The 57,008-nt window shown below is 50.3% G+C and carries 53 protein-coding genes and 4 pseudogenes; 28 read left to right on the plus strand and 29 right to left on the minus strand.

All coding sequences use genetic code 11. The features are described from left to right. Positions 1-148 precede the first annotated feature (148 nt). The 8 genes from DW47_RS0105665 to DW47_RS0105700 form a co-directional block, all read right to left on the minus strand. Positions 149-436, minus strand: a complete 288-nt coding sequence (locus tag DW47_RS0105665; protein ID WP_029685421.1) for a DUF1330 domain-containing protein — start codon at positions 434-436, stop codon at positions 149-151. 4 nt (positions 437-440) lie between these two features. Next, complete coding sequence (locus DW47_RS0105670; protein WP_029685422.1) at positions 441-1,121, minus strand: type 1 glutamine amidotransferase domain-containing protein; 681 nt, start codon at positions 1,119-1,121, stop codon at positions 441-443. A gap of 20 nt (positions 1,122-1,141) precedes the next feature. Beyond that, the gene (locus tag DW47_RS0105675; RefSeq protein ID WP_029685423.1) at positions 1,142-2,176 is read right to left on the minus strand and encodes an NADP-dependent oxidoreductase; all 1,035 of its coding nucleotides are present in this window, start codon (positions 2,174-2,176) and stop codon (positions 1,142-1,144) included. A gap of 151 nt (positions 2,177-2,327) precedes the next feature. Next, entirely contained in the window at positions 2,328-2,927 is a 600-nt protein-coding gene (locus tag DW47_RS0105680; RefSeq protein ID WP_029685424.1) for a TetR/AcrR family transcriptional regulator, read from the minus strand. Between the two features lie 116 nt (positions 2,928-3,043). After that, positions 3,044-3,481 carry a DMT family transporter gene (locus DW47_RS0105685; RefSeq protein WP_029685425.1) on the minus strand — a complete coding sequence of 146 codons (438 nt, stop codon included), beginning with the start codon at positions 3,479-3,481 and terminating at the stop codon, positions 3,044-3,046. Next, the gene (locus tag DW47_RS0105690; protein WP_029685426.1) at positions 3,474-4,397 is read right to left on the minus strand and encodes an alpha/beta fold hydrolase; all 924 of its coding nucleotides are present in this window, start codon (positions 4,395-4,397) and stop codon (positions 3,474-3,476) included. The genes DW47_RS0105685 and DW47_RS0105690 overlap by 8 nt, the downstream gene beginning before the upstream one ends. A gap of 59 nt (positions 4,398-4,456) precedes the next feature. Then, positions 4,457-5,071, minus strand: coding sequence for a TetR/AcrR family transcriptional regulator (locus DW47_RS0105695; RefSeq protein WP_029685427.1), 615 nt, complete (start codon positions 5,069-5,071; stop codon positions 4,457-4,459). 42 nt (positions 5,072-5,113) lie between these two features. Further along, on the minus strand, positions 5,114-6,022 hold the full coding sequence (locus DW47_RS0105700) for a LysR family transcriptional regulator (protein WP_029685429.1): 909 nt from the start codon (positions 6,020-6,022) through the stop codon (positions 5,114-5,116). A gap of 176 nt (positions 6,023-6,198) precedes the next feature. Here DW47_RS0105700 and DW47_RS0105705 point away from each other — a divergent pair, with 176 nt between their 5' ends. The 5 genes from DW47_RS0105705 to DW47_RS0105725 all read left to right on the plus strand — a co-directional run bounded on the left by DW47_RS0105705 (position 6,199) and on the right by DW47_RS0105725 (position 10,301). Beyond that, the gene (locus DW47_RS0105705) at positions 6,199-7,203 is read left to right on the plus strand and encodes a zinc-binding alcohol dehydrogenase family protein (RefSeq protein ID WP_029685430.1); all 1,005 of its coding nucleotides are present in this window, start codon (positions 6,199-6,201) and stop codon (positions 7,201-7,203) included. Between the two features lie 103 nt (positions 7,204-7,306). After that, a complete protein-coding gene (locus DW47_RS0105710; protein WP_029685431.1) occupies positions 7,307-8,218 on the plus strand; it encodes a LysR family transcriptional regulator in 912 nt (303 codons plus the stop codon). A gap of 101 nt (positions 8,219-8,319) precedes the next feature. Next, positions 8,320-8,724, plus strand: coding sequence for a DoxX family protein (locus DW47_RS0105715; protein WP_029685432.1), 405 nt, complete (start codon positions 8,320-8,322; stop codon positions 8,722-8,724). Positions 8,725-8,746: 22 nt separating this feature from the next. Beyond that, the gene (locus DW47_RS0105720; RefSeq protein ID WP_029685433.1) at positions 8,747-9,688 is read left to right on the plus strand and encodes a glutathione S-transferase family protein; all 942 of its coding nucleotides are present in this window, start codon (positions 8,747-8,749) and stop codon (positions 9,686-9,688) included. A 10-nt stretch (positions 9,689-9,698) separates the two neighbouring features. Beyond that, positions 9,699-10,301: an alpha/beta hydrolase gene (locus DW47_RS0105725; protein ID WP_029685434.1), complete on the plus strand. Its 603-nt coding sequence runs from the start codon at positions 9,699-9,701 to the stop codon at positions 10,299-10,301. Positions 10,302-10,798: 497 nt separating this feature from the next. Here the strand turns inward: DW47_RS0105725 and DW47_RS0105730 are convergent, their stop codons facing one another. Further along, complete coding sequence (locus DW47_RS0105730; RefSeq protein WP_029685435.1) at positions 10,799-12,517, minus strand: hypothetical protein; 1,719 nt, start codon at positions 12,515-12,517, stop codon at positions 10,799-10,801. A gap of 373 nt (positions 12,518-12,890) precedes the next feature. Here DW47_RS0105730 and DW47_RS0105735 point away from each other — a divergent pair, with 373 nt between their 5' ends. Beyond that, on the plus strand, positions 12,891-13,358 hold the full coding sequence (locus DW47_RS0105735; RefSeq protein ID WP_029685436.1) for a nuclear transport factor 2 family protein: 468 nt from the start codon (positions 12,891-12,893) through the stop codon (positions 13,356-13,358). A 43-nt stretch (positions 13,359-13,401) separates the two neighbouring features. Here DW47_RS0105735 and DW47_RS0105740 read toward each other — a convergent pair whose 3' ends face one another. From DW47_RS0105740 to rutA, 6 genes are all read right to left on the minus strand, one after another. Beyond that, positions 13,402-14,046, minus strand: a complete 645-nt coding sequence (locus DW47_RS0105740; protein WP_029685437.1) for a LysE family translocator — start codon at positions 14,044-14,046, stop codon at positions 13,402-13,404. 154 nt (positions 14,047-14,200) lie between these two features. Further along, the gene (locus DW47_RS0105745) at positions 14,201-15,547 is read right to left on the minus strand and encodes a solute carrier family 23 protein (protein ID WP_051150837.1); all 1,347 of its coding nucleotides are present in this window, start codon (positions 15,545-15,547) and stop codon (positions 14,201-14,203) included. A 299-nt stretch (positions 15,548-15,846) separates the two neighbouring features. Next, on the minus strand, positions 15,847-16,632 hold the full coding sequence (gene rutD, locus DW47_RS0105755; RefSeq protein WP_029685439.1) for a pyrimidine utilization protein D: 786 nt from the start codon (positions 16,630-16,632) through the stop codon (positions 15,847-15,849). Positions 16,633-16,641: 9 nt separating this feature from the next. After that, a complete protein-coding gene (gene rutC / locus DW47_RS0105760; protein WP_029685440.1) occupies positions 16,642-17,028 on the minus strand; it encodes a pyrimidine utilization protein C in 387 nt (128 codons plus the stop codon). A 45-nt stretch (positions 17,029-17,073) separates the two neighbouring features. Beyond that, entirely contained in the window at positions 17,074-17,811 is a 738-nt protein-coding gene (gene rutB, locus DW47_RS0105765) for a pyrimidine utilization protein B (RefSeq protein WP_029685441.1), read from the minus strand. Beyond that, complete coding sequence (rutA, locus tag DW47_RS0105770; protein WP_051150842.1) at positions 17,811-18,902, minus strand: pyrimidine utilization protein A; 1,092 nt, start codon at positions 18,900-18,902, stop codon at positions 17,811-17,813. The genes rutB and rutA overlap by 1 nt, the downstream gene beginning before the upstream one ends. Before the next feature lie 300 nt (positions 18,903-19,202). Between rutA and rutR the strand changes: the two genes are divergently transcribed. Together rutR and DW47_RS0105780 are read left to right on the plus strand one after the other, a co-directional pair. Then, complete coding sequence (gene rutR, locus DW47_RS0105775) at positions 19,203-19,838, plus strand: HTH-type transcriptional regulator RutR (RefSeq protein ID WP_029685444.1); 636 nt, start codon at positions 19,203-19,205, stop codon at positions 19,836-19,838. Positions 19,839-19,960: 122 nt separating this feature from the next. Then, the gene (locus DW47_RS0105780) at positions 19,961-20,140 is read left to right on the plus strand and encodes a hypothetical protein (RefSeq protein ID WP_152473136.1); all 180 of its coding nucleotides are present in this window, start codon (positions 19,961-19,963) and stop codon (positions 20,138-20,140) included. 93 nt (positions 20,141-20,233) lie between these two features. On the opposite strand, the pseudogene DW47_RS16255 reads toward DW47_RS0105780, so the two are convergent. Next, positions 20,234-20,823: pseudogene (locus DW47_RS16255) on the minus strand (malonic semialdehyde reductase). 154 nt (positions 20,824-20,977) lie between these two features. Beyond that, positions 20,978-21,886 (minus strand): LysR family transcriptional regulator, encoded by a 909-nt coding sequence (locus tag DW47_RS0105790; RefSeq protein ID WP_206537842.1) that lies wholly within the window; start codon positions 21,884-21,886, stop codon positions 20,978-20,980. A gap of 48 nt (positions 21,887-21,934) precedes the next feature. Here DW47_RS0105790 and DW47_RS0105795 point away from each other — a divergent pair, with 48 nt between their 5' ends. Continuing rightward, a complete protein-coding gene (locus DW47_RS0105795; protein WP_029685447.1) occupies positions 21,935-22,534 on the plus strand; it encodes a LysE family translocator in 600 nt (199 codons plus the stop codon). Between the two features lie 89 nt (positions 22,535-22,623). On the opposite strand, the gene DW47_RS0105800 is transcribed toward DW47_RS0105795, so the two are convergent. Further along, positions 22,624-23,259 carry a carbonic anhydrase gene (locus DW47_RS0105800; protein ID WP_029685448.1) on the minus strand — a complete coding sequence of 212 codons (636 nt, stop codon included), beginning with the start codon at positions 23,257-23,259 and terminating at the stop codon, positions 22,624-22,626. Positions 23,260-23,478: 219 nt separating this feature from the next. On the opposite strand from DW47_RS0105800, the gene DW47_RS0105805 reads away from it, so the two are divergent. Further along, positions 23,479-24,204, plus strand: a complete 726-nt coding sequence (locus DW47_RS0105805; protein ID WP_029685449.1) for a glutamine amidotransferase — start codon at positions 23,479-23,481, stop codon at positions 24,202-24,204. Positions 24,205-24,242: 38 nt separating this feature from the next. Here the strand turns inward: DW47_RS0105805 and DW47_RS0105810 are convergent, their stop codons facing one another. The 3 genes from DW47_RS0105810 to DW47_RS0105820 form a co-directional block, all read right to left on the minus strand. After that, positions 24,243-25,652, minus strand: a complete 1,410-nt coding sequence (locus tag DW47_RS0105810) for an MFS transporter (protein ID WP_029685450.1) — start codon at positions 25,650-25,652, stop codon at positions 24,243-24,245. A 478-nt stretch (positions 25,653-26,130) separates the two neighbouring features. Further along, on the minus strand, positions 26,131-26,475 hold the full coding sequence (locus tag DW47_RS0105815) for a hypothetical protein (protein WP_029685451.1): 345 nt from the start codon (positions 26,473-26,475) through the stop codon (positions 26,131-26,133). Between the two features lie 95 nt (positions 26,476-26,570). Further along, entirely contained in the window at positions 26,571-27,473 is a 903-nt protein-coding gene (locus DW47_RS0105820) for a LysR substrate-binding domain-containing protein (RefSeq protein WP_029685452.1), read from the minus strand. A gap of 96 nt (positions 27,474-27,569) precedes the next feature. On the opposite strand from DW47_RS0105820, the gene DW47_RS0105825 reads away from it, so the two are divergent. Beyond that, positions 27,570-27,890, plus strand: a complete 321-nt coding sequence (locus DW47_RS0105825) for a YciI family protein (RefSeq protein ID WP_029685453.1) — start codon at positions 27,570-27,572, stop codon at positions 27,888-27,890. A gap of 488 nt (positions 27,891-28,378) precedes the next feature. After that, positions 28,379-29,209, plus strand: coding sequence for a fumarylacetoacetate hydrolase family protein (locus DW47_RS0105830; RefSeq protein ID WP_029685454.1), 831 nt, complete (start codon positions 28,379-28,381; stop codon positions 29,207-29,209). 68 nt (positions 29,210-29,277) lie between these two features. Here DW47_RS0105830 and DW47_RS0105835 read toward each other — a convergent pair whose 3' ends face one another. Further along, entirely contained in the window at positions 29,278-30,213 is a 936-nt protein-coding gene (locus DW47_RS0105835; RefSeq protein ID WP_029685455.1) for a LysR family transcriptional regulator, read from the minus strand. Between the two features lie 120 nt (positions 30,214-30,333). Between DW47_RS0105835 and DW47_RS0105840 the strand changes: the two genes are divergently transcribed. From DW47_RS0105840 to DW47_RS0105860, 4 genes are all read left to right on the plus strand, one after another. Next, entirely contained in the window at positions 30,334-31,212 is an 879-nt protein-coding gene (locus DW47_RS0105840; RefSeq protein ID WP_029685456.1) for a pirin family protein, read from the plus strand. A 696-nt stretch (positions 31,213-31,908) separates the two neighbouring features. Then, complete coding sequence (locus tag DW47_RS0105850) at positions 31,909-32,490, plus strand: sugar dehydrogenase complex small subunit (protein ID WP_029685457.1); 582 nt, start codon at positions 31,909-31,911, stop codon at positions 32,488-32,490. Between the two features lie 140 nt (positions 32,491-32,630). Continuing rightward, positions 32,631-34,091 (plus strand): c-type cytochrome, encoded by a 1,461-nt coding sequence (locus tag DW47_RS0105855; RefSeq protein WP_071846614.1) that lies wholly within the window; start codon positions 32,631-32,633, stop codon positions 34,089-34,091. A 36-nt stretch (positions 34,092-34,127) separates the two neighbouring features. Then, positions 34,128-35,759 carry a GMC family oxidoreductase gene (locus tag DW47_RS0105860; RefSeq protein WP_029685460.1) on the plus strand — a complete coding sequence of 544 codons (1,632 nt, stop codon included), beginning with the start codon at positions 34,128-34,130 and terminating at the stop codon, positions 35,757-35,759. Between the two features lie 45 nt (positions 35,760-35,804). Here DW47_RS0105860 and DW47_RS0105865 read toward each other — a convergent pair whose 3' ends face one another. Next, positions 35,805-36,683, minus strand: coding sequence for an EamA family transporter (locus DW47_RS0105865; protein WP_051150844.1), 879 nt, complete (start codon positions 36,681-36,683; stop codon positions 35,805-35,807). 154 nt (positions 36,684-36,837) lie between these two features. Here DW47_RS0105865 and DW47_RS0105870 point away from each other — a divergent pair, with 154 nt between their 5' ends. The 5 genes from DW47_RS0105870 (at position 36,838) to DW47_RS0105890 (ending at position 43,027) form a co-directional block, all read left to right on the plus strand. After that, entirely contained in the window at positions 36,838-37,536 is a 699-nt protein-coding gene (locus DW47_RS0105870; RefSeq protein ID WP_029685462.1) for a nitroreductase, read from the plus strand. Continuing rightward, on the plus strand, positions 37,533-38,678 hold the full coding sequence (locus tag DW47_RS0105875) for an AMP-binding protein (protein ID WP_029685463.1): 1,146 nt from the start codon (positions 37,533-37,535) through the stop codon (positions 38,676-38,678). The genes DW47_RS0105870 and DW47_RS0105875 overlap by 4 nt, the downstream gene beginning before the upstream one ends. Then, positions 38,675-39,784, plus strand: coding sequence for a thiolase family protein (locus tag DW47_RS0105880; RefSeq protein WP_029685464.1), 1,110 nt, complete (start codon positions 38,675-38,677; stop codon positions 39,782-39,784). The genes DW47_RS0105875 and DW47_RS0105880 overlap by 4 nt, the downstream gene beginning before the upstream one ends. Before the next feature lie 382 nt (positions 39,785-40,166). After that, entirely contained in the window at positions 40,167-41,555 is a 1,389-nt protein-coding gene (locus tag DW47_RS0105885) for a diaminobutyrate--2-oxoglutarate transaminase (RefSeq protein ID WP_029685465.1), read from the plus strand. 11 nt (positions 41,556-41,566) lie between these two features. Beyond that, positions 41,567-43,027 (plus strand): pyridoxal phosphate-dependent decarboxylase family protein, encoded by a 1,461-nt coding sequence (locus DW47_RS0105890; protein ID WP_029685466.1) that lies wholly within the window; start codon positions 41,567-41,569, stop codon positions 43,025-43,027. A gap of 375 nt (positions 43,028-43,402) precedes the next feature. On the opposite strand, the pseudogene DW47_RS16260 reads toward DW47_RS0105890, so the two are convergent. After that, a pseudogene (locus tag DW47_RS16260) lies at positions 43,403-44,488 on the minus strand (IS3 family transposase). A 758-nt stretch (positions 44,489-45,246) separates the two neighbouring features. Here DW47_RS16260 and DW47_RS0105905 point away from each other — a divergent pair. Further along, entirely contained in the window at positions 45,247-46,236 is a 990-nt protein-coding gene (locus DW47_RS0105905; protein ID WP_029685468.1) for an alpha/beta hydrolase fold domain-containing protein, read from the plus strand. A 68-nt stretch (positions 46,237-46,304) separates the two neighbouring features. Next, the gene (locus DW47_RS0105910; RefSeq protein ID WP_029685469.1) at positions 46,305-47,195 is read left to right on the plus strand and encodes an oxidoreductase; all 891 of its coding nucleotides are present in this window, start codon (positions 46,305-46,307) and stop codon (positions 47,193-47,195) included. 6 nt (positions 47,196-47,201) lie between these two features. On the opposite strand, the gene DW47_RS0105915 is transcribed toward DW47_RS0105910, so the two are convergent. Next, entirely contained in the window at positions 47,202-47,468 is a 267-nt protein-coding gene (locus DW47_RS0105915; RefSeq protein WP_029685470.1) for a DksA/TraR family C4-type zinc finger protein, read from the minus strand. Between the two features lie 1,020 nt (positions 47,469-48,488). Between DW47_RS0105915 and DW47_RS17830 the strand changes: the two are divergent. Next, positions 48,489-49,602, plus strand: a pseudogene (locus DW47_RS17830) (hypothetical protein); the annotation flags it as partial. Between the two features lie 150 nt (positions 49,603-49,752). Continuing rightward, on the plus strand, positions 49,753-50,955 hold the full coding sequence (locus DW47_RS0105925) for a multidrug effflux MFS transporter (protein WP_029685471.1): 1,203 nt from the start codon (positions 49,753-49,755) through the stop codon (positions 50,953-50,955). A 7-nt stretch (positions 50,956-50,962) separates the two neighbouring features. Here the strand turns inward: DW47_RS0105925 and DW47_RS17785 are convergent, their stop codons facing one another. The 3 genes and pseudogenes from DW47_RS17785 to DW47_RS0105930 form a co-directional block, all read right to left on the minus strand. Continuing rightward, positions 50,963-51,289, minus strand: coding sequence for a nitroreductase family protein (locus DW47_RS17785; RefSeq protein ID WP_338151553.1), 327 nt, complete (start codon positions 51,287-51,289; stop codon positions 50,963-50,965). An 11-nt stretch (positions 51,290-51,300) separates the two neighbouring features. Then, positions 51,301-51,657, minus strand: a complete 357-nt coding sequence (locus tag DW47_RS17790; RefSeq protein WP_277618933.1) for a nitroreductase family protein — start codon at positions 51,655-51,657, stop codon at positions 51,301-51,303. Beyond that, positions 51,602-52,776, minus strand: a pseudogene (locus tag DW47_RS0105930) (IS3 family transposase). Before DW47_RS0105930 ends, DW47_RS17790 begins: the two are co-directional and overlap by 56 nt. Positions 52,777-53,238: 462 nt before the next feature. Here DW47_RS0105930 and DW47_RS0105940 point away from each other — a divergent pair. Together DW47_RS0105940 and DW47_RS0105945 are read left to right on the plus strand one after the other, a co-directional pair. Further along, positions 53,239-54,090: an aldo/keto reductase gene (locus DW47_RS0105940; protein WP_029685474.1), complete on the plus strand. Its 852-nt coding sequence runs from the start codon at positions 53,239-53,241 to the stop codon at positions 54,088-54,090. A 26-nt stretch (positions 54,091-54,116) separates the two neighbouring features. After that, positions 54,117-55,106 (plus strand): aldo/keto reductase, encoded by a 990-nt coding sequence (locus DW47_RS0105945; protein WP_029685476.1) that lies wholly within the window; start codon positions 54,117-54,119, stop codon positions 55,104-55,106. Positions 55,107-55,140: 34 nt separating this feature from the next. On the opposite strand, the gene DW47_RS0105950 is transcribed toward DW47_RS0105945, so the two are convergent. Further along, positions 55,141-56,034, minus strand: a complete 894-nt coding sequence (locus DW47_RS0105950) for a LysR family transcriptional regulator (protein ID WP_029685477.1) — start codon at positions 56,032-56,034, stop codon at positions 55,141-55,143. Positions 56,035-56,182: 148 nt separating this feature from the next. On the opposite strand from DW47_RS0105950, the gene DW47_RS0105955 reads away from it, so the two are divergent. Further along, a complete protein-coding gene (locus DW47_RS0105955) occupies positions 56,183-56,974 on the plus strand; it encodes an SDR family oxidoreductase (protein WP_029685478.1) in 792 nt (263 codons plus the stop codon). The last annotated feature ends 34 nt before the right edge of the window (positions 56,975-57,008 follow it).

Raw genomic sequence — 57,008 nt, forward strand, 5'->3', positions numbered from 1 at the left:
GATAGAGGATAATCTCGTTGGGTGCGTTTGAACTCTGTCATCATCACGTTCTCCAGAATTAGAACAGGAACGTGTCAACGCTATTCAGGACGGGTCAGATGCAAATAAAAAGCCGGGATCGCTCTCGGCTTTTTCGTTGAGTGCTGTCTTACACGCCTTCGGTAAGGATCACCCGGTAGTTCGCCCCTTTCAGACGATGCTGCCGGGCATCCTGGTACTCAGGACTCTGATACCAGGCTTTCGCGGCTGCCATATCGGGGAACTCTAGGATCACCACACCTTCCGCCGCGTCACCTTCCAGTGTTTCCACCGCACCGTAAAACGCCCGTGGCGTCAAAGGATGACCGTCGACGGCTCCCGCGGCTTTGTCAGCGTAACGGGCCATCTCATGCTCATCGACGGTGTTATCGCGGATAAAAATGACATAAGCACTCATGGTGTTAACCTTTCAATGCTTTCAGCAATGCCTGAGCGGTAGCCGCTGAGGAACCCGGGTTCTGGCCGGTGATCAGCAGACCATCAGTCACCACATACTCGCCCCAGTCGGCACCTTTGCTGTAGTCAGACCCGTTCTGTTTTAGCATATCTTCCACCAGGAACGGCACGACATCGGTCAGTTGAACGGCCTCTTCTTCACTATTACTAAAGCCAGTGGTACGTAGGCCTTTCACCAAGGGTTCACCGTTGGCTTTTTTGACATCACGGAATACGCCTGGTGCGTGGCAGACCGCAGCCACGGGACGGCCCAATTTAAGGGTCTGTTCAATAGCGGCAATCGAGTGTGTATCGGATGCCAGATCCCACAGCGGACCATGGCCACCTGGATAGAAGATCGCATCGAAGTCTTCTACCTTGACGTCGGACAGCTTCAGGGTAGCCGCCAGCTGTGCGTTAGCCTGTGCGTCATTCTCGAAGCGGCGGGTGTCGTCAGTCTGGAAATCCGGGAGATTACTTTTAGGATCGAGCGGAGGTTGTCCACCCAGCGGCGAGGCCAGAGTTAACTCTGCGCCTGCATCCTTAAACACATAGTAGGGGGCCGCTAATTCTTCCAGCCAGAAACCGGTTTTTTCGCCGGTATTCCCCAAGGTGTCATGTGAGGTCAGAATCACCAGTACTTTCATGTTATTTCTTCCTTTTCTATTTAGCTGTCTGCCAGACGGACAACCAGCTTGCCAAAGTTGTGACCCTGTAACATACCGATAAAGGCTTGCGGGGCATTTTCAAAGCCATCAACCAGGTCTTCGCGATAATAAATTTTGCCCTGACGGATCCACTCTTCCATACGGGTGCGGAAGGCCGGGAAGTGTGGGGCATAATCATCAAAAATGATAAAACCCTGCAGGCGGATACGTTTTTTCAGTAGGGTACCGATAAAACTGGGTAAACGGTCCGGTCCTTCAAACTCACCACTGTGGTTGTACTGTGCCACCACGCCACATAATGGAATACGCGCTTTACTGTTCAACAATGGCACTACCGCATCAAACACGGCCCCACCAACGTTTTCGAAATAAATGTCGATCCCATCCGGACACGCGGCTTTCAGTTGTTCTGCAAAATCAGCATCTTTATGGTTCAAGCACACATCAAAGCCGGCGTTTTCCACGGCATCACGGCATTTTTCGTCACTGCCCGCCACGCCGACTACACGGCAACCTTTGATTTTACCGATCTGCCCGACGGTACTGCCGACCGGGCCACTGGCCGCGGCCACGACCAGCGTTTCTCCTTCGGCGGGCTGGCCAATATCGGTCAGTCCCATGTAGGCGGTAAAGCCTGGCATCCCCAGTACACCCAGTGAGTGAGAGGGGTTTACAGGATGCTGCCCCAGGTTGACCTGAGCATTGCCATCGGACAATGAATAATCTTGCCAGCCCCCGAACGCCAATACCCAATCATCTTTTTTGAAGTCTGGATGACGCGAACTGACCACTCGGCTGACTGTCCCGCCAACCATGACCTCACCAACGGCTACCGGTGCAGCATAAGAGGGCGCATCGCTCATTCGACCACGCATATACGGATCCAGGGAAAGATAGACTGCGCGCAGAAGGATCTGTCCTTCTTGCGGCTGTGGGATCTCAGCGGTTTCGAGACGGAAGTTTTCTGCCGTCGGCTGTCCCTCTGGGCGGGAAGCCAGTACCCAGCGGCGATTTGTCTCAGTGGTCTGTTGCATAGCGATCTCCATGTAAAGTGTCCTGTTTCCGCAGGCATCAGTCAGGACTGTCATGCTGAGCGGAACTCCATTAGACCAGTCGTCTATATAGTAAAAAAAATCGTAGCGGCTGATAAGTGCCCGTGTCGTGCAAGGCACATAATGACAATTTTCAGTATAGTGGTAACAGGCGTTTTGTCAGGGCCAGGGCTGTATTAAGCGGTTGTAACTGCCCATTGATTTTTCCGAGCAGGCTGGCTCCAAGCCATAACTGATATAGGCTGCTGGCAAATTCAGTGATCCCTTCTGGGGGTGGGGTAAAACCCGTCTGCTGCACCATGATCTCCAAGTGCTGTGCCAATCGGCGGATCACCTCCGCTGTGCCTTGATCTAATACCGCGCGCATTGCCTGTGACAAATCACTGACTTCTGCACCAAGCTTTACCGCCAGACACTGATACCCTTTCGGTTGTCCACCCTCATCAATGACGAGCCAGTTCTGCCAATAACCCAGTAGTGCACGGGCTGCATCCTGGTCTGAGGCCAGCAGTGCGTCCATTTCCTGCAAGTAGCTCGCGAAATAATCCTGCAACATGGCAACGCCAAACTCTTCTTTGGACGCAAAATAGTAATAGAACGAGCCTTTGGGGATCCCGGCGGCATTGAGGATCTCATTCAGTCCGACGGCCGAAAATCCTTTATGGCTGATAATTTCCCGAGCAACTTGTAACACTCTTTGCCGGTTATCATTGTTGGTACGGGCTGGTTTCATTGCATTAGCTCCTGCGATGCCGTCACGATATCCCGGCTCGTTGCCAATAACGACCGGTGACAGTAGGCAGTATAAAGAGCGCGGCGCTTACGAGCTAGCCTCAGTGTGCGGCTCGTTTACATCAACCACGCGGCCAGGATCAGCAAAAGGGCAGCTATCCCCCGTCGCAGATCGAGACTGTGCTGCACTAAACCGAACAGGGAAAACTGATCCAGCGCCAAGGAAGCCAGTACCTGCCCGGCGATGACCAGTGCGATCATTGCGGCACTGCCAAGGCGCGGGGTCACAGCGGTGGTGGCGCACAGCACTACCGCTCCACAGATACCGCCACACCACGCCCACCATGGCAGACTGCTGAGCGTTTCGCTGCGGATTAGGGTACGTCCAGAGACCAACGCCATCAATGTTAATACCAATGTCACCACGCATCCGGAGACGGCGGCCGCCCGTATTGGTGAGCCGAGAGCTTTCGCCAGTGTTGCGTTCATGGCGGCCTGTAGGGGCAGCATGACCCCAGCGGCGATGGCGGCCAGGCTGAACCACAGGTTATTCATCTGCCATCTCCTCTGTCTGTCGGTAAAAGCGCAGCAGTTCAGCCACCAGCGCTTCAGGGGCTTCTTCAGGGAGGTAGTGACCACAGTTGGGTATAACTTGGCCCTGCAGCTGGGAACATTGTGACGCTAGGCTGCTAAACAGTTTATCCGCGACTCCCTGTTCTGCTCCAACCGTCATCACCGGTAGGTTGAGAGGCTGATGCTGCCGTCGTTGGCTTTCTGCCAGCTGCGGCTCACTGAAAGCCTGACGGTAGTAGCCCAGGGCTGCGGTGAGGGCACCGGGGCGAGTATTGACCCGCAGGTATTCACGGCGGTCAGCGGCATTGATGGACTGCGAATTGAGTGTCTTATGGTCAAATAACCAATTTAGATACGGCTCTTCACGGCCGGACAGCAGTATTTCGGGTAATTCTGTCAGCAGATTAAAACTGAAGTGCCAGCTTTTCTCTGCCTGCTGCGCGGCGCTCAGCGGAGAAGGGCCTGCGGCGGCAGGAACCGGTAGGCCAGGGATTAAGGCATCCAGCAGTACCAGTCGTTTTACCCGCTGCGGGTGATCCGTTGCCAGTGCATAGGCGACCCAACTGCCGACATCATGACCGACCACATCCAATGGTTGATCACTACAGGCAGCGGCCAGTGCGGCAATATCTGCCGCCAGGGTGGTGGTATCATAGCCCTCAGCCGTAATAGTTGAGTCGCCCATACCGCGTAGGTCTGGCACGATCACCCGATAGCCGGCATCTGCTAGCAAAGGCATCACATGACGCCAGCAGTACCAACTTTGTGGCCAGCCGGGCAGCAGGAGTAGCGGTGGACCTTCCCCGCCGGCCACATAGTGTAGACGCAGGTCTGCTGTGTCGAAAAAATGGTGGGAAAAGCGCTCAAAGAAGCGGTTCGGATTAAAGGTAGCAGTCATAACATGTCCTCGATAATTTGGAAACAATCATTTCCTAAATGGCTAAATAAAAAGCCCAGTTAGGGCTTTAACAGTTCGATAGCACTTTGTTCTATTTGCGCGGCTACCTGGGGTGATAGCCCAGATTTGCCCAGAACTCTGATACCTTGGGTCATCGCCAGCAACAGTGAAGCACTCCGCTCAGCATCCAGAGAGGCATTAATCGAGCCATCTCGAATACCTTGCTGCAGACAACGTAGAAAGCGCTGGCGGTAACGCTCCATAAGCTCGGCGACCACTGTGGCGATCTGCGGGTCGGTGGCGGCTAATTCATTAGCGGTGGAGACCACGAGGCAGCCGATACGTCCGGATTCGCCGCTGCTACGGTTCAAATAGTGGTTCAGCAGCAGCCGAATACCGGCTAACCCGCTATCAACGCTTGCAAGTTGCTGTTCAAGACGTTGGTTATTCACGCTGACATAGCGCTGTAACGCGGCATTAAACAGGCCTCGTTTATCGGTATAGGCTTTATAAAGGCTGCCTGCGGTCAGGCTAGTAGCTTGACTGAGGGAAGATATCGACGAGCCGTGATAACCTTGCAGGGTGAACTGCTGGATCGCGGCATCCAATACCTTTTCGCTATCGAATTCCCGTGGTCGCCCGGGATTGCGTAGGGCAGAATTTTTCGTTTTCATTTCGCCATATTAGGATATGATTGTTTCCTAATCAAGTTGATTCTATTTTCCCTCCGCTAATAGGGTGCTTAACTGATCACTGAGGCGCTGATACAGCAGGCGGACAGCCGGTGAAAATTGCTTACGGTGTGGGCAGATCAGATACAAAGGGGCCGCTTCACCCTGATAGTGGCTCAGTAAAATAGTGAGTCGCCCGGCTGCCACATCTTCACTGACATCTAACTGCGATTTATAGGTGATGCCGTAGCCAGCCACTGCCCAGCGCCGGACCACGTCGGCATCATCACACTGCCAGCGACTGCCGACCTGAACCGTCTGTGAGCGGGCTTGGTCCATAAAGGTCCATTTGTCGTAAAGCTGACCACCGAGCGTGTAGTGGAGACAGTGATGCTGATAGAGGTCGTCAGGACGCTGTGGCTGACCATGTTCAGCCAGATACTTGGGGGAGGCCACCAATACACGGCGATTGGAGAGGGCTAACGGTCGCGCCACGTAGTTATTGTTGCCGGGTTCACCGTAACGGATGGCAATATCCACGGGGTCACGGAACACATCGCTCAGTTGGTCAGACAGCGACAGTTGCAGCCGTAAGCCGCCATGTTGCTGAGCAAACTCACTGATCCACGGCAGTAGGATGCGACGACCACAGTCAGAGGGTAACGCAATACGTAACACACCGCGCAATTCATCACTGTTGCTACGCAGACTCTCATGGCCCGCTCGCATGACGTCGAGGACTTCCTGGGCGTAAGGCAAATACTTCTCACCCTCAGCGGTCAGTCGCAGGCTGCGGGTGGTCCTGGCGAACAGACGGCTGTCGAGGCGCTGCTCAAGCCTCTGGATTGCCACACTGACCTGACCAGGCAGCAAATCGGCTTCGCGGGCGGCGAGAGAGAAGCTCCCTAAGGCCGCGACACGAACAAACAATTGCAGATCATCGGGACGGACCATATTCACTCCAAGATAAGAAAAACCGGCGGTTATTACAGTATAAATTATTATTAATAACGATGATTTTCACAAAAAAAAGATAACTGTTTTTCGTTTTAGCTACTGTATCAACCGGCAGATCGACGCCACACTGTTCTACACAGCAACCCTTATCTGAACACTGAACAGGAGTGAATATGAAAGCCATCGTTTATCAACAGGCCGGTTTACCGTTAAATGACCCTCAGTCTTTGTATGACACTGAGTTGCCAAAGCCTCAGCCGGGACCCCATGATCTACTGGTTAAAATACAGGCCATTTCGGTGAATCCGGTGGATACTAAAGTGCGTCAAGGTAATCAGCCAGATCAGCCTAAAATCTTAGGTTGGGATGGGGTAGGTATCGTTGAAGCGGTAGGTGACAACGTCACTTTATTCTCGCCTGGTGATGAGGTGTTTTATGCGGGCTCACTGATCCGCCCCGGCACCTATGCGCAATATCATCTGGTGGATGAGCGAATTGCTGGGCGTAAACCTGCCAGTCTCAATGCTGCACAAGCGGCTGCACTGCCGCTGACCTCTTTGACCGCTTGGGAATTGCTATTTGACCGTCTCCAGGTGGGTGATGGCGAGGGCAAATCGTTGTTGATCCTCGGGGCTGCCGGTGGAGTCGGGTCAGTACTGACCCAGTTGGCCTCAAAACTGACCTCCCTAAAAGTGATCGGTACCGCTTCTCGCCCAGAAACCCGTGACTGGGTCAATTCACTGGGCGCGAGCGTGGTGATCGATCATCATCAACCGCTGGCAGAGCAATTACAGACAGCGGGGATTGAGCAGGTAGACTACGTGGCTAGCCTGACCCATACCGATCAGCACTACCCACAGTTGGTGGATATTATCGCGCCACAAGGGCGTTTAGGCGTTATTGATGATCCGGACATGCTGGATGTGGTTCCGCTTAAACGTAAAGCGATCTCCTTGCACTGGGAGCTGATGTTTACCCGCTCACTTTATCAGACTGAGGATATGGTCAGGCAACACCAGATCCTCAATGAGGTGGCAAGGCTTGTGGATAACGGTACCCTAAAATCGACCCTCAATACCCATGCGGGCACTATTAACGCCGAAAACCTACGTAATGCTCACCAGTTGCTGGAAAGCGGCCGTTCACAGGGCAAAATTGTGTTGGAAGACTTTGACTAAACACTGACGGTTATCTCTACGCAGCGACTTCGGCTATGATAACCGATCCCGACAGGGGGGCGATGCCTCCCTTCGGCACGGTGAAACGCTCAGGAGACTATGTGTGGAAAGACTGGATTGCGACAGAATGTTTATCGCAGTCGCGGAAACCGGCAGCTTTACCGCTGCGGCGAAGCGTCTGCATACCAGCCACGGACAGGCGTCAAAGCTCATTTCCAAACTGGAACAGGTATTAGGGGTTCAGTTGTTTCGCCGCAGTACCCGTTCATTGGCGGTCACCGATGTCGGTAAAGCCTACTATGAACGGATCCGTACCTTAATTGATGACTATGATGCCCTTAACGATGCCATCAGCAATACCTCTGATGCGCCCGGCGGCAGGTTGCGGATTTCCGCGCCCGTCACTTTTGGCACCACTCAGCTGACTCCCGCATTGATTAATTTTGCCCAACGTTACCCAGATATCGAGCTGGATGTCAGTTATGCGGATAGATTGGTCAATATCATCGATGAGGGTTTCGATCTGGCGCTGCGTATCGGGACTTTAGCGGACAGTAGCATGATGGCGCGTAAACTCTGTGATATCCGTATTCTGCTGGTGGCGTCCCCCGACTATCTAGCTGCCCGCGGTGTGCCTACCACCCTTAGTGAGCTTGATGATCATGACTGTATCATCGATACCAACTTCCGTGACCCTTATCGTTGGCCTTTTGCCGACAGCGGTTCCGGGCTGCGCGAACAACCTGTGAATGGACGACTGAAGTTCTCCAATGCGGAAGTCTGCTTACAGGCGGTGACCGCAGGGCTAGGTATTGCCCGACTGCCTACCTTTATTGCAGGTGAAGCCCTTAGAAATAAGCAGGTTGTACCGGTGCTGGACGACTTTGCCCCCGCGCCTTTGGGACTCTTTGCTCTCTATCCACCGGCGAAATATCTGGCTCATAAATCCCGAGTGGTGATTGATTATTTAGTCGAAGCCTATGCCGGACAACCCCGTTGGGAGCAAGGGTGGTGATTATTTCCATTTTGGAAATTAATATTCCCGTAGTGGACGGCTAATCAGGGTCCATCAATACAGGTAGAGTGTCCTCAATCTAACTTACTGAGGACATACTCATGACTGACAATCGTACCGCACCTTATGCCGCGCTGATCCTGCGCATCTCTTTAGGCATCCTGTTTCTGGCGCACTTTGGACTGAAGTTCTTTGTGTTTACACCGGCCGGTACCGCTAAGTTTTTCGCCTCCTTAGGACTGCCGGGTGGGCTGGCATATCTGGTGATGGCAGTGGAATTTATCGGGGCTATCGCACTGATCCTCGGGGTTTATGCGCGTGTGGCGGCCATTGTACTGATCCCAGTGCTGTTGGGTGCCATCGCAACTGTGCACGGTCCTGCGGGCTTCTTCTTCACTAACCCTAACGGCGGCTGGGAATTCCCTGGTTTCTGGATCATCGGCCTGCTGGTGCTGGCACTGATGGGTGACGGTAAATTTGCGTTAAAACCTACTTTTAGTCGTTAATCATTCCTTTAAGGAAACGGTTATGCTGGTGAATGGCAAATGGACCGCGAACTGGCATCCGGTTCAAGCGGTTGATGAAAAAGGCGGATTCGTCCGCCAAACCTCTGGGTTTCGCCATCAGGTGACACCGGATGGTGAGCAGGGCTTCCCGGCGCAAGCGGGGCGTTATCATCTGTATGTGGCCTATATTTGTCCTTGGGCGTCTCGCACTTTGATGGTACGTAAGCTGAAAAAGCTAGAAGAAGTGATTAGCGTTTCTGTGGTGGAGCCTTGGTTACTGGATGAAGGCTGGCATTTCGGCGATACCCCTGGTGCCACCAGAGATGACGTTAACCATGCTGAATGGATGCACCAGATTTACACCAAAGCGGACCCGCATTACACAGGCCGTGCCACGGTCCCAGTATTATGGGATAAGAAAACCGGCACCATTGTCAATAATGAGTCCGCTGACATTGTACGGATATTAAACAGTGGCTTCGGCGAACTGGCAGATAATACCATTGACCTCTACCCCGAGGCTTTACGGGCAGAGATCGACGGCTTAAATGCGGAAATTTATCCGGCACTGAATAACGGTGTCTACCGTGCAGGTTTTGCAACCACTCAGTTGAGTTACCAAGAAGCCTTTAATGATGTCTTCGCAGAACTGGCAAAACTAGAACAACGGCTTAGCGATGGCCGTGATTACCTGCTGGGCAGTGCCTTGACTGAAGCCGATATTCGTTTATTTGTGACATTGATCCGTTTGGATGCGGCCTACTACGGATTATTTAAATGTAATCAGCATCATTTGGCCGAATATCCGGCGCTGTATCGCTATACTCAACGCATCCTAAATTTGCCGGGTATCCGCAGTACGGTCAATATTGACCATATTAAGCAGGGCTATTATTCGATAAAAGCCCTTAATCCGACCGGGATTATGCCGGTAGGGCCAGATCTTTCCGCCCTAGGACTCTGAGAGGACGTTGATGAGTAAGAAAATCATTATTCTATTACACGGTGTTGGCAGCAACGGAGCTGATTTGCAGGGACTGGGTGATTACTGGCAGGCCAGTATGCCAGGGGTGATTTGTGAATCGCCTAATGCGCCACAAGATTGTGATATGGGCCAAGGCTATCAGTGGTTCAGTGTTAGTGGCGTTACCGAAGAAAATCGTCCGGCTCGTATTGTCGAGGCCCGTGAGCAGTTCGATGCCACTCTGAAAGGGATCCTTAACAAACATCAGATCGGTACAAAGGATAAGCTTATTCTGGTTGGATTCTCCCAAGGCAGCATTATGTCTCTGGATGCACTGGTACGTGATGCTCTGCCGCTGGCAGGCGTGGTGGCCTTTTCGGGACGTCTTTCGTCACCGGCGCCTTACCATCCTGCCACCGACAGTAAAGCAATTTTGATCCACGGTGACGCCGACCCGGTGATCCCATGGACTGAAAGTCGTGACGCACAGCAGAAACTGCAGGCCGCAGGGGTAGAGGTTGAACTGAGCGTTGAAGCTGGCGTTCCTCACACTATCACCGGTGCTGGCGTCGGCACTGCCGAGGCCTTTATCCGCGAGCGTTTCGCGCTCTAATAACCGGCTTGACCGTATGGGGCTTATGCTGTGGCATAAGCCCCTTTTTTTTGAACATAAAAAAATCAATTGCCATTCATTGCTCACTAGGGCAATCGACGTTGGCTAAAAGTCCCTCGACTTAAATGTCATTACCGATCAAGATGGATAACCATCCGTTCCGTTTGTTGTGTTCCCTACCAGAAAAAGATGCCGTGGCTGCTAGCCGGAGGGCAACTGATAGCCTGGACACTGGGTTTTGTCGCGCTGAATAGGTGACCTAGCGGGGGATAAACTGTAAAAATATCTCCCTCATATCAATTTTCGATCTGGAAGCAATATTTGAATAATCGCCTAGCAATGCCAGCTAACTTGCACGGTTGTGGAACGAACTGACTTTTCGTAACACGACTAAGATGCAAGTGCTGCAGGTTAAAATCGAATAAACCTTCACCGAATTTAGCGTTTATAGCGCAGTCGCCCCATCGGGTTCTAGCTCATCAGTGCGCACACCGAGTTTACTCATCTTCAGATTCTTCTTCCTCAATTTCTTGCGGCAAAGGCGGAAGGTTATAGATATCCTCCGGTGTGAATCCTGCGATTTTTTTAAGCAGCCTTTCTGAGGATAGGACGGGTTGACTTTTACTCCGTTCAAATGCGTTGTAGGAATAACGTCCTTCATTCACCCAGTCTAAATAACGATTGATGCTACCAATGAGGGTGTTGCAGGTGTGTTTATTACTATTTGTGCTACCGATCGAGTGCTGACCTGCAGTGAAGCGAATCGACGATTTGGCAATATAGGCTAGATCCTTGCCACTGAGGGTCGATTCATTTATTCGTTCTGTTGTCGCCTCATTCAGGACAAACTCTCTTGCCCAGAGTTCATTAACGTTGCCGAGATAGTATTCAAATGAGTTGTGGAAATACCCTGTAGTGATGAGTTTACGAATCTGCCAAGCTACCTCTTTTTTATCACTGCGGCGATCTAGCTCTTCTAGTAATACCGGTAACGCCATAAATCTGCTATCTGCAATGCCGATGATATTTAAATGAAATTTCGCAACCCAAAGTATTTTATTAAATTGGTTTAGTGCAGAATCCTCCAGCGCGTTGAAAGAGGCTGTGGACATCTTGATTAATCCGCCGATTGCCAGAGACTGGAAAAGCATCTTTGTCATTGTTTCAGAAGGGAATATGTATTTTCCTGAACGTTCTAGCGTTTTGAATCCCCAATCATCGCCACAGCCATCAACAAAAGCGCACAGTATCATCAGCATTCTGGTAGGAATTTTTTCAAGTGAGAGGGGGGGAATATGTTCAGGATTCAGGGGGTGATCAGCCCTTGCCCCTATTTTCTCTTTTAATTTAGCGATTGAGCGCCTGAGCTTTACAGCTTTGTCGTCATCATTAACGTAATCTATCCAGTAACAAGCTTCGTCAATATCAGCCAAATCTATAGCGGCATGTGCCGTGTTGAATGCCAATGAACTTAGATAGCTAGTGCATCCTGCTGAAAGGTTGGGGACGCTGAGGAACCGCTTGGCAACCTCAATACTGTGTTTAGGGTTCCTGTCGAGACTAAAATAGGATTCAAAAAAGAGCAAGCTCTGGCAGGTATCTTCGCCCACTTGATGAGATATAAATTGAGTTAGTTTTTCAAGGGTAGCGAGTTGGCGTGAGTTACCCAACAGTATATGATGTGTTGCTTCATAGAAAGCTATCAACTGATCGTTATTCAGATTATTGATATCAAAAATGGGAGGTTCTTTGTTAAAAGATGCCGAATTGCCCATCAGACAGTTAAAATAAGTAACGTACTGCTGCTTTGCAGCCGAAATAATAAACGCTCTGATGATTGCAATGTAGGGACTGAATGAGGCATCACTTTGCGCTAGGGAAAACACCGTACAAATCTGCTCACTAAACTCATACCTTTCGTTCTGCTCTAGCGCTGATTGAATCAGTGGAGTTGCTGGAGTGCCAGAAAATACTATCAGGTTTAGTACCGCCTGCCTTTCCGTCTGAAACGCTTTTGCTTCCCGCGCTATCACGGCTTTACAGAAATAATAATCTGCAGAGATTTCGTTGGTTTCTTCAGTATGCAGAATTACCTTTTCACAAACTGAATAAAAATCCTCTTTTTTTTGAATTGGCAACTGTTTGTTTGGGAACTTAGCCTCACGAAGTTTACGAGTGGCACTGGCTGTAACTTGCTTCCTATTCCGCTTTTTCATCGTTTAAATCCACTAGATAACCTTGGGGAAGTGTACTGCTAAGAACTTACGCACTCAATAAAATGAACAATTTCTGACCGTTTGTGTTCATCTATTTTGATATTGTTACGGTTATGTTGGAATGGACTGCTAGCTTTTAGGAATATCTTGCAAGCAGTTTAGTTTCTCTTTAAGACCAACTTCCACTCCCCAGATAAACCAAAAGTCTAAGCCTTCAATGCAGTCATAGAGATAAAACACCTTTATTCTAATCCATAGTCCCTTATTCTTCCCCTCTGGTAACTAGCCCCGCAGTTGACAGCCCTTTAATCGGCACACACACTGCTTTAAGCTGGCCTATAGGCCTGCCTTTTACTGCCTTGGAGATCGTAGAATGAGCACACGTCCGCCATTACCGCCGTTTACCCGTGAATCGGCAATCGAAAAAGTGAGACTGGCCGAAGATGGTTGGAATAGCCGTGATGCCGATAAGGTTTCTCTGGCGTATTCTGAGGATACCCGCTGGCGTAATCGCGCCATTTTTGTGAATAACCGTGAACAAGCAAGAGACTTTTTGCAGGAAAAATGGCAGCACGAACTGGATTACCGTCTGATTAAAGAGTTGTGGGCATTCAGTGGTAATCGTATTGCAGTGCGCTACGCCTACGAGTGGCATGATAGTACCGGTAACTGGTTCCGTTCTTATGGAAATGAGAATTGGGAATTTGCCGAGGATGGACTGATGAGTGTTCGCCATTCCAGTATCAATGATCTGCCGATCAGTGAGGAGCAGCGTCTGTTTCACTGGCCCTTAGGCCGACGTCCTGATGACCATCCCTCCTTGAGCGATCTGGGACTATAAACCTGGCCCGGGGGCAGTTCATCTGTCCCCGAGCGTACTCCTGTCAGCGACGAGTCAGAGCCAGCCGAACCCCTAGGGCAATAAAGGTTGTGCCGACAATCCTGTCCAGCACCTTTTGAATGCGCGGACTACCGGCCAATGCGCCGCCGGCTGCGCCTCCCAGCAGTGCACAGCAAATATCTACCATAAAAGCCACCCATGCATAGGTCAGTCCGAGGATCAGGAACGCTTGGCTATGATGTGAACCATTGGGAGTCACAAACTGCGGGAAGAATGAGATAAAAAACAGTAAGACTTTTGGGTTAGTCAGGGTGGTGATATAGCCCTTGAGCAATAGTTCTCTTGCAGGTGTACCGCGACGGATTTTATCACTGTCCGGCGCAGTGTTAACGGTATGACGCAGCGTACTTAACAGCATACGTGAACCCAGATAAATCAGGTAGCCAGCCCCCAGATATTTGACCAAGGTAAACAACAGCGGTGAGGCAGCGACTAAGGCGGTTAAGCCAAGGGTGCTGGCGAGGGCATGAGTGACACTGCCTAATGCCACACCGGTCGCAGACAGTAGACCGGCTCGTCGGCCATTGGCCATGCTTTGCCCGATGACATAGGCCATATCGGGCCCCGGAGTGACGGATAATAAGAATACCGATAAAACAAACAGGCTGAAACTGGTGATGTCAGGCATTATTTCCTCTGAAAACAGATACTCTGCGGACTAGGGTGACGATGATAGTGCCAGAGGGGGGATCGTGAATCTACTGTTTTGCGGAGGCTTTGGGGATAGTTTTCAGCCATTGCATTGACCGTCCCTGGTGAAAGCGGGACGGTCAGGTAGGCAGTTAATGCAGGCCGTCCGATTTGACCGACGGTGTCAGGGGAGCCGCTGTGGGCGTATCAGTGGTTTTATACCGGTAGCTGAGAAACGCATTTAGCAAAATTGCTCCAAACGTCGCAGTACCGATACCACTTAGGGTGAAACTGCCGAGTGTCAGTGAAAAATTACCGGCACCTAATACCAAGGTTACCGCCACCACGATTAAATGATGATTACGTCCCAGATCCACCTGATTCTGTACCCAGATCCGAGCGCCGGAGACGGCAATCAGACCGAACACCACAATCGATGCACCACCGATCACCGGCGCAGGGATAGCATGGATCAATGCGCCAAACTTCGGTGAAAAACCGAGTAATAGGGCAATAAGTGCCGCCGCGACAAATGCCAGTGTAGAATAAACTTTGGTGACCGCCATCACGCCGATATTCTCTGCATAAGTGGTTACGCCGCTGCCGCCTACACTGCCAGAAACCATAGTGGCTAGACCATCCCCCAGAAATGCCCGGCCTACCCACGGGTCCATATCTTTACCGGTCATCCCGGAGACAGCTTTTAGATGCCCAAGGTTTTCGGCCACCAAGATAATGGCGACTGGCGCTATCATTACAATTGCTTGCCAGTCAAAAACCGGCGCTGTGGTGGCGGGGATCCCCCACCATGGGGCGGCTTTGAGGGCGCTGAAGTCTACCGGAGTGCCCAGACCTAATCCGTTGGTTAACAGCGCGTAAATGACCCAGGCCATTATCAAGCCGACCAGTAGCAGCAGCCGCTGGAGCAGCCCACGGGTAAACACTGCGGCTATGCCAATACACACCACCGTAATCACTGCCATCCAACTGTCAAAGCTGTTAGCAGAAACGCTGTGAATAGCGATAGGCGCCAAGTTAAGACCAATCGCCATCACAACGGCACCGGTAACCACTGGCGGCATCAGTTTTTCTATCCAACCTGCACCGACTTTCATCACAATCAGCCCAATCAAGGAATAGACGGCACCGCAGGCAATAATTCCGCCCAGGGCCAAGCCCAGATGTGGATTGATGCCCTGACCATTAAACGCCGTGACTGCAATCACCACACCGACAAAAGAGGCGCTAGAACCGAGATAAGCGGGTACACGGCCACGGGTAATAATAAAAAACAGCAGGGTACCAACCCCTGACATTAGAATACTCAGGTTAGGATCCAGTCCCATCAGCAGGGGCATCAGTACGGTGGCTCCAAACATGGCAACCGCATGTTGGAGACCAAGGATCAGGGTCGGCAGCAGCGGCAGTGTTTCATCCGGAGCTACCATCCCACCTTCAGGCAGGGCCGTTTTTTTTCGCCAGACAGGAAACCAGTTCATAGTTGCTGTACTCCCGGAGAATGGATAAGCAAGTGATCGGCATCGATGACAACTGCTGCCCGATCAGTGACGATTTGGTCACCGCTCAAGAACGGACCCTCAGGGCTGGGCATCTCCCGACGCTCCCTGATGCATGGCCGCCTAAACCGGAGATCCTTGCCGCATCCTACGGCACTCCAACATCATAACCTTGCGAGTGCTCCCCGCCAGTGGTGCGGTGGCGGGACACGGTGGCAGAAAGCAGTACGGGTTATAGGGAACAGGCCAGTGTTTCTGTCTGCCACAGAATCACTGGCAGTTTAGTTGACGGCATGTTGCTGCAGCCAAGGCAGCAGCCATTGATTGAACTCCTCACTGTAGGTCACACTCATCGCATGCCCCCCACGAGCCATGCCGCAACTGTCGGCATGTGGTAAGGCTTTTTCTAAAGCGATAGAACAGGTCCAGGGCACCAGTAGATCGTCTCGGCTGTACATCAGCAGCACGGGTAGCTGGAGATGGGGGGCAATTTGGGTGAAATCCGCCGCCATCAGTGCCGATAAGCGACACATTAGGTTATTTTTCCCCTGAAAGTGGGCGGCATGATGGGCATCTGCCGCCTCAGTTTGTTGCTGATGCTCAGCCAGCCAATCGGCCGGATAAAGAAATAGCGGCTGTGCGCGGACAAAAGCGTCCACTCCGCTATTCAGTAACAGATCCTGTCGCACTTGAAAACAGCGACGGGTATGGGCATTCAACGTCAGCCAGCCATTGACCACGACCAGACTTTGGATACGCTGTGGAAAATCAGCGGCTAGCTGTAGACCAATTAGTCCGCCGAGCGCATGACCGACCAAGCTGAAATGGTCGATTCCCTGCTCATCAAGTGCTTGTATCAGCTCAGCGGCCATCGTTTTCAGGCTGTAATTTTCCGGCAGTTCTGCCGGGTTATTTCCTGTACCAAGGTGGTCATAACTGACCACCTTGAAATGCGCGTCGAGCGCAGCCCGTTGGGGCTGCCAGAAATTTCCGGTACCGCCTAGTCCGGCAGACAACACAATCACCGGAGCCAGCGGCGAGTGACAACCACTGATTTCTATTTTCATCGCGGCGCTTTACCCTCCAATATGGGCAATCGTGGCAATTTCCACCAAGGCATCGGGTTTTACCAACCCGCACTGAATACAGTATCGAGCCGGTTTCTCACCGGGGAAAAACTCGGCATAGACTTCATTTACCGCGGCATAGTTTTGCCAGTCAGTGATAAAAATAGAATTAAAGGTGACATCTTCCATACTGCCACCGGCGGTCTCGATCACACTTTTGATAATGGTCAGGACATGGCGTGTCTGTGCTGCGGCGTCACCCACATGTACCACATTGTTATGCTCATCGAAGGGCAGCGTACCGGAAACGTAGACCACGCCATCGGCCAAGGTACCTGGGACAAACGGAGCCAGTGGGGTGCCGGTTCCGGCAGGAGTGATAACGGTTTTTGGCATAATATCTTCCTTAGATAATGTGAGTGTGAACGCTAATGTAAAAAGTTAGGCTGCCGGTCTGGCGTACTCTGCTGCTGGCACTAGGGCCTGGCACAGGCTGTCAGTATCGGAAACCCAGCCAAAGAAGGTTTGAATATTAAACAGTGCCGCATCATGAGCAGAAGGGGGGCCAGCCTGATAGGTGGCATCTTCCAAAACTACCCCGAAATATTCGAGGAAGAAGCCGTCACGCAGGGTGGACTCCACACAGACATTGGTGGCGATCCCCGTGAAGATCAGGTGACGAATACCGCGACTGCGTAAAATGCTGTCCAGTGGAGTGTTATAGAAACCGCTGTAACGGATTTTCGGGATCACAATGTCCTCTGGCTCTGGGATTAATTCGTCCACTAACGCATAATCCCAGCCACCTTTCGCCAGTAACTTACCTTGTAACTCTGGGTTTTGGCGCATGGTTTTCAGGGCATTCGACTTATGATAGTTAGGCGATCCAGCATCCCCGGCTTCCATATACTGGTCATCCCAGCCATTTTGGAACCAAATAATCCGGATCCCAGCGGCACGGGCGGCGGCCACTGCTTTTTTGATATTGGCAATCACTGGGGCGGTGGCCGAGACATCAAAGCCGGCTAAGTCCAGGTAACCGCCGAGGGTGGCATAGGCATTCTGCATATCCACCACAATCAGTGCCGTTTGCTCAGGGGGGAAAGCAATCGACTCAGGGCGGGCAGTAAGTACCACGTTGTTTTCTTGGCTTGCGGACGTACAGATTACAGTTGTCATCAGGCTACCTCTTTCATCGCATTTATAGCATCACGTCGGCTGGACATCAGTGGTTGTATACGCTGACCAAAGTTTTCTATGCCCTGCACAAACTCATCGAAAGTCAGTAAAATGCCGCGGGTTCCCGGTACGGTGGCAACCTCATCCAGCAGGCGAGCCACAGTGGCGTAGGAGCCGACCAGCGTGCCCATATTGATATTGACGGCGGAGGTCGGGTCGGCCATTTGCCGTACATTGGTATCGCTGCCGGAACGGGTATCCTGTTTGCTCTGGGTGGTAAGCCAGGCGAGGGCTTCGTGATCGGCACCGTCTTTGTAGTGTTCCCATTTGGCACGTGCCGCTTCATCGGTTTCATCGGCAATGATCATAAACAGAACGTAGGAGCCGACATCGCGTCCGGCTTCATCAGAGGCCTGCTGCATCCTGGCTGCCGTTGGCGCAAAAGCGGTCGGTGTATTGACGCCTTTACCAAAGCAGAAGTTAAAATCCGCATGGCGGGCAGAAAAGGCCATACCGGCATCGCTCTGACCGGCACAGATCACTTTCATCGGTTTCTGAGGCTTCGGGCTCATGCGGCAATCATTCATGGTCAGGAAGTCCCCTTTAAAATCAGACTGTCCTTGACCCCAGAGATCCCGCAACACGGTGACATATTCGGTGAGATAGTCATACCGGCGGGCAAAATAGTCATCTCCCGGCCACAAGCCCATTTGTTCGTATTCGGGTTTTTGCCACCCAGTCACCAAATTGACGCCAAAACGTCCATTGGAAATGCTATCAACGGTGGTGGCCATACGGGCCACAATGGCGGGAGGCAAGGTGAGGGTGGCAGCCGTTGCATACAACTCAATACGAGAGGTCACCGCGGCGAGCCCGGCCATCAAGGTAAATGACTCCAGGTTATGGTCCCAGAATTCGGTTTTACCGCCGAAACCGCGTAATTTGATCATTGAGAGGGCGAAATCAAACTGATAATGCTCTGCCCGCTGGACGATAGTTTTGTTCAGTTCAAAGCTGGGCATATATTGCGGAGCATTTTCGGAGATCAGCCAGCCATTGTTACCAATCGGAATAAAAACGCCTATCTTCATATCAACCCCCCGACTAATGAAAGAGTACTGTGTCAGACCGGCGGCGGCGCATCCTGCATTTCCTTTAATCGTCGCTGAGATAAATAAAGCAAAAGCCATGCCAGATAGGGAAAGGTGAATAAAAACAGCAGGATGGAGATAATGTTTTATTTGAGGGCAGAATAAATGGTCTGAAACGGACCATTTGGTCAAAAATCGCTGCACAGTTTTCAGGCAGTTGTGCAAAAAAAGGGCAGGCTGTCTGATGTCTCTGCATGTGACTCTGTTATGATGCAAAAAATCACTGAAAAGGGGATGTAAGTGAAGGCTGATGAAAAAAGTGCCGGACGCCGCTCACGGGCTGTGGCTGCGAAACGTGCCCTGATAGTGAATGCCGCACTGACACTGTTCTCTCAGTTCGGCCTGCAGGGCACACGGATAGAGCAGATAGCTGAGCTGGCCGATGTTTCCAAAACCAATCTGGTTTATTACTTCCCGTCGAAAGAAAAACTCTACCTGGCTGTATTACAGGATATTCTCACCGTCTGGCTGATACCGTTACGGGCGCTGGATAACGGCCTGCCGCCGCTGGAGGCGATCAGTCATTATATCCGGCTCAAGCTGGAAGTTTCCCGTGATTATCCCCGAGCCTCACGGCTGTTCTGTCTGGAAATGCTGCAGGGTGCGCCTGTCCTCCGGGGCGAGCTTGAAGGCGATCTGCATCAGGTGGTGGATGAAAAGGCACAATTGATCCGGCGCTGGATCGGGGAGGGGGCACTGGCGGAGACGGAGCCTTACCAGCTGATTTTTATGCTGTGGTCTGTCACTCAGCATTATGCCGATTTTGCTAGTCAGGTTGAGGTCCTCACCGGAAAAACCCTGCAGGACCCGGAATTTTTCAGTGAAACCCTGGCCAGTATTCAGCAGGTGATCATCGGCGGGCTGCGTCCCCGTTGAGCTGCGGACCGCGCCGCATCGGGTAATGCAATATTTGTAAATTCTAACGGCGCATTTGATATTTCCCTCCGTCGTGTTTTTAGGCTGAACTGTGTCTATCAGAACATCAGGGGGAAATGATCATGGTAATACGCTTCTGGCAGCAGCTATTCACTCAGAGCCGGTCGGCACGCCGTTCAGCGGCAGCAGAGCGGGTTCAGGACAGCCATTTACTGTTTGAATCCATGATACCGATACTGGGACTTTACGGCATCGGCCCTGGGTATATCGATCCGCAGTGGCTGCATGATGAAAAACAGTAAGCAGCAGCGTCTGCTGCGGCTAACCTACTGGAATGAACTGTGCTTAACGGAGGCAGTACCTGCACTCCGCTCTGCAAAGCGGAGTGCAGTGGTTCAGGCAAAGCGACAGGCTTCCTCAAAATCTGGACGCGGTAAGCGGTCATGAAGTTTAGTGGCATCACCGTAACCGAGATTAATCAGTAAATTCACCTGCCAGTCAGTGCCGTGGAAGAAATCCTGATTGATTCTTTCGGCATCGAATCCGGACATGGGTCCGGCATCCAGCCCCAGTGCGCGGGCAGCAATCACCAGATAACCGGCCTGCAGACTGCTGTTGCGGAAGGCGGTTTACTTCGCCAGAGTTTCACTGCTGGTAATCCAGCTGCGGGCATCCGCAAGGGGATACAGTCCCGGCAGTTTCTCGTAAAAAGCCATATCGGATGCCACAATAACCGTTACCGGTGCGCTCATGGTTTTCTCAATATTCCCCGCCGATAATGCCGGTCTGAGCAGTTCCTTTCCTTCCGGTGTTTTTACAAACACAAAGCGTCCCGGAGAACAGTTTGCGGATGTCGGCCCCAGCCGGGCCAGCTCATACAGCATTTGCAGGGTGGCATCCGGCACCGGTTTATCCAGCCAGTGATATGGGTTCGCGCCTGATGAAACAGCGTATCGAGTGTAGATTTATCAACCTGTAGACTCATCATATTCTCCGCAGGTGAACAACCGTACTACCGTTGTATCTCAAACCCGGGCTGGGGGAAAAGGGAATTATTCCATAAATTAACCCAAATCAGAGACATTCTCCGGGAGGGGCATCCCCCGTGGTCTGTGCAGCCGGGAACCGGCAGCGGTAGTCTATTGTAACGGCGGAATAAATGCCTGACGGATCACCCTGGCCAGTGCTGTGACGGACGGAGATGGCTGTCCTCTTTTCATTCTGAGATTAATCGAAAATGCCGGTAAATCAGGTAACTGAGGCAGATGGCTGAGCGAAATCAGTTCCGCAGGCAGCAGCGAATGCAAACAAACCGTGATCGCCAGATCGGCGGAGACTGTGGCCAGCGTGACTTCCGGGCTGCCGCTTTCAAACAATGTTCTCCATGGCAAACCGCTGGCAGCCAGGCTTGCAGTAACCAGAGGACGGAATGCACAGTTTTCTGCCACCATTGATACCGGCAGCGGGCGTTTCAGATACGCGCTTCCGTCCTTCGCTCCGGCCCAGATCAGTTTATCTGTCCGCAGCAGTTCCCCGTGATTTTCCCCGGCCGGTTCTTCGGTCAGTGCGAGATCAAGACGGCCGGTTTCTGTCGCTTCCCTGAGTTCCGGTGATGGCAGGCAAAAAAGCTGTATATCTGTCTGCGGGTTGCTGCGGCAGAACTGCCGGATAATCTGCGGCATTCCGGTATTAATCAGGTCGGCCGGCAGACCCAGGCGCAGGGTTTCGGTGACCGGCCCGGTATTCATCTCACGCCATAGCTCATCATTCAGGGCTGTCATCTGGCGGGATTTTTCCAGCAGACGTTCACCGGTCGCTGTCAGGCGCAGTTTCCTGCCTCCCCGGATAAACAACGGACCGCAGAGAGCCTCCAGCCGTGAGATTTGCTGACTGACGGCACTTTGTGTCAGGTGCAGGCAATGACCGGCAGCAGTCATCCCGCCATGGTCGGCGACAGTCACAAAAGTCCGCAACAGAGAAATATCGAGGTTTCTTATCATTCTGCCATTATGAACCTTAATGTCAGGGATGCATAACATTCGTTTCATTAATGAGTTCATTACCGCTACAGTCCGTTCACTGATAGCGGAGGACTAATGTTACTGACAAATCTGTTACCCCTGATATTGTTTGCTGTTGTTTCAACCCTCAGCCCCGGAGGAGCCACTACGGTGGCGACGATTTCCGGGGTCCGTTATGGATTTTTACGTTCACTGCCTTTTATCGCAGGAGTGGTTGCAGGGCTGGCACTGATGAGCGGGGTTGCCGCGCGGGGACTGGCCGGCATCATTCAGGGACACAGTTCACTGCAACTGGCGATGAAACTGGCCGGCTCTCTGTATCTGCTGACACTGGCAGTAAGGATGGCTCGCAGTGCTTCACCGCATTCCGGTGCCTCACTCAGTAAGCCACCTGGATTTATGGCCTCTGTCTGGCTGGTCTGGCTTAATCCGAAAGGCTGGGCTATGAGCCTCGGGGCCGCAGCTTCTTATGCTATTCCGCAGGTCACACCCGGGCTGCAGGCAATCATTCAGGGGCTGACTTTAGGTCTGGCTGGCTTATTATCGCTGAGCCTGTGGTGTGTAGCGGGATCCGTGCTGGCACGTCAGATTAAAACGGAATCCGGCTGGCGGCGTATAAACCGTCTGATGGCATTGCTGCTGGTGGTGTCGGTAATACCCTTTCATAGCGGCTGAGTGCGGGAATTGCTGAAGGAAAGGCAGGGTGGGAGAATCCCTGTTACGTCATTAACGCAACAGGGATCACAGAGACTGAACGCTGTGATTTATTCGTAGCAAGTCCCAGGATTGTCTGCCAAGGAAACAAACTCTTTTCCACCTTCGTTTAGGGCTTGGATCTCACCACTTTCGATATCATAGACCCAGCCATGTAAGCGAATTTGGTTGTTACGCAGTGCCACCGCGACCGACGGATGAGTTTTGATATTATTCAGTTGAGCGATGACATTCTCACGGACCATGGCATTCACTTTCTGATCTTCATCGGTTAACTGTTTTTTCTCGACGACCGCTTTTGCAGCATCCGCATAACGTAACCAATGCTCGACCGCAGGCATAGTGTGCATGTCCTGGCATTTGGCAATCGCACCCATGGCACCACAGTTAGAGTGTCCACAAATAATTATATCACGCACACCCAAGGCGACCACGGCGTATTCGATGGTCGCCGAGACACCGCCTGGTTCAGGACCAAAAGAAGGAACGATATTTCCTGCATTACGGATCACAAATAGCTGGCCAGGTTCCTGTTGGGTGACTAGCTCAGGAACCAGACGACTGTCTGAGCAAGAGATAAACAGGGCTTTCGGATTCTGGCTGGAAGCCAGGCTGCGGAACAGCTCTTTACGTTCTGGAAAAACTTCTTTCTGGAAGTTGAGAAATCCTTCAATAATCGTTTTCATATCAATCCCAAATAATAAACAAATCCGCTTAATGATAGAACGATTACCGGCAAGGGGGAAGTGCCGGCGTGAAAATGGCAGGACAGTGACAAAGAGAAGTTTTAGTGACAATGTCACTTATAGAGCCACTGAAAATCTGTATCCCTATCAGAGATTGTGATAAAAGTGATCACAATCATTAATCAATAGGGTCTGTGCCCTCAGTAACAGTGTGAATAAATGAATCAGCCAGCAATTATTATTATCCAAACCGGTACTCCACCGCAGGAGATCCGTGAGCAATACGGTGACTTAGCTGACTGGTTCAGTGCAGCTATCGGCTATTCCCGTTCAGAGATTGAGGTCGTCAGGGTGTTTGAGGGTGAGATATTACCGCCACCAAATCCCCAGCGGGTTGCTATCATTACCGGTTCTTGGGCGATGGTCACCGATAAATTACCCTGGAGCGAAGCCACTGCGCTGTGGTTACGTAAGGCGATGGAAATCAATATGCCGCTGTTCGGTGTGTGTTACGGACATCAGTTAATGTCTTATGCACTAGGCGGTGAGGTAGATTATCTACCTTGTATTCGTGAAACGGGGTGTCTGCCGGTTCGTCTTACCGCAGAGGCAGAAAATGAGCCTTTATTGGCAGGCTATCCGCAGGTGTTCCCCGCACATCTCACCCATATGCAGAGCGTGGTGAAGGTGCCCGAAGGCGCAACGGTCCTCGCCAGTTCAGAAATCGACCCTCATCAGGTGGTGCGCTACGGGCCGAATGCGATTTCAACTCAATATCATCCCGAATTTACCCCGCTTGCATCAAAGGCGATGATCGAGCGTAATCGAGAGATCTTTAGCGGTGAAGGAAGGGATACTGATGCCATGCTTGAGCAAAGCACCGACACACCGGAAGCCACCGCCTTGCTGAAACGCTTTATCGAGCAGCATCTGCCACGCGCTTAACCTAACACAGCGCCGGCATTTGTCGGCGCCTATGCAGCTTAAGATTGACGTAATCGACTGATACTGGCGGCCATAGCAAGCAGGCAGCTGATGACCGCAAACCACAGAGCGGTATGCACCGCATGGCTTTCGCTGCTCAGTGTTTGTTGGCCAAACAGTGCCAAAATCACCCCAATACAGGCGCTTCCCATGCACTGACCGAACATCCGCATTATCGCCAAAATTCCCGAGGCATAACTGCTGTTTTCTCGAGAGACATTTGACAGCATCTCGCGGTTATTCGGGCTTTGGAAACAGCCGAAACCAATCCCGCACACCAAACTGCGCAGACAGATATCGACCACGCTGGCATGTTCCGGCAGCGTAGCTAGCAGCAGCAGGCCGAGGGCAAACAGTGCTAAGCCGGTTGTGGAGATAATGGCAGGGCGGATACGATCAGAAAGGCGCCCGGCATGAGGCGCGGCGAGGATAATGCCCAGTGGCCAAGGGGTAAACAGCAAGGCTGACACCAGTGCGCTGTAACCATAAACGTTTTGGAATAAGAACGGCAGGGCAATAAAAGTGATCCCTTGGCTGACAAAAGAGGACATTGAGGTCAGTGCTGCCAAAGAAAACCGTGATGATCTAAAGATAGACAACGGCAGCAGCGGTTTAGTCACCCACTTTTGGCTGAGCACAAAACCGAGGCCAGCCAATAACGCCAGTGCTAGAAAACCCAACGCGCGCAACACGATCTCGCTACTGAAATGTTGGTTTGCCCGCAGAGCAAAACTGTCGGCTGCCATGATCAGTGAGCCAGGAATAATTGCTGACAATACCGCACCGATAACATCAAACCGCTCTGTGATTTTTTTCTTGCGCTCCGGTAATACTTTCCAAGCGAGGGTCATGGCGATAATGCCAGGCGGCAGGTTAATGGCGAACAGCCACTGCCAACTCAGGGCAGATAACAATGTTCCTCCTAACAGCGGTGACAGCGCCGTGGAAGACGCCACCAGCAGGGCATTCATACCGAGGATCCGTCCCAGTAGGCGATTGGGGAAAATCGATCGCATGATGGCTGGGCCGATGCTCAGGGTGGTTGCTGCACCGATACCCTGAATGACTCGCATGGTGATCAGCATTTCAGGAGTATGGGACAGGGCACAACCTAAAGAGGAGAGGGTAAATATTGCGATGCCGCAAGGAAACTGGTGGCGAAAACCGACACGTGTTGCCAGAGCGGCAAAGATAGCCAGGGTCATGGCAGCAGCTAATAGATAGCCGTTAGACACCCAGACGACCTCTGAGGCCTGTACCTGCATAGATTTTGCAATTTGTGGCAGGGCGACGTTAACCATCGATGCGTCACACACGGTCATCGCGGTGGTCATCATCACGGCGATCATTGCCAAGCGTCGTTGCGGGCCGGGGAGCCCTTCATCACCCGGCTGATCAGAAAAAAGCATCTTCTGTACTCCGATAAAATAAGCGCTGCGCACCACACAATAACTGTGCAGTGGCGGTTAAACATTAAAATGGGAATTGTCACTACCATGATAACAGGGGTTAAGGTAATTGGTGTGGCTACAATCGAGATTAATGCGCGACCCAGTCAGTATAAAGATAAGAATACTGCATCCTAAATGGCAAACATTGCAGATTAATTAGGCAATGTGCTAAAAAAAAATCGCAATAACTAGAGGGTTACCTTAGCCTCCAGTACCACGTATGATTACCACGTATGGGCCGATTGCCAAGGGTGCATGTGAAATTTTCGTGGAGAACAGAAGGCGTGTACGAGGACATTTACCTATCGCTAGGGATAGTGTACAGCAAAAAGTTTTTTGCAGAACTTATTAACAGAAAGTTACCAGATAACATCTCTACTGATACCTGTTAGGCGAGGTTCCGTCTATCACTCAGTATAAACGGAACCTCGGGTGATCAATGACTGCCAAACAGTGAACGGTAGCTATGCACGACGCTATTGGTACAATTACCCTGTTTAGGATTGATATTGCCGGTTTTCACATTACCCGGGTGTGCTTTCAAGTAACTGCGATAGGCAGTCAGCACGTCTTGGTTGAACGGCGAATTGGTCGCGGGGTTCATTGAATTATTAATTTTAAAGTCCGGTTTAGCCGCTTCCAGACGATAAGGTGCACTACAAATCAGTGCAGCCTGACTTTTCAGGGCAGTGTCTGACAGAATATCGTCATGATTGTTTGCTGCAAAGGCACCGAAACTCATTACTGCCAACCCGATTGCAATACCCGCTGATTTCATCATTATCCTGCTCCTTGTCTGACTGAATCATCAATAAATAACCTTTTCACAGATAAGCATAGCTCATGATTTTAAAAGCGCTGTCCTTAAGGGAGAGGTTAAGCGGGGAATGCTGAGCACAGCGCATCGACCAGAAGGCGCAAGGGCGTTTCTTGGAGGCGCTGTGGAACATACAGCATATGCATCGGTCTGGCGGGCAATGCGTAGTCTGCCAATACCGGTACCACTAGACCCTGTTGTAACGCATTATGCAGTGCTGGTGGATAGCCTGCGACTATGCCAGCGCCATTCAAAGCAGCTTCTGCCAAGGCTGCCCAGTCATTGATAATCAGTTGTGGCTCAAACTCTAGCGGGTAGTCTGTGCTGCTATCGGCGGAGCACAAAGTCCATTGGTGACGGCTGCCGGTAAGCCACGGCATAAATCCTAAGCAGCGGTGTTGGTGCAGATCTTCCGGTCGGCTAGGAGTACCTTGACGTTTTAAGTAATCGGGGGAGGCAAACAGCGACAATCGATAGGGACTCATTTTTCGCGCGGCTAGACGCAGTTGCGGGTCAATATCCCCGATACGGATCACCAAATCTCCACCGTTCTGTGAAGGCGTCAGCAGGCTATCAGAGAGGGTTACCTCGACACGGATTTTAGGATAGCGCTGTATAAAGTCGCTCAGTAAGGGTGCCAGGGAGTAACGACCAAAGGTCATCGGGCTGTTGATCCTTAAGGTACCGGCCGGTTCGCTGAGCGGATGGCGAGCCTGGCGCTCAGCATCTTCAATGGCTGTCAGGATCTCTACACAGCGCTGGTAGTAATCGCTGCCGGTAGCCGTCAGGTTCTGGGTACGGGTAGTGCGGTTGAGTAGGCTAACACCTAGCTGCTTTTCAAGGGCACTGATGTGGCGGGCAACCATTTGCGGGGAGAGGGAGAGCCTATCCGCGGCCGCAACGAAAGAGCCTGATCTGACGACCTGCACAAACACCTGCATACCCGTTATTTTGTCTGGCATTAACTACTCCTGGTTGTTTATGAAACCACTCACTATCCATTTTAAGTGATGAATGGTGTTTAATACACTGTGGCCTCACTTGTTAAGGAGGTCACTATGCTATTTATCGTTAAAATGGAACACCCTGATGGGGACAAATGGAATCAGTACGTGTTAGAGCATGTTCGTTATCTTCAGGGGTTGATTGAACAGGGCTATTTATTGGCATCCGGGCCGGTGGTCGGTGCTGAGTTACGGGCGGGATTACTGATTTTCCGTGCCGACAATGAACAGCAGGTAGGTGAGTGGGTGGCCGCAGATCCCTTCAGCCGTGAAGGCTTGATCGTCAGCCTCACTGTTTGCCAATGGGATCCGCTATTTGGCAGCCTGTCGCAGTATGCCTCCGGTGCACTACCGCCGGAGCTCGATAGCCTGTAGTGGTATAAGTTATCAACGGCAGTCGGCCACTACCCGCTACCACAGCTCAACCGTGGCGGGTAGTTAACCGATACTTACCTTGGGAGACTTTATCAAACCATCAATTACCTGAGGATGCGGGTGGAAACCTGGTTTAAGGATGAGGGGTATTGATTTGTATAGTGAAAAATTTTAATCGGCAGATAGTCGATATTTTATACCGATATGTTTATTTCAGAGGGTGATAGCACTGGATAGTAGTATTTATTTTTATCATCTAAGGATTTGATCCACATATTTGAGCGTGTAAGGCTATAATTGCAGGAGATTATTTCGCTATTGGCTTCTTTACGATAATCATATTTTTCAGTGGGTTAGGGGTTTTTCGGTGACTAACATCGAAAGAATTAAATTAATATGTTTTCTAGTAAGCATTTTCTTGCTGGATCTGCTGGCTGACAATCGCGATAATATAGTAACCCTGACAACGATAAGAACTTTAAATTAATATGCAGTTATGTAGTTTTAAAATTAAAAGCACCGACCGTCACTGTTACGGTTTGATCCGGGAAAACGGCGTTATTGATGCCACCCGTTACCTTGATTACAAAGATCTTAAAGCTGTGCTGAGCGCTGATGCGCTGGCGGAGCTTGCTGCGCTGGCCGGTAAAGCGGCCGATTACAGCCTCAATGAAATTGAGTTTCTACCGGTGATCGCGAACCCGGAAAAAATTCTGTGTGTCGGGATGAACTATTCTGAGAAGCGTAAAGAGTTCAATGAAACTAACCCGGCGCCGACGCTGTTTATTCGCTTCGCGGATACCTTATCTGCCCATAACACCCCACTGCAGAAACCTGTCAGCAGCGAGCAGTTTGACTACGAAGGCGAACTGGCGGTCATTATTGGTAAACACGCCCACCAAGTTCCGGCTAGCGAAGCTCTGAATTACGTAGCGGGGTACAGTTGCTTTATGGATGCTACCGTCCGTGATATGCAGTTTACGTGGTTTACCGCAGGTAAAAACTGGCCGGCGACCGGCGGTTTTGGTCCATCGATGACGACCGCGGCGGATATTCCTGATCCGCAGACTCTGGACATTAAAACCTTCCTTAATGATCAGCAGGTGCAGCACGATTCAACTGCCAATATGATCCACTCTGTCTCTGATATCATTGCCTACGTGACTTGTTTTACACCGCTGGCACCAGGAGATGTGATCATTACAGGTTCTCCTGGCGGCGTCGGAAAATCCCGTACCCCGCAATTGTTTATGTTCCCAGGAGACCGTATTTCTGTGGAAATCAGCAATATTGGTCGTTTAGAGCACACTATCGCATAATCACCGCCATCGTGTTACGCAGGGTTCTGCTGAGACGCCCGTTGCCTTTATTGGCCACGGGCGTTTTTTTATACTTTATCGCCTATGGCTGATAACGAACTAGGCAACTGTTCGGCCAGAAAATCGATCAATACTCTCACCCTCGCGGGCAATGTAACAGTTTCTGGGTAAAGTGCATACAGAGTGTCTGACGGCAGTTGGAAGCCCGGCAGGATCAGTTCACTGAGTTCTCCTGAACGCAGCGCATCTTGTGCCAGAAAGTGTGGCAGGGCAGCAATGCCAATGCCGCCGATGGCGGCATCACGGAGTACTTCACCGTTATCGGATAACAACCGGGGCGAGATAGTCAGGCATTGCGGTTTTTGGCTGCTGTCGGCGATAAAGTGCCAGCTTTGTGTAGGTCGTGCGTGGGCATAACCCAGTAGCGGATAATCTAACAGATCCTGAGGAGTGACTATCGGCCGCGTCAGCTTGCGTAACCAAGCGGGACTGCAGAATATGCCACGTGGGCTATCTGCCAATTTCCGAGCTTTCATTGCACTATCCTTCAGACGACCGATGCGAACCGACAAATCATAATCTCCTGCGCGTAAATCGCTATAGCGGTCATCCAGGTCTAGAACCACATTTATTTGCGGGTGCGCCTGCATAAAGGCCAATATTAGCGGGCTCAGGTAACGCTGGCCGAAACTGCGAGGTCCGTTGACCCGTAAGGTACCACGCAGTATTTCACTATGTCCCGCCACATCATCCACCATTTTACTCACTCTCTCTAGCAAACGGCAGGCGTGCTCATAAACAATCAGCCCGCTGTCAGTAGGGCGCATCTGTCTACCGGTACGGTGAAATAGGCGGCTACCGAGGGTCTGTTCTAGTTGATGAATGCGTTTACTGATGACGGATTTACTGGTGTGTAACCGTTCCGCGGCGGCGGTGATGCTGCCACAGTCCACCACGCGCACCAACGCTTCAAGAGACTCTGTCGAGGGTCTTATTGTTTCCATTTTGCGAACACCAAGTTGCACTTTTGGCTATTGTATATCCTTATCGGCGAACGTACAGTCACCTACTATAAAGAGTCGTTAGTGTCTGGTGGTCATGCCGGCAAACAGAGAGGGTTAAATATGCGTACTGTGAAGAAAAGCTATCCTGCCTTGCGGGATGATATTGCTGACTTGGTTACTCGGCGTCCGGTACCTGGACTGGGATTGGACCGCCTAGGAGCTTTTCTGTTCCTCAATCATCATGGTCCGCAGACCTATCCGGCCTCCAACAATGGCTTACCTTTCGGCCCTCATCCACATCGTGGCTTCGAGACAGTGACCGTGATCCTCGAAGGCTCGCTGGCGCATTATGATAGCGGTGGTCATGAGAGTGTTATTGATGCGGGTGGAGTACAGTGGATGACGGCTGGCTCAGGCCTTATCCATGCTGAACTCTCCCCTGAATCCTTTAAGCAACAGGGCGGCGATTTAGAAATTCTGCAACTGTGGATCAATCTTCCGGCATCCCTAAAGATGACTAAACCCCGATATTCCGGCGTACAGCGTGAGAAGATCCCGCACCTGCCGTTAGCCGATAATGCCGGAGTCATTGAGTTAATTGCTGGGGAGTTCCAAGGGACAGAAGGGCCAATTGTCCCGCTGACCGGTGTCTTTATGTCGATGGTACGTATTAACAGTGGTGCCACCGTGACACTGCCAGCGCCGCAGGAACGCGACATTTTCCTGTACGTGGTCAGCGGCAGTATATCGATTTCAGGGGGATCTGTGCAAAAGTGGCACCTGGTGGAGCTTAACGATGATGCCGATCAACTGCAGATCACGGCCGATGAGCCAGCAGTACTGCTGTTTGGGCATGCTCAGCCGATTAACGAACCGGTGGTGGCCCGTGGCCCCTTTGTGATGAACAGCATCGCGGAAATTCATCAAGCCTATGATGACTACCGTAATGGCGCCTTCAACGGTAATGGAAAACTGGGCACCCTCGAAAGGGATGCGTAATATCAGCGGGGTACTGTTTAAATATACAGTGCCCCGTAAAAACCTCACTTTCACTTGTTTATTGCTGATTTTCTATACCGTCGTTAACGGTTGTCAGTCATCGCCTGTGTCATGATTCCTTTCTTGTCACCCGTTGGTCTAGTACTCAGCCGTTAATTGGGTAGAGTAGGGGATAACTGGAGCGTTGAATTTCGCACCTCATAATATGGCTATCCATTGTTGGCCTGTTAGCGGTGTATAGGCTTTAAGATGCAGGGCTATGTATCTATACAGCCATTGGTGAAAGGTCGTCTTGTGCGGTGAGCTGTCAGGTTAATGACTTTCGCTCATTAATTTTCCTAACCAGAGCGCTGTTGAGATCCCCTTATGGGATCTATTTTGCATGATTGTGAACATTGTTAACCGCCATTATGTATCAACATGCAGTTAATGCGATCATCTTAATGCACTGAAACACTACCTCTTGTAAGGTCATGATTAATCATCCAATTATAAAATCCTATTCGACAGTGATTGAGTCTGTTAATGGAAATCATTAACATCCACGCCTTATCATTAACATTAAGTGTAATTTAATTTATGTAAGTGTAAAATCTCAGTTACCTTTTGAGACTTTCCTTTGTCCTTAGGGATAGTATGGGGAAGCGAAAAAACTTTCGCTATCTGTGTTTCCTCATAAAAGTATCAAGGATATTTATGGATAATAAACAACCTGCTGCGGAACCTGCCTTGAGCGAAGAAGGGCTGCGCCGTCGTCGTCTATTCGGTCAGACCGGTGGGCTGGTGGCCAGTTTTGCTATCGGCTCAGCCATAGCCGGCGCGACCCTGAGTCAATCAGCTCAGGCAGCGCCCAGCGTTCCGGACAGTGCTACCCTCAATCAATTTCTGAAAACTTCTCGCTTCCTAACGGGCCATCAGAACTTGGACGTCACTTTTGGTCAGCGTTTATATGTGGCCTTTGGCGAGAAAAACCCGCAATTTTCCAGTCAGTTAGCCTCGCTCAATCAGTGGATTGCTGACAAAAAGCCGGAAGATGTTGAAGCCTTGCAGACCCAATTACAGGGACAACAACCCCTGAATGATCTGATGATGTCAGTGATCAAAGGCTGGTATCTTGGTGTCACCGATGACAGTCATCATACCAAGGTCTACGGTTACCAAAATGCTCTGATGTACCAAGTGCCCCGTGATGGGATGGTGATCCCAACCTATGCGCACAACGGTCCTGATTACTGGACTGCTGATCCTCCGCCGGTCGATAGACTGCTTACCTTTTAATATAACCCCATAACAGATAACCAGGCGGAAACTTTCCGTCAGCGGATGGATCACAACTGAAACTGTTACTGGTAACAGTCAGGTTTATGGCAGAAATATGCGGAGTGAATGTGAAAAATAATAATCTGAAAAGGGACGGGATGACGGGCAGCTTTCGCAAGAAGCTGCTGGCAATCTGCCTAGGATGCACCCTGTCCGGTGCAATATTCCCCGTGTTTGCAGCAGAAGAGGTTCCGGTAACTCAGCCGGGAGTGGATAACAGTGGCGATGCACTGTTAAAACAAGGGAAATACTTGGCCGTGGCAGCGGACTGTGCGGCCTGTCATACCGACCCGCAAACTAAGCAAACCTTTGCCGGTGGCTATGCTATCCACTCACCAATGGGCGTCATCTATTCCACCAATATCACACCATCAAAGCAATATGGTATCGGCAATTACAGCGAACAGCAGTTTGAACAGGCGGTGCGTCACGGTATTCGCGGTGACGGTAGCCACCTCTACCCAGCGATGCCTTATACCTCTTACGCGGGTCTGACTGACCAAGATGTGCACGCCCTCTATTACTACTTTATGCATGGCGTGCAGCCGGTTGACCAGAAAAACCGTGAAACCTCCTTGAGCTTCCCGTTCAGTATGCGCCAAGCCATGTGGGGTTGGAACTTGCTGTTCCTGAAGAACAAACCTTTTATCGCGGATAGTTCGCAGAGTCAAAGTTGGAACCGCGGTAAGTATTTGGTCCAGAACTTGGAGCACTGTGGTGAATGTCACTCGCCGCGTAATCTGATGATGGCTGCCACCACCGGCAGCGATGCCCTTAGCGGTGCAGACCTCGGCAGTTGGTATGCTCCCAACCTGACCTCAGATAAAATGAGCGGTATCGGTAGCTGGCAGCGCGACCAGTTGATGGCTTACCTGAAAACCGGCCATGTTCCGGGCAAAGCGCAGGCAGCTGGCCCTATGGCGGAAGCTGTTACCAACAGTCTGCAGCATCTGTCTGACGATGATATCGGCGCCATTGTGACCTATTTGCAGTCTCTGCCTCCGGTTAGCCATCCAGGACAGGCAAAACCTACCGGTGATTTCGGCAGTGATGCCACATTGGCAGGGGATTCGGCGGTACGTGGCACCCAGCCACTGGGCACCGCATTACCGGCCGACTTATCGGGTAAAGCCATTTACGACACTACTTGTGCCAGCTGTCACCAAACGTCAGGAACCGGTTCCGCAGACGGCTACTATCCTTCGCTGTTCCACAATACCGCCACCGGAGGGAATACGCCGAATAACTTAGTCTCTACCATCCTGTTTGGCGTACAGCGTGAAGTAAACGGTAAAGAAGTGCTGATGCCGGCGTTCGGTCCTGGCTCTGATGTGCAGTCGTTAAACGATCAACAAGTGGCCAGTCTCAGTAACTATATCTTTAAACAGTTTGGTAACCCGCAACTGTCTGTGACGGCGGCGGACGTGAAAACACTGCGTGAAGGCGGACCACAACCCTTCTTGGCGCGCTATGCCGCTGCTGGCACTGTCGTGGGTGGCATTATTCTGCTGCTGATCATCGTATTAATTGTGGTACGGCTGTCACGCAAAGGTCGTTGATACTGTCGTATTTACCCATTTTGGTTTGAGGTAGTTATGTCTGAACAATATAGCGCAGATGTGGTCGTGGTTGGTGCTGGGATCTGCGGGGGTACCGTTGCAAAAGAACTGGCGGAAGCCGGGTTATCCGTACTGGTATTAGATGCCGGTTCACGCTGGGAACGCGGGGAAGTGGTAGAGAACTGGCGTAATATGCCGCCGGTCAATAAATCAGAATCTGATTACGCCACCCCATACCCAGATAAGCCTTGGGCGGTCCATCCGCAGTTAAATCCCTACAATAATTACCCTGAAGTGACCGGCCCAGATGCATCGGCCTTTAAACAGGGGATGATTAAAGGTGTTGGTGGCACCACTTGGCACTGGGCGGCTTCATGCTGGCGTTTCCTGCCTGCGGATATGCAGTTACACAGCACCTATGGAGTGGGCCGTGACTGGGTCGTCAATTACGATGAGCTGGAAGATTACTATTACCGTGCTGAAGTGCTGATTGGCGTTAATGGTCCTAATGACACGTCTTTGAAATATGTCGCACCACGTAAGAAACCGTTCCCGATGGAACCGATGCCTTACGGTCCTGCCGACCGCCGCTTTACCGAAGTAGTAGCTCAAGCGGGTTATGAAAATACCCCCGTTCCGCAGGGGCGTAACAGTCGTCCTTATGACGGACGCCCACAGTGCTGTGGGAATAATAACTGTATGCCTATTTGCCCGATCGGCGCGATGTATAACGGTATTCACAGCGTTATTAAAGCCGAAAAAGCGGGGGCAAAAATTGTTCCTAATGCAGTGGTTTATCGTATTGATACTGACGAGCACAATAACGTTACCGCACTCTACTACTACGATCCGGATAAGAACTCTCACAAGGTGACGGCTCGTACCTTTGTGTTGGCAGGAAACGGTATTGAGACGCCGAAGCTGCTGTTAATGGCGGCCAATGATAAGAACCCGAGAGGGATTGCTAACAGCTCTGATATGGTCGGTCGTAACATGATGGATCATCCGGGGATCTTGATGAGCTTCCAGTCCGCGGAGCCGATATGGACTGGTGGCGGTTCGGTACAGATGAGTTCTATTACCAACTTCCGCGATGGTGACTTCCGTCGTGAACATTCAGCCATTCAGATCGGAATGAATAACACTTCGCAAAACCATAAAGCTGGTGTGAAAGCCTTGCAGATGGGGCTGGTGGGTAAAAAACTGGATGCGGAAATCCGTCGTCGTGCGGCCTGTGGCATGGATATCTACGTCAACCATGATATTTTGGCGAACCCCGATAACCGTTTGACGCTGAGTACTCAATATAAAGACAGCCTCGGTATTCCTTATCCACACGTGACCTATGATGTTGGTGACTACGTGCGTAAAGCGGCAGTCAGTTCTCGTCAGCACCTGATGCAGATTGCCAATCTGTTTGGCGCAACGGAAATCGAAATGACGCCATACTTCAACCCTAACAACCACATTATGGGTGGGACTATCGGCGGTCATGATCCTAAAGATTCAGTTGTCGATGCTTGGATGCGTACCCATGATCACCAGAACCTGTATATCGCCTCTGGTGGGGTTATGGCGGCTGCGGGAACGGTTAACTCGACACTGAGTATGGTGGCGTTATCACTACGAGCTTGTGACAGCATCAAACGTGATTTACAACACGGTTAATACCACACCAAACAGGCCCTTAACGGGCCTGTTCTATAATAGCTATCAAGCGTCGGCGATTATATCGGTTCGCGGTTTCGTCGGGCGAGCGTAGTTAATGGCGATAGCAATGGCAATCAGCGCGCAGCCAGCAATTAGTCTCAACAGCGGCACATCATTGCCCCATAACAGCATATTGATAATCAAGCCGACCGGAACGTGCAATTCGTTGAAAATCGATAGCGTCGCAACAGATACTAAGGTACTGCCTTTTGCCAACCAATAGCTGCCCAACGCGGTAGCGACCACACTGAGATAAATCAACACAGTCCACTGTACATCATTCTGCGGCAGGTGTCCTTGTTGACCGAAGAAGTAATAGAGCGGCGCAGTGATCACCAGGGCCCCCAGGAAAAAGTGACCAAACAGCCTTGGCAACGCCACTTCCGGTTTGTATTTCAGCAGCAGGCGACGACAGAGTACTTGGCCTGCGGCAAACGTCAGGTTTGCCAGCTGCAATAGCCAAAATCCTTTCCAGAAATGCCCCGTCAGTGGGTGGTAATGAATAACGATCCCCCCAGAGACGGCAAATAGGGCTGCGATTAGTGTCCAAGGATTAAAGCGCCGCTCCAGTGCGTTATTCAGCAGACTGATATACAGGGGGGTCTGTGTGGTAAACAACAGCATTTCCGGTACGGTCAGCATAGTATAACTTTGATAAGAGAGTGCATAGGTGACACCAAACTGCAGGGCACCGGCAAGCCATAACCCGCCAATCAATCGTAAAGACAAATTGCGCCACACCATAAAAGGCACGAAGATCAGTGTACCGGCTAAGGTACGGAAAAAAACGGCAAAATAACTGTCTACCTGACCCGCCAGAAAATGGCCGGTCAGGCTAAAGGAGGATCCCCACAGGAGTGTTACTATCGCAAGATACCACACAGATTTGTAAACCTTATAAATGGAATTTGGTTTACGATTATAGTCAGGCGCTTCACCATGTAAAGCATTAGTCATATTTTTAGTTTACAGGTATACTTATCTTCTGCTTCTGACCGGAACTTCCCGAATTCTTTTCCTCTAGGTGGTACTCTTTATGTCTTTTTCGCTGAAAGAATTACTCAATCAGCGGCATTCCTGCCGAGCCTTTCTTCCAACGCCGGTACCCCGTGAAGATATCGAAACACTGCTTAATGCTGCCCGCCGTGCACCCAGTGGGGCGAATCTTCAGCCGGGGATGTTTCATGTCTACACTGGTCACCCTTTACGGCAATTGACCGAGGAACTCTCACGCTATAGTGAGACCCATCCTGCGGAGCCATTACAATACGACTATTTCCCGCAACCGATGCCGCAGTTCCTTAAACAGCGTCAGCGCGAGGCCGGTTATGCTCTTTATCAGGCGCTAGGGATCGAAAAGCGTGATATCGCCGGTCGCCGTCGTCAGTTTTCGGCCAATTATAGGTTCTTTGATGCGCCTGTGGGGATAGTGGTGACTATTAATAACGATATGGGAGCCGGTTGTTATATGGATCTGGGGATGTCGCTGATGAGTCTGTTCCTAGCGGCGACCGAACTTGGCTATGGGAGTTGTGGGATTGGCGCGTTGGCTAACTATGGCCAATATGTCCACCAATACCTCGAACTGCCGAACCATCAGCAAGTAGTATGTGGGATCGCACTGGGAAGACCAAAAAGCGATGCGCCGGTTAACGGTTTCCGTACACAGAGAGAGCCGTTAGATAATTTTGCCAGACTTCACGGCTTCGATAACCCGCAGGAGGAACAGGCATGATTGAGTCGGTGATCCGTTTTCAAGGTCTCCCTCTGTCACAGGCACTGGGAGATATGGCTGATGGACTGCGGCGGGTTGCTCAGGCTTGGCGGAGCGGACAGAGTTTTCGTGCGATTGCACAAGCTCCGTGGATTGAACTGCAACCTTCCAGTAATAATATTGAATGTACCACCTGCGGAAGTAGTGGCGCTCCTAAAGTGATCCGTCGTAAGCGGGATTCTTGGCTACAGACGTTTGTACTTAATCAACGCTTATTTGGGTTGAATCATCAAGATCGCAGCGCCATTTTTGGAGGTTTGAATCATTCACTGGCGCTTTACGGTCTCTGTGAATCGCTGTATTTGGGCATGGCAGTGAATATGCTCAGCGGCATGCGTCCTCGTTCGCAGGTCAGTGAGTTGCAGGCCGAGAAAATCTCTGTGTTGTATATCACTCCGACCCAATTACGATTGCTAACCGGTAGTGCAGAACAGTTACCGTCGGTACGGTTAATTCTCTGTGGTGGCGGCAAATTGGATCTCAAAACCCGTGAACGGGCAATGCGCGTCTGTCCGCAGGCGACCATACATGAATTTTATGGTGCGTCAGAGACCAGCTTTATTACCCTTGCCGATGCTAGTACGCCTGAAGGATCGGTCGGACGGGCTTATCCGGGGGTGGATATCGATATCCGTCACCCTCAGCAGGGAATTGGCGAGGTCTGGGTCAGAAGCCCTTATTTATTTAGCGGTTATGCTGTTGGCGGCAGTGACGAGACCCGCAGTGACGGCGATTTTATGACCGTCGGTGAACTTGGCTGGCTCGATGCACAGGGCTATCTGTGGCTAACGGGACGCCGCAGCCGTATGGTCACCATTGCAGATAAAAATGTATTTCCCGAGGCAGTCGAAATGCTGATCAGTCAACAACCCGCGGTTGGGCAGTGCGCGGTGCTTGCCATCAGTGATCCGCAACGTGGACATCGGCTGCATGCGTTTATACAGGGGGAGGCTGATCCGCAGTTGGAAAAGCAACTCCGACACGTGATCAGTCGTCAGCTCGGTCCAGAAATGGTGCCGAAATCATTCAGTTATTTAACCGAGTTACCACTGCTGGCTGCAGGGAAAACCGATTTGTTCACCCTGGAGAAGTTACTCCCATGAGTGTTATCGCTGCTGCGTTACGTACTGCTGTGGTACCCCGCGGCGGGGCGTTCAGTTCCTTTCAGCCCTTCCAGTTGGCGGCGCCAGTAGTGACCGCTTTGTTGTCTAAGGCAGGGTTGCCTAGTCAACAGGTTGACCAATTGATTGTTGCCAATGCACTAGGGGCGGGGGGCAATCCCGCGCGGCTGGTGGCATTGGAAGCAGGGCTGGATCATCTCTCTGGCATCAGTATTGATACCCAGTGTGCGGGAGGCTTGGATGCGGTAGCCTTGGCCTGTGGGCTGGTGGATGCTGGTGCTGCTCAGGTGGTGATTGCCGGTGGCGCAGAAAGCTATTCCCGCCGGCCATTGCGTGCCGAAACCTTTACTGATCAGCGACCGCCACGCTTTTATACTCGTCCGGCGTTTACGCCTGATCCTGCCAGTGATGTGGATATGACTGAGGCCGCAGCGGTACTGGCCCACAAATTTGGTCTCAGTCGTGATAAGCAAGATGGCTATGCCATCGACAGCCACCACAAAGCATTGGCCGCTGAACCACGGCTGCGTCATGAAATCGTGCAGATCAATGACGTTATCGCCGACAGCTACCCACGCCGGCTAACGCCACGCCTGACGTCGCGCGTTGCAGAATTAGCGGAATCGGTCAGTGTAGTCGCCACTGCAGTGGAAGCCGATGGGGCCGCCTTTTGCTTGGTGTTGTCTGATGAACTTGCAAATACGCTGCAATGCTCGTTCGGCTTACGGATGCTGGGTTCACAGTCTCTCGGCGCAGATAGCCGCTTGCCAGGCTATGCCCCCGTTAAGGCAATTCAGCAGTTGTTCTCCCGTTTTCCTGACCTGAGCCCGGCAGACTGCCAAAGTGAAATGATGGAAGCCTATGCTAGCCAGGCGATGGTTTGTATCAGTGAGGGCGGCCTTGATCCGTTAAAAGTGAATACTGGCGGCGGTGCGTTGGCCCGAGGCCATCCTATTGGGGCTTCTGGGGCCATCTTGTTATGCCGTTTATTTCATGAAATGCAGCATCACGGAACCCAGCATGGCCTCTGTGCTATCGCGGCCGCTGGTGGGCTTGGAGCCGCTATGCTATTACAACAGTGGCAGTGATCAGTAACGTCTCATTCAGTGGCTAATTAATCAGTGATGTTTATCTATTATCCGCGATGTTGGGCCTTTATCACCCTAAGGATCTCGCTAATTTCATTAACTCTTAAGTGTTTCTGAACCTTTTAGCCGAAGCCAAGGGGGATAAGGGGTTTCGCCGATAATGCTATATCGGCAGTGCATCAAACTTTAGTTACCTTAAGGCTCACTCTTTTAGATACCTAAACTGGGATAACCTGATGATTTATCAGGTTATATCTCTATTTTTGTGATGTGAGTCAAACTATTGTATCTGTGTCAGAAAACGCATATATTAGCCGCGCTTTTTAAACCCCTTTTTAATCTGATTCAATTCGGCGTCCATTCGCCGGGTTGTGGGAGTGATATGATGACGGATAAGGTCCGTATTAATACTTTGAATGCTAATACAGTAAAGCAAAGCAATGAAACTCTGTTAACCAGACAGTCTCAGTTTGAATCCAACGTCAGAAGTTATCCAAGAAAGCTGCCGCTGGCGATTGCCAAAGCGAAAGGCGCATGGATCACCGATGTTGATGGCAACGAGTATCTAGACTGCCTGGCAGGTGCCGGTACTTTGGCACTTGGTCATAATCATCCTGAAGTGCTTGAAAGCATCCAGAGTGTTATCAGTAGTGGCCTGCCGTTACATACACTTGACCTGACAACTCCTTTAAAAGATGAGTTCTCAGAATACCTGTTATCTTTACTGCCTGGTGAAGGTAAAGACTATTGCCTGCAGTTTACCGGTCCATCCGGCGCCGATGCGGTTGAAGCGGCACTGAAACTGGCGAAAAAGGCGACTGGTCGCAGCGGTATCATCAGTTTCTCTGGCGGTTATCACGGTATGACCCATGGCGCGCTCTCTGTAACCGCGAACCTGTCACCAAAAGAAGCGGTCGACAACCTGATGCCAGAAGTCCAGTTTATGCCTTATCCGCACCTGTATCGCTGCCCGTTTGGCATCGGCGGTGAAGCTGGAACGAAGGCCATTTCCCATTACTTCGAAAACCTGATCAACGATGTTGAAAGCGGCGTGCGTAAGCCAGCGGCGGTGATCCTTGAAGCAGTTCAGGGTGAAGGTGGGGTTAACCCAGCACCGGTTGAGTTCTTACAACGTCTGCGTAAAGTAACTGAAGAAAACGGTATTCTGCTGATCCTAGACGAAGTTCAGGCCGGCTTTGCCCGTACCGGTAAATTCTTTGCCTTTGAGCATGCCGGGATTGAGCCAGACATCATCGTGATGTCTAAAGCCGTCGGTGGCAGCCTGCCATTAGCGGTATTGGGTATTAAGAAACCGATTGATGTATGGTCTCCTGGTCACCACACTGGTACCTTCCGTGGCAACCAGATGGCGATGGCCACCGGTCTGACCACACTGAAGATCCTCAAAGAAGAGAACATCGCGGATAAAGTGGCTGAGCAGGGGACTTGGTTAACCGGCGAACTGAACGCGCTGAAAAAACGCTTCCCAGTGATCGGTCAGGTTCGTGGTCCAGGTCTGATGATTGGTATCGAAATTGTTGACCCCGCTAAAGCTCAGGATGCGATGGGTTGCTACCCAGCAGACGGTGAGCTGGCAGCGCTGTTACAGAAAAAATGCTTTGATAACAAGCTGATCCTGGAGCGTGGCGGCCGTAACGGTTGTGTGCTGCGTCTGCTGCCATCTCTGCTGATTTCTCAGGATGAACTGAAGGCTTTCCTGCAGAAATTTGAACAGGCGATGCTGGATGCTGGCATTACGCCAGTCGCATAACGGAGTCCGTGATGTCTGATATTAATCCGATCCTTTCCGGATCGGCTGAAAGTATTGCCGCCTACAAGGCGGCCATTGAACAGAGTTCAGCGGCCGTCGCAGAATGGCTGCAGCAGCCAGAAATGTATCAAGGGCGTACCGTTCAGGAACTGCATGAGCGCATCGAACTGAACTTCACCCGTCAGGGATTAGGTAACGAAGCGGCGATTGGCCGTGCAGTTGAGTATTTCCTGAAAGACAGCCTGTCTGTGCATCATCCACAATGTGTGGCGCACCTGCATTGCCCGAGCCTGGTCATTAGCCAAGCTGCGGAAGTGCTGATCAATGCCACTAACCAGAGCATGGATTCCTGGGACCAGAGCCCGTCAGCCACGATGATGGAGATCCGTCTTATCGAGTGGCTGCGTACTCAGGCTGGATTCCCAGCCGGTGATGCCGGCGTATTCACCAGTGGTGGTACCCAGAGTAACCTGATGGGCTTAATGCTGGCGCGTGATGCTTTCTTCGCTCGTGATGGTCACTCTGTTCAGCAGCAAGGTCTGACCGGTGATCTGAGTAAGGTGAAAGTCTTCTGTTCTGAGCATGCGCATTTCTCAGTACAGAAAAACATGGCACTGATGGGGCTGGGTTACCGTTCCGTCACGCTAGTGAAGACCGATGCGGTGAACCGCATGGATATCAATGATTTCAAGCTGAAGCTGGAACAAGCACAAGCTAATGGTGAGAAGGTGATGGCAATTGTTGCCACTGCCGGTACCACCGATGCTGGCGCCATTGACCCGTTAAGCGAGATTGCCGACCTGGCTGCCCAACACAATATCTGGGTACATGTGGATGCGGCTTGGGGCGGAGCACTGCTGCTGTCTCAGAAATACCGTCATTACCTGAATGGCTTAGAGAAAGTGGATTCAGTCACCTTGGACTTCCATAAGCAATTCTTCCAGACCATCAGCTGTGGTGCCTTTATCCTGAAAGATGCCCGCCATTATGAGCTGATGCGCTACCAAGCGGCTTACCTGAACTCTGACTTTGATGAAGAGCAGGGCGTGCCTAACTTGGTGTCGAAATCATTGCAGACAACCCGTCGTTTCGATGCATTGAAGCTGTGGATGGGTCTGGAAGCACTGGGTCAGGACAAATATGCCGAGATCATCGATAACGGTATTACCCTGGCACAGCAGGTCGGCGACTACGTCAGTGGGCAAAGTGACCTGCAGTTGGTGATGCAGCCACAACTTGCTAGCGTACTGTTCCGTTATACGCCGGACTCGTTGCGCGAAGGGGACTTAGCACTGCTTAACCAGAAAATCGGTGATGCGCTGCTGGCTTCTGGTGCGGCCAATGTGGGCGTTACCGAAGCAGATGGCGTGACCTGTTTGAAGCTAACGCTGTTAAACCCAGTTGTGACTTTAGACGATGTGAAGACATTGCTAACCAGTGTCTGTCAGACCGGGCAACAGCTAAACGCCTGATCAACTCCTGATAAAGCCGTTACCTTAGGGTAGCGGTTTTTTTATATCATTAATTAGTTACAACATACAATGAGTTTACATCCATACGGTATGGTATGCCGCATACAGATAAAACAAAAGGTTAAGCTCAACGCTGCCAAAATAATGCTAGGTAGGTAACAATAGGCAGGTTGGATGATGTGAGGACACAAGTCCCACCTTTCTCTTATTAACGAAGGGGCTCTCAATGGTATCAGGATATACCTGAGAGGGGACGATTATAGGGACTTCTCCGCGACCTATCACATCTATGGCATAACAGGCTTTTATGAACACTCCACCAGTGTCAACATAGATGGCTACATCCTTTATGATGAAGATTAAGGATTGTAGTGGTCAACAAAAACTGGCCACCGTTTTAGAGTTTTTCCAGAACAATCGTTCTGATTGATTCGGCGTCAAACCTCCGTTATTTTGATGAGCTCTGAGCTGGCTGTAATATCCTGTGATGTAATTCGTTATTGCCGTGCTGGTTCGCTAAAATTCGCGTAGCCATTATCCGGTACCCACTTTGTTTACAGGCTTCTGAAGAATCGTTCCATCGGGCTGTTATCCCAGCAATTTCCCCGGCGACTCAGGCTTTTCTTTATCTGATATCTCCACAGTAACTGTCTGAAATTCCTGCTGGTATAGTGACTACCTTGATCCGAGTGATACAGTAAATTAGTTGATTTTCCCCGTGCTTCCCAGACCATCGACAGGGCTTTACCTGTCAGTGCTGTATCAGGGAAAAATGACATCGCCCATCCAACCGGTTTGTGGAAAAACAAATCGAGTACCACAGCCAGATAAGCCCAGCGTTTTCCCGTCCAGATATCAGTCACATCACCGCACCGGGCCTGATTAGGCTCGGTAACAGCAAACTGGCGATCCAAATAATTAGGGATCTCAATATGTTCCTCAGAGGCTTTCTTATAACGATGGCCAGGTTGCTGACAGCTGATAATATTGAGCGCTTTCATCAGCGTTGTTGCCCACCAACGGCTCAGTTTTATACCTCTGGTGGTGACCATCGCGGCAATGCTTCGCGCTCCTGCTGAGCCGTTAGTTTCGCGATAAACCTCACGCACAAGACCCAGTAATACCACTCTCGTGGCGTCAGGCTTCCTGGGCTGCCGCCAGTATTTATAACTGCTGCGATGGATCCCAAACACGTTGCACACAACGGCAACAGGAAACCGCGCCTGAGTTTCTCAACTAATGAGAATTGTTCAGGGAGTCCGACATCAAGAGCACGGGTGAAGCTATGGGTGATTTACCCGCTCGCTCTTCTTTGAATTGTCGAACCCATTTGTCCATCGTGGATTTACCGACATTCATCGCAGTGGCAGCGGCGGCAATGCTGTAGTGCTGGTCGAGTACAAGCTGGGCAGCTTGGAGGCAAAACACGGGGCTAAAATTGCGTCTGTTACGTCCGGTCATAATGTCACCTGTTTTGGCTATGAGGTGATGATATCACCTCTATTCAGGTGGCCAAATTCACTATGCCACTACAGATCGACTTATACGGAAGGTAATGTCATCTATAGAAATTCATGGGACAATCGTTGTTGTGCCTGATGAAATAGAGGGGCAGAGGAGAGAGGAGATCAAATGCTCTTAACTTCAAATCTGCGACCGTTGCAAAAAGAGGGTATGAGTATAGCGCCCAGTTTCCTATTACAGAACATGGCGATACATCGTTTTATTAAGCGAATTATGACGTTATAGAATATTTTCGCGGGAGTTCGGCAGCCCAAAATATCCGGATTGCCAACTTTTATCTGCAATCTACTAGATAGAATTACGTTATAAAAGCGACGGAAGGGCTGACACAGGGTATTAAAGACAGTGTCATTAAAGTGCCAGAAAGCACTGCAACTTTGCGTCGAAAAATAGGGTTTTGATAATTTCCCCACAGATTTTAAGGTAGACGTGGTGTTCACCTGTACTTCTCAACGTATTATCAGCAGGCAACTTTAATGCACTATATTAGTTACATCATACAATATACAATTAATTAATCTTGTAACGATGCCTTATTTTAGTCAGACAGAAACTTAGAAGTTAGTGCAACTTAAAACAGGCTAAACAATAAAACGTCATAGCTTCCTCTAAAGAGATGCTAACATTTTCGTGCTGGCAAAGCCTGATATTTCATCAATACTTATAATAGACATAGGGTTAACAGGAGGTCGGCATTGTCGTCACAACACATTGATTTTAAGAATGAATCCTCTTTTCCTGGTGATACCTGTGGCGCTCAACGTATTCAGGTGTCGCTCAGCAGAGGGCAGATAGATTATCTCGGTAATATCATTTATCGCCAAGTAAAAAGCCTGCGTACGGTTACGCAATTAGCTCTATCAATGCTGGTCCCGCGAAACAATGATCTTAAACCTGCAATTCTTTATTTTCCTGGCGGAGGGTTCACTAGTGCCGAGCATAATAAGTTTATTGAGATGCGGATGGCCTTAGCAGAAGCCGGTTTTGTCGTCGCCGCTGCGGAATACAGCACCTTGCCACAATGTTTTCCTGCACCACTGGCAGATGCTCGAGAGGCTGTGAGTTTCTTGAGAATGCATGCAGGAGAGTATGGTATTGACCCAGAAAGGATAGGGGTGCTGGGCGATTCTGCCGGAGGCTGGTTAGCACAGCTATTGGGTACCACCGCACAACAGCACAGTCTGGCAGATAGCCTAGCCACCGATTATCAGGTACAAGCCGTAGTGTCATTGTATGGAATTTCTGATCTATTGACTATCGGCGAAGGTTTTTCTTCAAAAGTTCAGCAAGTGCATGCGTCACCGGCAGCCACGGAAGCGTTATTAATCAATGGACCTGCATTTGCCCATTTCCCTGGGGCGGCAGTAACCGAGTCTGTCAGCAAGGCCCAACAAGCCAGCCCGTTAACGCATGTTTCGGGTAACGAGCCGCCATTCCTAATTATGCACGGGAGCGCTGATACGTTGGTTTCACCACAACAAAGCGCCCGTCTTTATCAAGCGTTACGAATAGCAGGCCGCCAGGTTGACTATTTTCTGGTTGAGGGAGCAGAACATGGTGATCTTCACTGGTATCAGCCACAAATTATCCAGCAGATTTGCCAGTGGTTTGAACGATCGCTTGGTCGCCCTAAGTCGGCAGAACAGAATCATCAGCCTGATGCCGATACAAATACAAATCTGTAAATAGGCGAGGGCAGTGAAGCAGGAAACTCTTTAAATACAGCAAATTTCATCATAAAGGAGGCTGTCTAATGGCGTCAGAATTATCGATAGCATTGGTAGGACCTGGTGCCATAGGCACAACGGTTGCCGCGGCATTACATGAAAAAGGGCGAACACCGATCCTCTGTGGACGCACTCCCCATGCTGAATTACGATTACGCTATGAAGGCGGTCAGGTAGTGATCCCTGGGCCGGTAATGACTGAACCTAAAGATATTAGCCACCCAATAGATTTGGTTTTTGTCGCAGTAAAGACGACCCAAGACCATGCCGCCGCCGCTTGGCTTCAAGCCTTATGCAATCGAGACACTATTGTCTGTGCATTACAAAATGGTGTCGAACAAGTCGCGCAACTTGCTCCCTATGTGAATGGTGCCTGTATTATTCCTTCAGTGGTCTGGTTTCCGGCGCAACGTGAAATGGATAACTCTGTTTGGTTACGGGATAACCCAAGACTGACACTGCCAGATTACAGTCAATCCCAAAAGGTAATTTCTGCTCTTAAGGATACCCGCTGTCAGGTAGAGGTAACAGAAGATTTCAATTCTGTTGCTTGGCGGAAATTAATCCAGAATGCAGTGGCCGGACTGATGGTGTTGTCTAACCGTCGTGCGGGGATGTTTTCTCGTGAAGATATCCGTGAACTGGCACTTAACTATGCACAGGAATGTCTGAATGTTGCGCGAGCAGAAGGTGCTCAACTCAGTGACTCAGTTCCCGAAGAGATCGTCAGCCGTTTCAGCCAAGCGCCGTCGGACTTGGGGACATCAATACTGGCGGATCGCCAGTCAGGGCAGCCATTGGAATGGGAAACCCGAAACGGGATCATTCAGCGTTGCGGCCGTGCTCATAATATCAGCACCCCTATCAGTGATGTTATTGTCCCGCTACTGGCGGCTGCCAGCGACGGGCCAGGGTAACATCACTTATCGCAGCTGGCTGTCTTTACTACCACGGCGGTTGTAGCCGCTGTGGATTTCATTCTGCTTATCTATTTTGGCTTGGCAGTTTACACAAAATCGAACACCGGCCAGTGCTTGGCGACGGGCCTCTGGGATCGGCTCACCACATTCTTCACAGAACTCCGCGCTTTCGCCATGGCCTAGATTTTCTCTAGCTCGAGCGACAGCATCTTCAACTGTATCGTCTATCTGTTTATTGACTGCGCCATCATCAGACCATCCGCCTGCCATAGTAAATCTCCTCACGTTATCAGTGTAAAAGTATAGTTCAAAACTGAACATGGCTTTTACCGCGATTGCTGCCTTTGAACACAACAATTAGGTCGAATTTTACTCGCCCTCATAGGTGTCGCTACGTGAAATCTGATAAATTAGCAGGGGGATAACCCACGATAATTCACACAGCGACGTCATTTTTTAGGCCGTTTTTTGTACAGGATCAGAGGTCAAATAATCAGTCCATACTCAAATACCTGTCTCCATGAGTGTGGATCACTGGCCGTTAACGTCAGCTCAGTAATGCATCCGATATTAGCGGGCGGAAAATTTAGCTATTATGGTGTTAAGCAGACTCGATGGGTGTTTCTAAATGAAATATAAAAAAGACACTGAGGGGTCAAATTACTGAAAGGTGTTGGTCTGATAAGCTTAAATAGACCAAGGCAGCTAGGCTATATGGAAACGATCAACATCGATGATGCAAAAAGAATCTATAAAAAGTCGCTCGAACGGTGAGCCAATGTTGATCGCTAAAAACGGTCATACGAAATATCGTTGCACATAAAGAAGATAAGCCAAAACGGAAGCTGGGCTTTCTCAAAGGTAAGGCAAGATCACTCAATGATTTCGATGATTTAAACGCGGCTGAAATTCAGGATATGTTTAAAGGGGAAGCGGCGTAGTCATTGAGTCATTAAGCCTGGGCAGTCCTAGGTTTTATCCGGTGTTTTGTAAAACGGTCTCCACTGAGAAAAGACTGCGCTTCGAATACTGGCAACTGCAGGAGTGACAGCCGGAGTTAAGAAAACAAGCGGCTGACATGTCACAGGCTACGTGAATCATCCATAGGCATAGCCTTTGTCTCCGAGAATACCACAAGTGCGCATAATGTATATTATGTTAAATATGGTGGGTTTGTTCTTAAGTTCCTGAAAAAGAGGAACTTACCGATGAATCAGTCAGTTGCCAAAGTTTAGTTGTGGACTTACGATGACTTCATAACGCAAAAATTACGGGGTATCCGCTAAGTTAATGGCATATTCCATCTTACATTTATCGAGGAACAACCAGAGAACTCATCTCATAGTTGATGATGTGACTACCCTACCGGTCATGTTCGCCACAATTTATGGAATGAATGAACTGAGCAAGAAACATCTGGGGACTCAAGAAAACATTCTGTGTTCGCTGCGTTTCTTTACGTCTATTACTTTAAGAAGCACAAGCGAACATTTGACTACGATTTCTATCGGTCTGGCTACAATATCTCCTGTTATATCAGGGAGCTTGATGGCTTCTTTACCTACCTGCTCGGGAAGCAGCACCTGAGTGACGATACCGCCATAATCTCTAACGGTTTTTTACATTCGGCACTCTCCAGAACCAACAAGTCCACCTATGGTAACCACGTCAGAAACGTTGGCCGATTCCTTAAGTATCTCAACTATAGATATATGAATCTGGCATACCAAGATATGTCACCTACTGAAGCTCACCAGATTAACCAGGCGAACCACAGAGATTTCGCTGACAGAATTAAGGTCTTCAACAGAGTTGAAGTATCCAGGAACGAACCCGCACACCGATACAAAAGTATCACCAGTCAGCAAAGTGTCGAACTAACAAACATGTTAATCCCCCCACTCCTGAATTTACAGATATCGAGACCGGCGAATTGATCATGGCCGTGGTTAATCCCCAAAACCCATTCGATTCAGGATTTCAACAATACCGTAACTACCTTATCCACCGGTTAATGTTTAACTATGGCTTACGTGTTGGTGAAGTTCAATTGTTGTTGAAGGATTGCGTGGGGCCAACCCTTCCAGACAATAGTTATCAGCGTATCTTTTACAATATGTTGTTACTCACAATTATTTGCGGTTTCCGTTTCCAAGAAATAATGTTGCTGAAAATGACTTCTTTGGTTAAGCGAGAAATCACGGATAAAGAAAAACGTCAGCACGCAATAGATCAAGACTGGCCTACTTACAGGTTGGGTAGTGAGTATCTTGGTGCGAAAAAGGCTGGATGGCGGATCCATTGGCTGGCGCCAAGCACTTATTCTGTCGTCGTGATGATTTATAAATCTGTTCAAGAATTGACCTTGGGGTTCCGTAAAACGATTCAGGGCTTCAGAGATTCTAGATAGATAAAAACCCACTTTTACTTACTCTAATCATCATATTTCATAGATTGATGAGTATGATTCATAGTGCCTATCCCACAGACAGTCATTATCAAGCTTACTAAATCCATTAAGATGTGATGATTCCTGCCTCTTTTTAGGGTTAACATGTCCACTATTAATTTCCAAAATCAAACTCCCACGGCTACAAAACACGGTCTAACGTTTTTGCTCATTCTCAGCGCCCTGATGGCTGTCACCTCTTTATCCACCGACATCTATCTTCCGGCTATGCCCGTCATGGCAAAGGATTTACAGGGTGACGCAGAGCTGACAATCACAGGGTTTCTTATCGGCTTTTGCATTGCACAACTGATTTGGGGACCGATTAGCGATCGTTATGGGCGTCGACTGCCGCTGTTTATCGGTTTAAGTCTATTCATCATCGGCTCGGTGGGCTGCGCGTTATCAACAGATATCGTGCAAATAGTCTTCTGGCGTGTTTTTCAGGCGTTAGGAGCCTGTACCGGGCCGATGCTGGCTCGAGCGATGATCCGTGACCTGTTTAACCGTACTCGTGCTGCACAAATGCTTTCGACACTGATGATAATCATGGCCATCGCGCCGATTGCTGGGCCCCTGATCGGCGGGCAGATGATTAAAGTCACCTCGTGGCATGCCATCTTCTGGCTGCTGGCGATTATCGGAGCATTAATGCTGATGTCTTTATTCTGGTTACCCGAAACATTACCTGCTGAAAAACGCTCACAAGCCTCCGTAACCAGAGCCTTTCACAACTACTATGCCTTGCTCACCAACGCCAGATACATGCGATTTACTTTGTGCCTGACGTTCTACTACGTTGCAGCCTACGCCTTTATCACCGGCTCTCCGTTTGTGTACATCACGTACTTTGGCGTTGACCCGCAGCATTACGGTTGGTTGTTTGCAGTAAACATTGTTGGACTAATGGCGGTGAGCATGGTCAACAGACGCCTAGTTCACCGCTATCCACTGGAAGCGTTGCTCAAGAATGCCGTATTCATCGCCACTATTGCCGCAATAGTGCTGGCGGTCACCACCGGCTTGGGTGTGGGTGGAATTACCGTGATTGTCGGCGCTGTGTTCGTGTTCTTCTCTATGAATGGCATCATCGCGGCGACATCCACGGCTTGCGCTCTGGACGCAGTGCCTAATGTGGCTGGCTCCGCGTCGGCGCTAATGGGCGCGTTACAATACGGCAGCGGCATCATCTCTTCACTGCTTCTTGCCTTGTTCAGTGATGGCACACCCTGGACGATGGGCTGGATAATTGCGTTGTTTACAGCAGCCAGCGCCCTGATGGCACTGACCGTTCAGATAAAAAAATAAAACGTCGTTATTGATGCCAGACGACACTTTCGTCCAGAGATACCCGCCCTTCCCTGTAACTCAGGGAGGGATGCGTTTTATCTGGGATCTCAAAAGAAATACCGTAAAGCAGCCTGAAACCCTCAGGAACATTTAATATTCGACGCACCGTTTGGGCAAAATAACTCAGCACTGCCTGTGGAACGCCTGCGTAACCGCGAGCTGCCAGGGAAAGCAGAAATGTCTGCGCATACATACCGGCGTCAGAGGCTACGCGAACGTTGTCCCCTACAGCAGGAATGAACAGCAGAGCAACATGAGGCGCGCCGAAAAATCTCACATTACGCTCGACCACTTCTGAGCGACTTAAGTTATCCCCCAGCGCAACGCCCAGTGCCTGAATGGCTCGGGATAAGCTTCTTTATCAAACGTAAAATCAAGACTGTAGTTCCCAGCCCTCAGATCTTCCGTCAGTGCGTGGCTTAATTCACGAAGTTTATCTCCTGCAACGATATGCAGGGACCAGGGTTGAGTATTGCAGTTGGATGGTGCGCATTGCGCTTCGAGCAAAATGTCTTTGAGGACATAGCTGGGGATGGGAGATGGAAGAAAGGCTCTGGCCGAGTATCTGTTTTTTACTACCTCACTAAACGTTGGTTTGTAGTGGTCAACAAAAACTGGCCACAGCTTTAGAGTTTTTCCAGAACAATCGTTCTGATTCATTCGGCGTCAAACCTCCGTTATATTGATGAGGTCTGAGCTGGCTGTAATATCCTGTGATGTAATTCGTTATTGCCGTGCTGGCTTCGCTAAAATTCGTGTAGCCATTATCCGGTACCCACTCTGTTTTCAGGCTTCTGAAGAACCGTTCCATTGGGCTGTTATCCCAGCAATTTCCCCGGCGACTCAGGCTTTGCTTTATCTGATATCTCCACAGTAACTGTCTGAAATTCCTGCTGGTATAGTGACTACCTTGATCCGAGTGATACAGTAAATTAGTCGGCTTTCCCCGTGCTTCCCAGGCCATCGACAGGGCTTTACCTGTCAGTGCTGAATCAGGAAAAAATGACATCGCCCAGCCAACCGGTTTACGGGAAAACAAATCGAGTACCACAGCCAGATAAGCCCAGCGTTTGCCCGCCCAGATATAAGTCACATCACCGCACCAAGCCTGGTTAGGTTCGGTAACAGTAAACTGGCGATCCAGATAATTAGGGATCTCAATGTGGTCCTTAGACGCCTTCTTATAACGATGGCCAGGTTGCTGACAGCTGATAATATTGAGCGCTTTCATCAGCTTTGTTGCCCGCCAGCGGCTCAGTTTTATACCTTTGGTGGTAACCATCGCGGCAATGCTTCGCGCTCCTGCTGAACCGTTACTTTCGCGATATACTTCACGCACAAGGCTCAGTAATGCCACTCTCGTGGCATCAGGCTTCCTGGGCTGCCGCCAGTATTTATAACTGCTGCGATGAACCCCAAACACGTTGCACACAACGGCAACAGGAAACCGCGCCTTGAGTTTCTCAACTAATGAGAATTGTTCAGGGAGTCCGACATCAAGAGCGCGGTAGCCTTTTTTAATATATCTCTTTCCATTTCAACACGTTGAAGATTTTTCTTTAGTTCACGTATTTCTATCTACTCGGGTGTCATGGGGGAAGCGGCAGGTGATTTGCCTGCACGTTCTCCTTTCAACTGTCGGACCCACTTATCCATTGTCGATTTACCGACATTCATTGCCGTCGCTGCTGCAGCAACTGTGTAATGCTGATCAAGTGCCAGCTGAGCTGCTTCGAGGCGAAATTCAGGGCTAAAATTGCGTCTGTTACATCCGTTCATAATGTCACCTGTTTTGACTGTGAGGTGATAATATCACCTCTATTCAGGTGGCCAAATTTAGTGTGCCACTACACCTGCCAGGGGAATATCAGCCGCCTCAAAATTTCTAAAGTTGCGGATTCCGAGTTTTGATAAATACATAAAACTCCCTCTAAATGCATTACATAGGCTTTGGAAAGACGTTCTTCTGGCAAAAAGCTCATAAAATTTAACAGCGAAGGTTCTGAGCGATTTTACTTTATTCTTTTCTTATCATCGGCCGTTAATTGCAAGAGTTCAACACTTGGATTTAGGACTTGCTGTTGCGGAGACAGCCACAACATCTATATGTGGCACAAAGCCGACCTTCAGCCCCCTCTAAATTAATGAACACATCTAATAAACCCTAGCTAATTACCCCACCTAATCGAATAAATCACTTTGCGTTATGCTTTTACTACACAACAGCTGAAGGATAACGTCATGCAAACTGTAAAACTGAACAACGGTATTGAAATGCCCTTGGTGGGCTTTGGTGTCTTCCAGATGACAGATGCTGCTGAATGCGAAAGAGCCGTTATTGATGCTATCGATACAGGATACCGCCTGATCGATACCGCCGCGTCTTACCAGAACGAAACCCAGGTCGGGAACGCACTGAAACAAACCGGTATCGCCCGTAACGAACTCTTTGTCACCACCAAACTTTGGCTGCAGGATACCAATTACGAAGGCGCTAAAGCCCAGTTCGAACGCTCCCTGAATCGGCTGCAACTTGATTACGTCGACCTGTATCTGATTCATCAACCTTACGGCGATGTCCATGGGGCATGGCGTGCTATGGAAGAACTGCACCAGGCAGGCAAAATTCGCGCCATTGGCGTCAGCAATTTCCATCCTGACCGACTGGCCGACCTTATCGCCTTCAACAACGTGGCCCCAGCGGTGAACCAGATTGAAGTTAACCCCTTCAACCAGCAGTTGCATGCCGTTCCATGGAATCAAAGCCATGGCATTCAGCCGGAAGCCTGGGCACCGTTTGCTGAGGGTAAAAATGGCCTGTTCCAGCATCCCGTGTTAACGGCAATTGGTCAGAAGTACGGCAAAAGTGTGGGCCAGGTTGTGCTGCGTTGGATCTTCCAGCGAGGCATCGTTTCGCTGGCGAAATCGGTGCGCAAAGAACGGATGGAAGAGAACATCAACATTCTCGATTTTGAACTCAGCTCTGAAGATATGCTGCAGATTGCTGCCCTCGACACTGCAACCAGCGCCTTCTTCTCTCACCGCGACCCGGCGATGGTGGAATGGCTGACGGGCCGCAAACTTGATGTTTAAGTCGCGATAAAAGAGGTATTCATTTAATGCTAAAACGTTATCTGGGTAAATCCCGACTCGAAGTCTCCGCGCTTGGGCTCGGTTGCATGGGCTTAAGCCACGGCTATGGTCCGGCGACCGATACTCGTCAGGCTATCGAGCTCATTCGCGCAGCGGTTGAACGTGGCGTCACCTTCTTTGATACCGCTGAAGTGTATGGCCCCTTCCTCAATGAAGAAGTTGTCGGCGAAGCCTTAAAACCGTTTCGTGACCGTGTGGTCATTGCCACTAAGTTTGGTTTTACTTTTGGCGACGACAACAAGCAGCAGATTTTAAACAGCCGTCCGGAGCATATCCGTGAAGCTGTGGAAGGATCATTACGCCGTCTTAAGACTGATGTCATTGACCTGCTGTATCAACACCGTGTCGATCCGGATGTCCCGATTGAAGATGTTGCGGGTACGGTAAAAGACCTGATAGCTGAAGGCAAAGTTAAACATTTCGGTCTGTCCGAAGCGGGTGCGCAAACCATTCGTCGTGCGCATGCCGTACAACCTGTCACGGCCCTACAAAGCGAATACTCAATGTGGTGGCGCGAGCCTGAGCAGGAGATCCTGCCGTTACTGGAGGAACTGGGTATTGGTTTTGTGCCCTTCAGCCCATTAGGCAAAGGCTTTTTGACGGGATCGATTAAGCCAGGAACCACTTTTGGGAAGGATGATTACCGCAGCACCGTGCCGCGTTTCGTCGGGCAGGCGATTGAAGCCAATGAAAAGCTGGTCTCCTTGCTGGGTGAATTGGCGGCAGAGAATGGCGTGACGTCTGCGCAAATTGCGCTGGCATGGCTGCTGGCACAAAAACCGTGGATTGTTCCTATCCCTGGCACCACCAAGCTACACCGGCTGGAGGAAAACCTGGGGGCTGCCGACATTATTCTTTCGCAGGATGACTCACGTCAGCTAACCCAGGCGCTTGAAACCATTAAAATTGTCGGCGAACGTTACTCTCCTGAGCACCAGGCCCGCGTAGGCCGTTAATATCCGGGCGGGTCCGCTGAGATTGGGGGACCCGTTATTCCTGGTAGCGAAGAGCATCGATCATCAGCGCAAAGGCGGGTGGATGCTGCTTACGGCTCGGGTAGTAAAGGTAATATCCGGGGAAAGACGGACACCAGTCCTGCAGAATCTGAATAAGCTCTCCTGACTTTATATAATCCTGCACCCTGTCTTCAGGTATACAGGCGATGCCAAAACCGGATAACGCCGCATCAATCCTTTCCGCCTGCAGATTAAACGTGACCTGCCCTTCCACTCTGACCCGTAACGGTTTCCCTTCCTTCTCAAACTCCCAGTGGTAAAGCCCACCGGCTGTCGGCAGGCGCATATTGATACACCGATGATTTTGTAGCTCGTGCGGCGTTTCAGGTGCAGGATTTGCAGCGAAATAAGACGGCGCTCCTACCACAGCCATTCTCATGTCCGGCCCAATTCTTACCGCAATCATGTCCTTATCCACACTTTCGCCCAGACGGATCCCGGCATCAAAACGTCCCTCAACAATATCGACAAAGCCGTTATCAACGACCAGTTCAACATTGATTTCCGGGTATTCCCTGAGGAAGGGTTTTAGCTTCGGCCATACCAGACTTCGCACGGCATGCTCCCCGGCAGATAAACGGATATTACCGGAGGCAGTGCCGTTCAGCTGAACCAGCGATTCCAGTTCCTGCTCAAGATCGGCAATACGTGGCTCAAGGCAGGCAATAATTCTCTCACCGGCCTCTGTAGGGGCTACACTTCGGGTCGTACGGGTCAGAAGGCGAATATTCAGCCTTTCCTCCAGGACCTTCATCGCGTGGCTGAGTGCAGACTGAGAAACCCCCAGTTTACCCGCTGCTTTGGTAAAACTTCTCTCCCTCGCGACCACAAGAAAGATTTGCAGTTCATTGAAGTTTTCTTTGAGCATCGGCGATTTCCTTATGGTGGCATTCCCTTCTTCACACACTCATGAAGGGTGTTCATAGACACAATCATTTTAACCCTATTACTGACAATAATGATAATTGATATTCTGACCGTATCGAAAATAAGTCTGAATTATCAGAAGGTTTATCATGAAAATACTCGTTGCAGGGGCGACAGGAAGTATTGGCCTTCATGTCGTCAATACCGCTATCAAAATGGGCCATCAGCCTGTAGCGCTGATCCGAAATAAGCGCAAAGTGAAATCGCTTCCTCGGGGTACAGATATTTTTTACGGCGATGTTTCATTGCCTGAAACACTCACCGAATTACCGAAAGATATTGATGCCATCATTTTCACTCTCGGTTCCGATGGTCAGGGTCGTATTGGTGCCAGGGCGATAGATTATGGCGGAGTGTGCAATATTGTACGAATATTCAGGAATGTATCTGTTCGTATCAGCCTGATGACCACGATTGGCGTGACTGAACGACTCAGCACCTGGAATCAACGCACTGAGGTTCATGACTGGAAAAGACGTGCCGAGCGTCTGGTCAGGACTACTGGTCACCCCTATACCATCGTCAGGCCCGGCTGGTTTGATTACAACAATGATGATGAACACAGGATCGTTATGCTTCAGGGGGATCGTCGCCATGCAGGAACACCGGAAGATGGTGTGATATCCCGGGAGCAAATCGCCCAGGTTCTGGTCAGTGCCCTAACCCACGACGAGGCAAAAAATAAAACTTTCGAACTGGTGTCTGAACGAGGTGAAGCACAGCATGATCTTACCCCACTGTTTGCAGATCTGCTGGCTGATGATCCACAAAAAATTGATGGGGTTCTGGACATAGACAATATGCCTCTGCGTGAAGAGCCTGACTGCATTATTAACGAGATGAATTTGTATTCAAAAAAATTAACCAATCTACAACCCTGACAATTTTGTCATATAGCGGTCAGCCTCATGACAG

Source organism: Tatumella saanichensis (genome assembly GCF_000439375.1).
GTDB lineage: Bacteria > Pseudomonadota > Gammaproteobacteria > Enterobacterales > Enterobacteriaceae > Tatumella > Tatumella saanichensis.

Excerpts from the sequence above, each read along its gene's own strand:
- DW47_RS0105665 (WP_029685421.1), bottom strand. The coding sequence starts at position 436 with ATGAGTGCTTATGTCATTTTTATCCGCGATAACACCGTCGATGAGCAT.
- DW47_RS0105670 (WP_029685422.1), bottom strand. The coding sequence starts at position 1,121 with ATGAAAGTACTGGTGATTCTGACCTCACATGACACCTTGGGGAATACC.
- DW47_RS0105675 (WP_029685423.1), bottom strand. The coding sequence starts at position 2,176 with ATGCAACAGACCACTGAGACAAATCGCCGCTGGGTACTGGCTTCCCGC.
- DW47_RS0105680 (WP_029685424.1), bottom strand. The coding sequence starts at position 2,927 with ATGAAACCAGCCCGTACCAACAATGATAACCGGCAAAGAGTGTTACAA.
- DW47_RS0105685 (WP_029685425.1), bottom strand. The coding sequence starts at position 3,481 with ATGAATAACCTGTGGTTCAGCCTGGCCGCCATCGCCGCTGGGGTCATG.
- DW47_RS0105690 (WP_029685426.1), bottom strand. The coding sequence starts at position 4,397 with ATGACTGCTACCTTTAATCCGAACCGCTTCTTTGAGCGCTTTTCCCAC.
- DW47_RS0105695 (WP_029685427.1), bottom strand. The coding sequence starts at position 5,071 with ATGAAAACGAAAAATTCTGCCCTACGCAATCCCGGGCGACCACGGGAA.
- DW47_RS0105700 (WP_029685429.1), bottom strand. The coding sequence starts at position 6,022 with ATGGTCCGTCCCGATGATCTGCAATTGTTTGTTCGTGTCGCGGCCTTA.
- DW47_RS0105705 (WP_029685430.1), top strand. The coding sequence starts at position 6,199 with ATGAAAGCCATCGTTTATCAACAGGCCGGTTTACCGTTAAATGACCCT.
- DW47_RS0105715 (WP_029685432.1), top strand. The coding sequence starts at position 8,320 with ATGACTGACAATCGTACCGCACCTTATGCCGCGCTGATCCTGCGCATC.
- DW47_RS0105720 (WP_029685433.1), top strand. The coding sequence starts at position 8,747 with ATGCTGGTGAATGGCAAATGGACCGCGAACTGGCATCCGGTTCAAGCG.
- DW47_RS0105725 (WP_029685434.1), top strand. The coding sequence starts at position 9,699 with ATGAGTAAGAAAATCATTATTCTATTACACGGTGTTGGCAGCAACGGA.
- DW47_RS0105730 (WP_029685435.1), bottom strand. The coding sequence starts at position 12,517 with ATGAAAAAGCGGAATAGGAAGCAAGTTACAGCCAGTGCCACTCGTAAA.
- DW47_RS0105735 (WP_029685436.1), top strand. The coding sequence starts at position 12,891 with ATGAGCACACGTCCGCCATTACCGCCGTTTACCCGTGAATCGGCAATC.
- DW47_RS0105740 (WP_029685437.1), bottom strand. The coding sequence starts at position 14,046 with ATGCCTGACATCACCAGTTTCAGCCTGTTTGTTTTATCGGTATTCTTA.
- DW47_RS0105745 (WP_051150837.1), bottom strand. The coding sequence starts at position 15,547 with ATGAACTGGTTTCCTGTCTGGCGAAAAAAAACGGCCCTGCCTGAAGGT.
- rutD (WP_029685439.1), bottom strand. The coding sequence starts at position 16,632 with ATGAAAATAGAAATCAGTGGTTGTCACTCGCCGCTGGCTCCGGTGATT.
- rutC (WP_029685440.1), bottom strand. The coding sequence starts at position 17,028 with ATGCCAAAAACCGTTATCACTCCTGCCGGAACCGGCACCCCACTGGCT.
- rutB (WP_029685441.1), bottom strand. The coding sequence starts at position 17,811 with ATGACAACTGTAATCTGTACGTCCGCAAGCCAAGAAAACAACGTGGTA.
- rutA (WP_051150842.1), bottom strand. The coding sequence starts at position 18,902 with ATGAAGATAGGCGTTTTTATTCCGATTGGTAACAATGGCTGGCTGATC.
- DW47_RS0105780 (WP_152473136.1), top strand. The coding sequence starts at position 19,961 with ATGGTAATACGCTTCTGGCAGCAGCTATTCACTCAGAGCCGGTCGGCA.
- DW47_RS0105790 (WP_206537842.1), bottom strand. The coding sequence starts at position 21,886 with ATGAAACGAATGTTATGCATCCCTGACATTAAGGTTCATAATGGCAGA.
- DW47_RS0105795 (WP_029685447.1), top strand. The coding sequence starts at position 21,935 with ATGTTACTGACAAATCTGTTACCCCTGATATTGTTTGCTGTTGTTTCA.
- DW47_RS0105800 (WP_029685448.1), bottom strand. The coding sequence starts at position 23,259 with ATGAAAACGATTATTGAAGGATTTCTCAACTTCCAGAAAGAAGTTTTT.
- DW47_RS0105805 (WP_029685449.1), top strand. The coding sequence starts at position 23,479 with ATGAATCAGCCAGCAATTATTATTATCCAAACCGGTACTCCACCGCAG.
- DW47_RS0105810 (WP_029685450.1), bottom strand. The coding sequence starts at position 25,652 with ATGCTTTTTTCTGATCAGCCGGGTGATGAAGGGCTCCCCGGCCCGCAA.
- DW47_RS0105815 (WP_029685451.1), bottom strand. The coding sequence starts at position 26,475 with ATGATGAAATCAGCGGGTATTGCAATCGGGTTGGCAGTAATGAGTTTC.
- DW47_RS0105820 (WP_029685452.1), bottom strand. The coding sequence starts at position 27,473 with ATGCCAGACAAAATAACGGGTATGCAGGTGTTTGTGCAGGTCGTCAGA.
- DW47_RS0105825 (WP_029685453.1), top strand. The coding sequence starts at position 27,570 with ATGCTATTTATCGTTAAAATGGAACACCCTGATGGGGACAAATGGAAT.
- DW47_RS0105830 (WP_029685454.1), top strand. The coding sequence starts at position 28,379 with ATGCAGTTATGTAGTTTTAAAATTAAAAGCACCGACCGTCACTGTTAC.
- DW47_RS0105835 (WP_029685455.1), bottom strand. The coding sequence starts at position 30,213 with ATGGAAACAATAAGACCCTCGACAGAGTCTCTTGAAGCGTTGGTGCGC.
- DW47_RS0105840 (WP_029685456.1), top strand. The coding sequence starts at position 30,334 with ATGCGTACTGTGAAGAAAAGCTATCCTGCCTTGCGGGATGATATTGCT.
- DW47_RS0105850 (WP_029685457.1), top strand. The coding sequence starts at position 31,909 with ATGGATAATAAACAACCTGCTGCGGAACCTGCCTTGAGCGAAGAAGGG.
- DW47_RS0105855 (WP_071846614.1), top strand. The coding sequence starts at position 32,631 with ATGACGGGCAGCTTTCGCAAGAAGCTGCTGGCAATCTGCCTAGGATGC.
- DW47_RS0105860 (WP_029685460.1), top strand. The coding sequence starts at position 34,128 with ATGTCTGAACAATATAGCGCAGATGTGGTCGTGGTTGGTGCTGGGATC.
- DW47_RS0105870 (WP_029685462.1), top strand. The coding sequence starts at position 36,838 with ATGTCTTTTTCGCTGAAAGAATTACTCAATCAGCGGCATTCCTGCCGA.
- DW47_RS0105875 (WP_029685463.1), top strand. The coding sequence starts at position 37,533 with ATGATTGAGTCGGTGATCCGTTTTCAAGGTCTCCCTCTGTCACAGGCA.
- DW47_RS0105880 (WP_029685464.1), top strand. The coding sequence starts at position 38,675 with ATGAGTGTTATCGCTGCTGCGTTACGTACTGCTGTGGTACCCCGCGGC.
- DW47_RS0105885 (WP_029685465.1), top strand. The coding sequence starts at position 40,167 with ATGATGACGGATAAGGTCCGTATTAATACTTTGAATGCTAATACAGTA.
- DW47_RS0105890 (WP_029685466.1), top strand. The coding sequence starts at position 41,567 with ATGTCTGATATTAATCCGATCCTTTCCGGATCGGCTGAAAGTATTGCC.
- DW47_RS0105910 (WP_029685469.1), top strand. The coding sequence starts at position 46,305 with ATGGCGTCAGAATTATCGATAGCATTGGTAGGACCTGGTGCCATAGGC.
- DW47_RS0105915 (WP_029685470.1), bottom strand. The coding sequence starts at position 47,468 with ATGGCAGGCGGATGGTCTGATGATGGCGCAGTCAATAAACAGATAGAC.
- DW47_RS0105925 (WP_029685471.1), top strand. The coding sequence starts at position 49,753 with ATGTCCACTATTAATTTCCAAAATCAAACTCCCACGGCTACAAAACAC.
- DW47_RS17790 (WP_277618933.1), bottom strand. The coding sequence starts at position 51,657 with ATGAATCAGAACGATTGTTCTGGAAAAACTCTAAAGCTGTGGCCAGTT.
- DW47_RS0105940 (WP_029685474.1), top strand. The coding sequence starts at position 53,239 with ATGCAAACTGTAAAACTGAACAACGGTATTGAAATGCCCTTGGTGGGC.
- DW47_RS0105945 (WP_029685476.1), top strand. The coding sequence starts at position 54,117 with ATGCTAAAACGTTATCTGGGTAAATCCCGACTCGAAGTCTCCGCGCTT.
- DW47_RS0105950 (WP_029685477.1), bottom strand. The coding sequence starts at position 56,034 with ATGCTCAAAGAAAACTTCAATGAACTGCAAATCTTTCTTGTGGTCGCG.
- DW47_RS0105955 (WP_029685478.1), top strand. The coding sequence starts at position 56,183 with ATGAAAATACTCGTTGCAGGGGCGACAGGAAGTATTGGCCTTCATGTC.